Genomic DNA, 57000 nt, shown 5'->3' with positions numbered 1-57000 from the left:
TTTCATCAAAAAGGATGCGTTTGTGTACGGCGGCGGCATGCACGGCACCGAGGTGCTCTCGTGCCTGGCCGGCCGGCTGCCCGATGGTACGCCCCTGGGGCTGGCCCCGCAAGCCGAGTACCTGCTGGCCCGCACCGAGCGCACCGGCCGCGAAACCTTCGGCGAAGAGGAAGCCTGGCTGGCCGCGGCCGAGTGGGCCGACCGCAACGGCGCCGACATCCTGAACTCATCCCTAGGTTACACCGATACCCGCTACTTCCGGGAGCAAATGAACGGCCGCACCTCGCTGGTAGCGCGGGCTGCCGCCATGGCCGTGCGCAAAGGCATGCTGGTGGTATGCGCCGCCGGCAACGACGGCGACGACCCGCAGTGGCGCACCGTGGGCACCCCCGCCGACGTGGATTCGGTGCTGGCCGTGGGCGGAATTGATGCCGATACCTGGCTGGCTACCGAATACAGCTCGCGCGGGCCGGCCGCCGGCGGGCGCCGCAAGCCCAACGTAGCCGCTTTCGGCAGCGTGGTAGCCGCCGTGCCGGGCGGGCGCTACGAGCGCACCGAAGGCACCTCGTTTGCCAGCCCGTTGGTGGCCGGCCTGGCCGCCTGCGTGTGGCAGCAGCAGCGCGGGCTAAAAGCCATGGAGCTGTTCCGCACCCTCGAGCAATCGGGGCGGTTGTACCCGTACTTCGATTACGCCCATGGCTATGGGTTGCCGCAAGCCGCCAAGTGCCTGGTGCCGGGCCAAACCACGGCGGCAGCCCCAACGCTCGATGCAGTGGCAACGGCCGATGGGGTGCAGGTAAACATCCGGCCCGAGGCTACGCTGGTGCTGCGCCCGCTGCCGCTCCGTGCCGATTCGGCCGCGGCGGCACCTAGGCAGCCCCTGCCCGACGGACGCCCGGAGATGCCCCGCACCGGCCGCGAGCGTACGGCCACTTCGCAACCGAACGCCGAGCCCGACGGTATTCCGCTGCCCGCCCCCAACCCGGAGTACTGCTACTGGCAAGTGGCCGATGCCCGGGGCCGCCTGCGGCGCTACGAGGTGCTGGAGGTAAGCCAGCGCGCCGTGTTGGAGCTACCAGCCGGCACCTGGCAACCCGGCGACGTGCTGCGCGTGCACTACCGCGGCTATACGCTGCATTACCCCTTGCCATGAAGCCTTTCTCCACTTCACTGCTGATGGCCATGCTGGCGGGTGCCGCACTGCCCGCCGCGGCGCAACGGCCCCTGCTGAGCACCGACGTAGCCGCCGATACGGTCCGGCAACGCTTCGGCCCCAACCGGCAGCTGTTTCGCCATGTGTACGTGGGCTATGGCTTTGTGCTGGGGCAGCCCAAACAAAGCGGGGCGGAGTTGCGCAGCGGTGCCTCGGCCGAGCTAAGCCTGGGCTTGCGGCAAAAGCACCGGCTGGCCGAGCACCTGGCCGTGGGGTTTGATGTGCGCTATGCCCGCCTGCAGTACAGCCTCGCCCAAAACGACGCCAAGGTGCTGCCCACCCCCGAGCTGCACTACCGCGAGGCGTTGGTGGTGCAGCGCGCCGACCTCGAAGCCTGGCTGCGCCTGAACCTGGGCCGGCGCGGCAACATCCTGGGTCGGTACATCGATGTGGGCGCCTGGGGGGGCCGGGTTATCGGCACCTCGCACCGCACCGAAGACCGGCCCAACACCAACTCGGCGCGCCGCGTGAGCGTGGTGGAGCACGGTCTGCCGTACCTGCAAAAGTGGTCGTACGGGCTTGCGGGCAGGGTAGGGGCCAACCGCTACGCCGCCGTGGTGCGCTACCGCTTATCCGACACGTTCCGGGGCGAGCGGGCCGCTTTGTACCCCGAACTACCCCCGTGGCAGCTTGGTCTGGAAATTGGCCTCTTCTAATAGCTGTTGAGGTGCAACCATGCCCCCCCGTGCCTGCGTAGGTGCAACATGCAAAGCCGGTATGAAATATCCGGCAACCAACTGCCCGCCGAGGCCGGGCGCTGTGGTTTTCATTTGCCTCCCTTCTCTCTACTCCACACCCATGAAAAAAATATTTTCTCCTATTGCTTTGCTGTTGTTGCTGATGCAGGCCGCGTGCGTCACTACCGACCGCGAGGTGGGCACCTCCAGCAACGCCGACAAGCTCTTCACGCCCAAGCCCGAAGCCAACCGCAGCCGCCTCAACAGCCGCACCGTGCTGCGCACGGTGGCCGTGCAGCGCAGCTTCTCCGACCCCAAAAGCAAAGACAATTTCGTGCTGCTGCTGCAAGGCCCGAAAATCCTCGATGCCAACGCCCGCTTCCTGATTATCTCGGCCAAAGGCGACACGCTCCGCAACGAGGTGATGCCCGCCAAAACCCTGATTGACGAGCGCACTTTGCAGGACGACCCGCAGGCCGGTTCGGTGCGGGCCCGCGAGCTGGCTATTCTGCAGGGCATGAACAAGTTTTTCGCCGAAGACAAGTTTACCTCGCCGGCTATTCCGCGCACCATTACCTCGCCGCCCGCCGAAATCGACTCCGAAGGCTGGAGCGCCGTGCAAACCGACAAGCGCGCCGTGGGCTTCGACTACACCGATGCCTCGGGCCGCGAGAAGCGCATTGCTTACGCTCGCAAACTCAACAAAGCCGTGGTAATTGCCGAGTAACCTGCCCGGCTGCTGCCAACGCCAAACGGCCCGCTCCACCTAGGTTGTGGAGCGGGCCGTTGTGTTTTGGGCCAAGAGGGAGTCCTAGGTGGTCCGTACCCACCCAACTTGCCCCAAGGCGTTCCGCACCAGGCGGTAGCCGCTCCACTCGCCCAGCACGGCCACGCTGGTGTTGGCCGGCAAGGTATCGAGCGGGGCAGCGGCGGGAGTGGGGTGGGCCAGCAGGTCGGCGGTGGTGGCCAGGGCTTCGCGGCGCAGTGCCTCGGTAGCCACGGCTTTGGCCGGCACGTAGCCGAGCTTGCCGTTGGGGGCTTGAACACGCAGCCAATTGGCGGTGGCGCCCACCACCAGCAGGGGCGTGTTTTTGGGCATACCCGATTGTTTGCCGCGGGCTTCGGTGGGCACGGGGCGCAGGGCGGTGTTGCTGGCTGTAAGGCGCACCCACTCGCCAAGGCGCTCAGGCGCAGTGCGGGGCGCGGCAGGTTCTTTATCAGCCCGGCGCACGAAGGGGTAGGGGTCGACGGCGCCGCGGCCGCTGCGGTACACGCCAAAGTGCAGGTGCGGCTTGGTAGTGCGGGCATTGCCGCTATTGCCCACCAGGCCCAGCGTATCACCGATTTTCACAATCTGACCGGGTTGCACCAGCTGCTTGTCGAGGTGGGCGTAATAAATGTGCTGCCCGTGCCGGGCATCGGCCAGCCACACCACCAAACCACCTAGGGGCGTTTCGTTTACGCGGGTAATCATGCCCGGCGCCACGGCCACGGCCGGCGTACCGCGCTTCGCAAAAATGTCGATGCCCTCGTGGCGGCGGGCACCCCGGTCGCGCTCGGCACCCCAAAACGAGCCCACCGCTACGTCGTTTTTGCCCTGCACGGGGAAGGCTAACGAAGGCGTGCGCTGAATACGAATGGTAAAGCGCCCGCTGCGCAGCAGCTCGGGCTGCACGCGCAGCAAGTGTTGGCGGTCGTCTTCGGCCACATAGCTAAAGGAACGCGAAACGGTATCGGCCGAGGCTAAGGGGCGCAGGCGGCGGTCGGCCGGGTCGAGCTCAAAGGCATCCAGAAACACATGCACGTCGGCGGTGGCGGGCTGAAGCGTCAGCGAAATATTGATTTTTTCGCCGGCCCGCACGGCGTACCGGTACGAAGCGGCAAACGCCTTGTCGGCCCGGAAAATGCCGGTTTCCTTAAAGGGCAGCGTCACCACCAGCGAGTCGCTCAGGGCCTGGTCGGCCGCAGCCAGCCAATCCTTACCTAGGGCCGTTCGGTCGAGGCGGGCCTGGCGCAGCTTGCGCGCGTAGGCCTCGTGCGGCGTGCGGGGCTGGCTGAAAATGCCCTGCAGCGTTTGCTGCTTGCCGCAGGCGAACAACAAAACTGGCAGAACTATAATGAAAAGCCGGCTCAGGGTCCGGCGAATCGTCGTGGGTAGGTGCATAGCTGACAAACACGAGGTTGATGGCAGAGGTTCGGCCAGCGCGCCGGTGGGTACTTCCATGGGGCGGGCGTAGCCCGCGCTGCGCCGGCCCTGCAAGCACCGCGCGGGCGGCTGCGGCAGAAGCAGTATTATTGGCCGCTGCTTGCCCCGTTGTTGCTGCCCGTATATGTTTTCCGCTACCCGCATTCAGTCAATCCGAAAAAGAAAAGGTTACTCGCAGGAGCTGCTGGCGGAGCACTCGGGCGTAAGCCTGCGCACCATTCAGCGGGTGGAGCAGGGCGAAACGGTGCCGCGCGGACATACCCTGCAGGCCCTGGCCACGGCCCTAGGTGTTTCGCTCGAGGACTTTGCCCCGGAGCCAGCGCCCCTGCTGCCCACTGCCCCACCACCGGCGGCCACGCCGGCCTTGCGCTCCGACCCACAGTTTCTGCAGCTGCTCAACCTTAGTGCCCTCAGCTTTCTGGTGTTGCCGCTGCTAAACGTGGTGGTGCCCTTGTTGCTGTGGCGCGCCCGGCGGCACCAGGTAGCGCACGTGGCCGAGCTTGGCCGGCGGGTACTTGGGTTTCAGATACTGTGGCAGGTGGTGTGCTTTTTCGCTTACATGGGGCTGGTGCTGGGCCACTGGCTTGCCGCACGCTATTTTCAGGTGGTGGTGCCGGGTACTTACCTAGGGGTATTCATCCTGAGCTACACCGTAAATGTGCTTGCCGTGCTCTACTATGCCCGGCGCATACGCCAGGGTGAGCTGGATGTGTACCCGATCCGGTTGTAATGTTTGTTGCTGATATTTAGCTACTTGACGTAAGTGGCGGCAAAATGACGCAAGCACGAGAAGGGGGCTAGGGTAGGTTTGGCTTCACAAACAAACCCGACCTGTCGCGTCATGAAAACCTTTCGCAAAATCCTTCTGCTGGTGCTAGCCCTGCTTGTAGCTGGTGGCGTTGGTGGCTACTTCTATGCTCGTCAAAAGTTCGAGCCGGGGGCCAATCAGCTTGCCGTTACGCAGCTGCCCGCCACCTGCGCTTTCGAGTGGAAGGCCGATACCACTGCCCGCCCAACCGTGGCGCATGCCCAGCAACTCGTGCCCATAACGGTGCCTGGCTGCCCGCGCACCTGCTACCTGCAGTTTGATACCGGGGCCCCGTACACGCTGCTCTACGAGCACCCACTGGCCGCGCTGCGCGAGCGGTACCCCGCTACCGGGCGCACGCTAACGCTTCGGGCCGATTCCGTTCGGGACTTCCGGTTTGCGCTTGGGCAAGGGCAGGTGCAGGTGCGCAAACTTCCGGTGCTGCGCTACGGCGCGCATCAGCTGCCCGCCGATAGCACGCAGCCGTTTATCATCGGGACCCTAGGTGCCGATGTGCTCGAGGGCCGGGTGCTGATAGTCGACTACGCTCGTCGGCGGTTTACCCTGTGCGAGCAAGTGCCCGACAGCCTGGCCAGCCGCACCAATTTTGTACCGCTTGCCTTTACCAGCCGGCGCGTGCTGCTGAGCGCAACGTTGCAGGGCGAGCCACGCCAGCTGCTTTTCGATTCGGGCAGCAGTGCCTTTGCTTTGCTAACGAGCCAAAGCCGCTGGCAGGAGCTCAGCCAGCCAGCGGCGGCAGTTGCCGTGCGGCCGGTAAACTCGTGGGGCAAAACGCTGACTTCCTACACGGCCCCAACCGCCATCAAGCTAGGCTTCGGGCCGGCCGCTTTGCCGCTGCACACGGTATCTTACATCGAGGGCATGAGCTGGTGGCAAACTGCCCTGATGCGCTTTAGCGGCATGGAGGGCATGCTCGGAAACCAGCCGTTTGCCGGGCATACCGTGGTGCTGGATGTGCCGGGCAAGCGCTTCGGTGTAGTGCGCCGGTAGCCTGCTGGCCGGTGCGCGTATGTTGCTTCGGCCGTTACCTTTGCTGCTGCCCCATCACCTGCACCTCCACCCGCCCATGAAACTAATCGAGTGCCCCCGCGACGCCATGCAAGGCTGGGCCGACTTCATCCCGACCGAAACCAAAACCGAGTACCTCAATGCCTTGCTGCGGGTAGGGTTCGATACGCTTGATTTTGGCTCGTTTGTGTCGCCGAAAGCCATTCCGCAGCTGCGCGATACCGCCGAAGTGATGGCCGGCCTCGATTTGGGCAGCACGCGCACCAAACTGCTGGCCATTGTGGCCAACCTGCGCGGCGCCGAAACCGCCTTGGGCTACCACGAAATTCAGTACCTAGGCTTTCCGCTGTCGGTGTCCGAAACGTTTCAGCAGCGCAACACCAACAAAAGCATTGCCGAGGCGCTTACCGAAGTAGCCGAAATGCAGAACCGCTGCGAGCAGCGCGGCAAAACCCTGGTGGTGTACCTGAGCATGGGTTTCGGCAACCCCTACGGCGACCCTTGGAACCCCGAAGTGCTGGGCGAGTTCACCGCAAAGCTGGCCGCCCTAGGTGTGCGCGTGGTAGCTCTGTCCGACACCATCGGGGCCTCCACGCCCGAAACCATCATTCCGCCGTTCCGCGAGCTGATTCCGGCTTTTCCGAACATTGAGTTTGGCGCCCACCTGCACACCACGCCCAACAGCTGGCGCGAGAAAGTGGATGCCGCTTTCGAAGCTGGCTGCCGCCGTTTCGACGGTGCCCTAGGTGGCATTGGCGGTTGCCCCATGGCCGCCGACCAGCTTACCGGCAACATGGCTACCGAAAACCTGGTGACTTACCTGGAAGCTACTGGCGTGCCCACCGGCCTGAACATGGAAGCCTTCCGCGAAGCTCAGCTACTGTGCCAGCGGGTGTTTGTTGGGCATTAAACCGTAAACTCGCGTTGGCGGTGGCCGCGCGGTGCGCAAACCGATGCCTGCCTGCAAGAGTTGCCGCGCCCTAGGTGCTGCACACCCTCAATTGCCAATTGCCCTACTTACCACCTATGCCTGCTGCCCTCGTCGACCTTTTCATACCCTGCTTTGTCGATCAGCTTTTCCCCGAAACCGCCATGAACATGGTAAAGGTGCTGGAAAGCGTTGGTTGCCAAGTAAACTATAACCCCAACCAAACCTGCTGCGGGCAGCCGGCCTACAACGCGGGCTACCGGCAGGAGAGCCAGCAGGTAGCCGAGAAATTCCTGACCGACTTTGCCGGGGCTCCTGAGCGCTACGTAGTGGGCCCCTCGGCCTCGTGCGTGGGCATGGTGCGCAACCACTACGGCGAGTTGCTCGAAGGCTCGCCGCGCTGCGGCGAGTTTCCGGCCCTGCAGCGGCGCGTGTTCGAGTTCACGGAGTTCCTGGTTGGCGTGCTAGGTGTCACGAGCATTGCGGGGGCCAAGCTGGCGGGCAAATACACCTACCACGACTCGTGCTCGGCCCTGCGCGAGTGCCACATCCGTGAGGAGCCGCGCCAACTGCTCGATTCGGTGGCCGGGCTGGAGCGCCTCGAAATGGCCGAAACCGAAACCTGCTGCGGCTTTGGAGGCACGTTTGCCGTTAAGTTCGAGCCGATTTCGGTGGCCATGGCGCAGCAGAAAGTAGAGCACGCACTGGCTACCGGCGCCGAGTATCTCATTAGCACCGATACCAGCTGCCTGATGCATTTGGATGCTTACATTCGACGTGAGCAGCTGCCGCTGCGAACCTTGCACGTAGCCGATGTGCTGGCTAGTGGTTGGTAGGGGTGGCCTCACCCCCGGCCCCCTCTCCAAAGGGAGAGGGGGAGTGTATGCTAACAGATGTCAGCATGCGAGATGTCTCGCTCGGGCTTAATATGGTGAGCTGGTAAAGCGTAGGCGAAGCGGGAGAGATGCTTCGGCAAGCTCAGCATGACGCCCCAGAGTAAAAACAAAGCGGGGCCACCGAACGAGAGTTCGGTGGCCCCGCTGTCGTTGCACGGAATCGTTGCTGACGGCTGGCTCCCCCTCTCTACGGAGAGGGGGCCGGGGGGTGAGGCCCCTACAGTAGCGCCTTGATACGCCCTTTCAATCCTTCTGAGGCTTCCACTAGCGGCAAACGTACAGCGCCCGAGCATACGTCCAGCAGCTCCAGCGCCGTTTTCACTCCCACGGGGTTTGCCTCTTCGTACATCAGCGGGTTCAACGGGAGCAACTTGAACAAGCGTTTGGTGGAAGCCGCAAAGTCGCCGGCCAAAGCTTGGCGCACCATGTCGGTGAAGGGCTCAGGGAAGGCATTGGCTAATACTGAAATGACGCCTACACCGCCGAAGCTCACCAAAGATGAGGTCAGCACGTCGTCGCCGGAGATGAGCAGGAAGTCGTCGGGTTTGCCGGCGGCTATCTGCATGCACTGCTCCATGTTGCCGCTGGCTTCTTTAATACCGATGATGTTCGGGTGCTGGGCCAGCGTCAGGGTCGTTTCGGCCGTCATGTTCGACGACGTGCGGCCGGGCACGTTGTAGAGGATGACGGGCACCGGCGAGGCATCGGCCAGGCGCTGGTAGTGCGCTACAATGCCGCGCTGCGTAGGCTTGTTGTAGTAAGGCGAGGCCGACAGAATAGCGTCGATGCCCGTTAGGTCGGTGCTCTGGATGGTGCGCACCACCGCAGCGGTATCGTTGCCGCCGATGCCGTACACGAGCGGTACGCGGCCGGCTACGTGCTCCTTGGCCACGCGCAAGATTTCGGCCTTTTCTTCGGCCGAGGTAGTCGGCGACTCGGCCGTGGTGCCGTTAATCACGATGTACTCTACGCCGCCATCAATCACGAAATCGAGCAGACGACGCAGGGCGGGGTAATCAACCGAGAAATCGGTAGGAGCGAAGGGCGTAACGAGCGCAACGCCCGTACCGCGAAATTTGTCCATGAGGAGCAGAAACCGTTGTTTTGTAAGAAGAACCGGCCGCGCGAAGGTACAAAAGCGGCCGTGTTCGGTTGGTCTCTGGGTTTTATTTCCTCTATTCTGGCCTTCTGGGTCACTTTTCCTCCGCATGTCTCACCGCTTCTCCACTCTTCTGCTCGGTGCTGCCGTAGCCGCCGGCATTGCTTTGCCCGCTTGTAACACCGAAAAAGCCTCGGCTACCGAAGGCGCTTCGCCCACGAGCGAGGCCGCTGCCACCGCCATGTCGGGCGCGGCCGCCACGGCCGAGGCCGAGCAGGCGGCCACCACCACGGCCGCCCCCGACCCCAGCAGCATTCCGGCGGGCAAAATCGCGTCGGCCGCCGAAATTCTGGCCCGCCCGCAGGTGCCGATTTTGTGCTACCACCAAATCCGCGACTGGCGCGCCAAGGACTCAAAAGGTGCTAAGGATTACATCGTTCCGGTGGCTGAGTTCAAGAAGCAGATGCAGATGCTGGCCGACTCCGGCTACCACACCATTCTGCCCGATCAGCTGTACGCCTACCTCACCACCGGCGCCAAACTACCCTCGAAGCCGGTGATGCTGACCTTCGACGACACCGACCTCGACCAGTTTACCGTAGCCAAACCCGAGATGGACAAGCACGGCTTCAAGGGCGTGTTCTTCGTAATGACGGTAAGCCTAGGTCGGCCGAACTACATGAGCAAGGCGCAGGTAAAGCAGCTCTCCGACGAAGGCCACGTTATCGGCTCGCACACCTGGGACCACCACAACGTGAAGAAATACCAGGGCGAGGACTGGGTAACGCAGATCGAGAAACCCACCAAAACCCTGCAGGAAATTACCGGCAAGGAAATCAAGTACTTCGCGTATCCCTTCGGCCTCTGGAACAAGGAAGCCATTCCGGAGCTGAAGAAGCGCGGCATGGTATCGGCCTTTGTACTGGCTGAAAAGCGCGACGAGCAAGACCCGCTGTTCACTATCCGCCGCATTATTGCCAGCGGTTACTGGAGCCCCAAAACCCTGCATAACAGCATGGTGCAGAGCTTCGACGGCAAGTAAGCCGAACTGCTTGCCAATAAAAAAGCCCGGCCACCTAGGTGGCCGGGCTTTTTTGCTACGGAGGGAACCACACTTAATTCTAAAGTTGCCCGCCATGTCGAGCTTGCCGAGACATCTCGCGTGCTGACGTTGGATAGTAATCTACCTTCCTCTTGGAGCGGAACTTGCCCCGTAAGGAGCCCATAAGAACTCGACGACCTAGGCGTGTTGTGCAGGCGTGAGGAGGTCCTTCGCCTGGCTCAGAATGACAACACTATCCAAAGTCAGCAAGCGAGATGTCTCGACAAGCTCGACATGACAACGACCTAGGGTTATCGCGCAGCCACGAGCAGCTTACTCCGTCGGCAATCCGCCTTCTTTCAACGACGAGAAGCCGCCGGCGTTTACCACGTTCTTAAAGCCTTTTTCCTGCATGAGGGCCGCGGCTTTGCCCGAGCGGTTGCCCGAGGCGCAGTACAGCACGTAGGTGGCGTTGGGGTCGAGTTTGGCTACCACATCGGCAAAGTCAGTCGACAGAAAGTTGACGTTGCGGGCGCCCTTGAGGTGGCCGGCGCCAAACTCCACGGGCGTGCGCACATCGAGCAGCACCACGCCCGGTTGCGCCAGCAGCTGCTGCGTTTCTTTGGGCGTAACGGTGCGGGGTGCCTGTGCCGACGACGGGCTGGAGCAACCCAGCACCAGCAGCAAAAAGGCTAGGGAAAACAGCTTGTGCATGGCCATAAACGGGAAAGGAGGTGAGGCTTTGCCAAGGTAAACAAAGCCCCACCGCAAATTCGTGCCGCGCTATATTAAATTGTGCTTAAAGCCCGCCGTCCGAAACCATAGCGAGCAAATCGGTTTCGCCAATGATGGGCACCTTAAGGGCCGTGGCTTTTTCGCGCTTGGCCGGGCCCATTTTGTCGCCGGCCACAAGGTAGCTGAGCTTTTTGCTGATGGAGGAGCTGAGCTTGCCGCCGTTGCGCTCAATGATTTGCTCCAGCTCCTCGCGCGTGTGCTGCTCAAACACGCCCGACAACACGAACGTGAGGCCGTTGAGCCGGTCGCTGAGGGGCTGCGGTGCCTCGCCGGTAAGCTGCATTTGCACCCCGGCGGCTTTCAGGCGCTCTACCAGCTCGCGGTTGGCGGGGTCGTGCGCCCACAGCGCCACGCTGTCGGCAATTACGCCACCCACCTCGGGCACGGCGGCTAGTTCGGCGGCCGAGGCACCCAGGATGGCGTCGATGGTGCGGTAGTGCGCGGCCAGTTTTTCGGCCACGGTTTCGCCCACGTAGCGGATACCCAGGCCGAAGAGCACCCGGTCGAAGGGCACTTCCTTGCTGGCTTCGAGGCCGGCATACATGCGCTGCACCGATTTCTCGCCCAGGCGGTCGAGGTTCACCAGCTCGTCGCGGCGCTGGGGCAGGTCGTAGAGGTCGGCGGCGGTGCGCACCAGCCCTAGGTCGAAAAAGCGGCCCACGGTTTCGGCACCCAACCCGTCGATGTTCAGGGCCTTGCGCGACACATAGTGCTCGAGCTTGCTCTTGAGCTGCGGCGCGCAGCCGCGCTCGTTGGGGCAGCGGTAGTGGGCCTCGCCCTCGGGCCGCACCAGCGGGGTGCCGCAAGCCGGGCAAGTGGTGGGGTACACAATGGGTTGGGCATCGGCGGGGCGCGCGAGCAAATCGACGCCGGTAATTTTCGGGATAATCTCGCCGCCTTTTTCCACGAAAACCATGTCGCCGATGCGCAGGTCGAGGGCGGCAATCTGGTTGGCGTTGTGCACCGAGGCGCGCTTTACCACGGTGCCGGCCAGGGGTACCGGCGTCAGCAAGGCCACCGGCGTAACGGCGCCCGTACGGCCCACCTGGTAGCTGATTTCGTTGAGGCGGGTGCGGGCGGCCTCGGCCGGGTACTTGTAGGCAATGGCCCACCTAGGGCTTTTGGCCGTGAAGCCGAGTAGCTCCTGCTGGCGCAGGTCGTCCACTTTAATCACGATGCCGTCGGTGGCCACGGGCAGCTCGAAGCGGCGTTTCTCCCAATGATGAATGAACGCCAGCACCTCGTCGATGCTGCCGCACAGCCGCCACGTGTCCGATACGGGCAGGCCCCAGCGCTTGAGGGCCTCCAGGGCGGCGCTGTGGGTCGGAAAGTCGCGGCGCGAGCTCAGGAAAGCATAAGCATAGAAGCGCAACCGGCGGGCGGCCACCTGGGCCGAGTCCTGCAGCTTGAGGGTGCCCGAGGCGGCGTTGCGCGGGTTGGCCAGCAGCGGCTCGCCGTTTTGCTCGCGCTCGGCGTTCAGGTCGTTGAACACCGTGAGGGGCATGAATACCTCGCCGCGCACTTCAAAATCCTGGGGCTGATCGGGCGTGGGGCGCAGGTGCAGCGGCAGCGTTTTGATGGTGCGCACGTTGTTGGTTACCACGTCGCCGCGGGTGCCGTCGCCGCGGGTTACGCCGCGCGTCAGCTGGCCGTTTTCGTAGGTCAGGCTCATGGCCACGCCGTCGAACTTCAGCTCGCACACGTACTGGTATTCGGCGCCCTCCAGTCCGCGCTGCACGCGCTCATCAAATTCCCGCAAATCGGCCTCCGAATAGGTGTTGGCCAGCGAGAGCATGGGGTAGCGGTGCTCCTGCGTGGGAAACTGCTTGGTGATGGTGCCGCCCACGCGCTGGGTGGGCGAGTTGGGCTGCGCGTACTCGGGGTATTGCTTCTCCAGCTGCTGCAGCTCGTGCAGCATGTGGTCGAACTCCTGGTCCGGCACCTCCGACACGTCGTTTTGGTAGTACTGGTAGTTGAGGTAGTGCAGGCGCTCGGTAAGAGCGCGGATTTTCTCCTGAACGGCGAACAGATCGGTCATAAACGCAATGGGGCGGTGGGCTGGGCTGCGCGGGGCAGGCTTGGGGTAAAAATAGCGGTGCCACGGCGTAAAGCCGTGGCACCGCTGCAATCGGGTGTGGAAACCGGGGCGGGTGGCTACTTTTTCACCAGCACACCCGTGGCTATAAAGTTGATTTGCTCTTCGTCTTTGGTGATGGCGGCTACTTCCTTGGCCGATTTGCCGGCGTCCTGGGCGTAGTGCTGCAGCTTGGCCACGGGCATCACCTCGCGGCGCGCCCAGCCGTCAATCACCACGGTACGGCCTTTCAGGTCGGCGGGAACAAAAAAGCCGTAATCCTTAAAGCGCACCTGCATTTGCTTGCCGTCGGCGGTCTGCATCTTCATCCAGCAGCCTTTTTTCGCGCATACCTCGGTAATCTGGCCTACCAGCTTCACCTGCACCGAGTCGCGGGTGCCGAGCACGCCCGGCAGCGCCGAAACGGGCTGGGCGCCCTCGGCTGTGGTAGCGGCGCCGTAGGTTTTGCCCACTGCCGAAGCGGCGGGTTTACTGGTAGTGGCTTTGCCGGGGGCGGTTTGGGCCTGGCAGGTACCTAGGGCCAGCAGGGCAAGGGCCAGGGCGGTGAGGGTGCGTTTCATGGGCGGCAACTAAGGGTTAGCGGGTTGGCGCAAACATACGCAAATGCGGCAGGCTATCGGCGGCCGGGGGCGCGCTTTATCAGCTCGGCGGTGTGGTCAAGCTCGCCGTCGGGGTCGCGCATTTCGGTGCGCACAATCCCTAGGTTGGGGGCGTAGTAATCAACCACTTGCTTTACGGTGCGCCGGATCAGGTCGGGGCGGGCTTGCGTCACGTACTCGTAGCGCGACTCCACCTTGTAGCAGCTGAAAGTGCCGGCCGGCACGGTTACGTTTTCGGGGCCGCTCACGCGGCGGTTCGTCACGGTGGTCATCACTTTGGCAATATCCACGCTGGGGCTGCTTACCTGCACCGTAAGGCTGCCGCCGGGCAAGGCGCCGGCGGTGGGTTGGTTGGGCCAGGCCAAGGGCACGGGCTCAAAGGCAAAGCGCCGGTCGCGGAAGGAGCGGAGCATGCCCGGGTCGAGCAGCAGGCGGCCGTCGGTCAGCACGGTGTCGTTGCGGCACAGGTACTGGTATTCGTCGTTGCGCTGCAGGCGGTTGTTGTTGTCGTAAAGGGTGCTCTTCAGCAGCACCTGGGTAAAAGCGGGCGCCTTTTTTTCGGCGGGCTTTTCGCCAATGGTGGCCACTTTCAGGATCTGAATGCCCTCGGGCTGCCGCTTCTCGTTGGTGAGCTGGTAGGTAAGCTCCGTTTCGGGGTACAGGCCGAAGGGGTGGGCGCAGTCGGGCGGGGTGGTGGATGCAGGTTGGGCAGCCGGGGCTGCTGCAGGTGCCGCCGAGGTGGCGTCTACGGGCGGTGCCGCCGCGTCGGGCCGGGTGCAGGCGGCGGCGAGGCCCAGCGCCGCTGCGGGCAACACCAGCAGGCGCAACAGGTTGTGTGGCATGGTTTAGAGCAGTGTGGTACAATGGATGGGCTTACGGCCCTGCTTGCATACGCAAAACCCCGACCTAGGATAATGCACCACCGCGCCCGCCCCAACGTATGGTGGTATGCGGCCGAGTTCCTTTCTTGCGGCCGCTTCGCATCAACGCGTTTCATTATTGCCGCTTCGCATGGCTGATTCTTCGCAATCCAACTGGGCCGATATGGCCGCTTCGCTGCTCTCCAAGCTTTCGGGTGGGGTAGAGCTGGCCTGTACCTTCGAGCAAATGGAAGTGCAGCTGCCCAACCCCAAGAACCCCGCCGATACCACCACGCTGCGCATCAACGGCTCGGTGCGCATCCGCACCAAAGGCGACAACCCGCCCGCCCCCCAGCTGCCCGCCGCCAACCCCAACCCCGGCATTGGTGGCTAAGGGGCTCGACCTGGAGGCCCGGCTGGTGATTACCTGGAACGGCAACGACATCCAGCTGGCTGCGGCCGGTACCTACCTCATCCTTAATTTGCCCAGCGCGCAGGTGCTCGACGAGCTTACCGGCTCGGGCAAAAACAGCGGCCCCAAGAAGCCCAAACCGCCCGGCGCGCCCGATCCGCTGCAGCAGCTCAACGATTTGATGCTACGCCTCGGGCTGGTGCTCGATTTGCGCGTGGCCGGCAAAACCTGGGTAACGTTTGGGGCCGGCCGGGGGCCTAAAATCACCCTAAACGCCGTTTTGGGCAAGATTGGCGCGTTTTTTAAGGGCTGAGGCGACCCCGTGAAAAAGCCCTGAATCGGCTGGCCGCTGCCCCTGTTTTTGCGTACCTTGTAAGAAGCACCTCTCGCAAAAAGCCCCGCAAAACCATTTGCGGTTCTGGCGGTCTTAGGCAGGCGGTGCTTTAGCACTGCTTCAGGCCATGAATTCAGACAAGGAACGTAAGGATAAAGTGGGAGCGGGGCGGCCGGCGCCGGCCTTCGCGCGCATCGAGAAAGTGCCGCCGCTGGTGATGCTGCTGTACCTGAGCCTGGTGGGCATAACGGTGCTGTTTGGCATTTTGGTGGTGCTGTACCTGCAAACCCGCGCCAACAACGGCTCGGTGGGCAGCGTGCACCCGTTTCCTAGGTGGTTTTCGCTGAGCACGGTGGTGCTGGTGGTCAGCAGCTACGTGCTCAGCCAGGCCCAGCGCCTCTACCGCGCCGACGACGTGCCGGGCCTTACGCGCTGTCTTGGCGCAACGCTGATACTGGGCGGCATCTTTGCCGGGCTGCAGATACTCGGCTGGCGCGAGCTGGATCAGCAGGGCATCTTCTTTACGGGCGAGCCATCGGGCACCTACGTATACCTGATTTCGGCCCTGCACGTGGTGCACCTGCTCGGGGGTATGCTGTTTTTGCTGGTGCTGCTGGTGCGCACCGTGTACGCCGCCCGCGACGGCGTGCGCACCCTCGTGTTCATCCGCAACCCGTACCGCCGCCTGCAGCTCCGGCTGCTCAACATTTACTGGCACTTCATCGACGGGCTTTGGGTGGCCCTGTTCATGATGTTTCTGTTCCTGTTTTAACCCGGCATCAACCCCATACAAAAGGCCCGACGGCAAACGCCGTCGGGCCTTTTTGCTGCTGGGCCCCTGGGGCACCTAGGGAATAACCGTAACGGTGCCTTTGAAAGCGCGCCCATCGGTGTACTCCACCAGGTAATAGTACACGCCCTCGGGTACGCCTTTGCCGTTCCAGCGGAACGTGCGGTCGGCGGAGCGGTATACTTTGTTGCCCCAGCGGCTGAACACCGTGACGGAGGCAAAGCGCTGCTCGCAGAAATCGGGGGGCAGGGTGGGCAGCTCGAAGTAGTCGTTGCGGCCGTCGTTGTTGGGCGTGAACACGTTGGGCGGCAAAAACTCGGGCGCGGTGGGGCGCTCCACCTCAAAGCGCACCACCCGCTGCTGCGGCACCGGGCGGCAGGTATTGTCGGCGAGGGTAAAGGTTACCTCCAGTGGCTCCTGGTTTACTCCGGCGCACGAGGCCTGCCACCTGAACTTGCCCGTAGCCGAGCCCGGCGAGCCGCTGCTGCTCATCGACATGCCCATGGCCGCTAGCTCGAAGTTGGTGCCCGCGGCCGTGAGCGTAAGGCCGTCGAGGTCAGGGTCGGTGCCGTCGAGGGTGGCCTCGTACACACCACCTAGGCGCATGCGTATCACCACGGGCGGGTCGGCGGGGCTGGGCGAAGCCGGCGGGAAGGTAGTGGCCAGCCGGGGCGCCGCGTTGCGGTAGTTTACCTGCACCGGCAGCAGCAGCGGCGCGCTGGCTTGCCGTTGCTGGCAGGGGTTGGCCGCCGCTATTATCTGAAACTCGTGCAAGCCGCGCTCCACGGCGCGGCAATCAACCTGCCACCTAAACCGGGCCACGCTGCGCCCGGGGGCGTTGCTTACGGCCACCAGCTGCGCCCCAACCTGCGCGGGCGTAAAGCCGCGGCCGGTAAGCTCCAGCGTTACGGCATCCAGGTCGGCATCCAGCCCCAGAATCTCAAACTCCAGCAGGTCGCCCACTTTGGCCTGCACCGGCAGCGGCGGGGCGGCGCCTACCCACGCTACCGTGGGCAGCTGGTTGGGCGGGGCGTCGGCCGTGAAAGCCACGCGCACGGTATCGCGCCGGGGCAGGCTGCAGCCGTTGTCGGCCACAATCACATCGAGCAGAAACACCTTGCCGCCGCTGCTGAAGCACTCCGGAAAGCAGATTTCGGACGTGAGCGTATCGGGCTGGCCCGGGGCGCGCACCGTGCCCTGCCGCAGCGTGGGGGCGGGCACCAGGTTTTGCGGGAAGTTGATGGCGCGAAGCTCCAGCTGCAGCGCCGAAGCGGGGTCCACGTCGGTAAAATTAAAGCGAAGGCAGCGGTTTTGCCCTGCCCGCAGCCGCAGCGTGTCGCGGCCTTCGCGGTAGGTGCCGCGGGGGGTGCCGGGCGGGCGCACCACCAGCTGCGGCGTTTGGTTGCGCGGGCAGTTGATAACCAGCAGCTGAAAGTCGCGGCGCACCTCGCCGATCTTCAGGCCCCGGCGGTACTCCGAGCACTTCACGGCAAACACAAACAGCCCCTGCCGCGTGGGCCGCACGGTGAGGCGGCCGGTGGTGCGGCCCACCGAGAGCGTGGGCGCGCCGGGCATTTGGTTGTTCACGCTCAGGCCGGGCAGCCAGGTTATTTCGCGGTAGGGCGCGGGCTGGGCCTGCTCCGGGCGCGGTATCAGGGTGTTGGCGTGGCCATTCAGGGGGGTGGCCATTTCGTACACCAGCGAGTCGCCGTCGGCGTCCTGCCCGCCGAAATCAAAGTAAAACAGCTCGTTGATGCAGGCGTAGTCGCTCAGGGGCGGAAAGATGCGGGGCGAGGAGTTGCGGAAGGCCTGCCCGTTGCGCACCACCGCCGGAAACTCGAGGTAGTAGGTCTGGCCGGCGTCGCCGGGCAGCGCTATGTTGTTGATGACGCCGTTGCGGCAGCAGCGCTCCACGGCCACGTAGTAGCCGCTGGCGGCGCCGTACTGGGCCGGGGTCATCTCAATCAGGCTCGAATACACCAGCCGGCGCGTGCTCAGCGAGCCGATGGTGCAGGCCACGTTGGTGTAGGGCACAAAAGTGTTGCCCACCAGCGGCAGCGTAACGTCGCGCACGCGCCGGTTGCTGCCGCGCTCAAAAATGCCGGCCGTGGCATCGTTGTCGAGGGCGCCGGTGCTGCCGTTGATGGCATCGAAATACAGCGTGAGCGTGAGGCGGTACATGGAGCCCGACTGGTACTGCAAATCCAGCTCGCCGCCCACAATGTGCGTGGCCCGGGCCCTAGGTACGAGCAACAACAGCAGCAACAGGAGCAGGAAGTAGCGGTACAGGATCATACAAAGCAGCCGATGGGTGGGAGGCAGAATGCCGGCCAGCGCCAGCTTCTTCAGCAAAATATAACAGAATCAGTAGTTTATTGCATAGCCAAATAGCCTTAAGATTGCAGCCCGGCCAAGGCTGCCGGGTCATTGGTCAGGAAGAAGGGTGGCAACCCGCGCCACCGCACCCTCAAATGCTATGCGCGCTACCCATACCTTACTATTGCTGGCCCTAGGTACCGTGGTGCCTGCCCCGGCTCAAACACCCGCCCCGCGCCTGAGCGCCGCCGATTTGGCCGCCGGCGGCGAGGAGTGCGTGCGCACGCGCCTGGCTGGCCCGGCGCTCGGCCGGCCCAGCGCCACGCTGCGGCACCGCGACAACATGGAGCGCTACGACGTGCAGTTTTACAAGCTCGATCTGACGCTCCAAAACAACTCGCGCGCCGTGAGCGGGAATGTGCTGCTGCGGGCGCGCAACAAAAGCGGCCGGCCGCTCGATTCGCTGGCCTTTGAGCTCTACAACCGCAACGCCACCGACGGCAGCGGCTACCTCATCGACTCGGTGGTGGTGGGGGGCCGGCGCAGCCCGGGCTGGCGCCGCGCCGGCCACGACGTAACCGCCGCCCTGCCGCAGGCCGTGGCCGCGGGCGCGCAGTTCGAGGCCCGCATTTATTACCGCGGCACCGCGCCCAACGGCAACACCGCGGCCATCGGCAACGCCCTGAACACGGCCGTGGTAGCGGGCACCAACGTTACCTGGAGCTTATCGGAGCCGTACAGCGCCCACGAGTGGTTTCCGTGCAAGCAGGTGCTCACCGATAAGGCCGACTCGTGCGCGGTGTGGGTTACCACGGCCAGCACCAACAAAGTAGGCTCCAACGGGGTGCTGAAGCGCGTTACGCCCCTGCCCGACGGCCGCAGCCGCTACGAGTGGCACTCGCGCTACCCCATTGCCTACTACCTGATTTCGGTAGCCGTGGGGCCCTACGTGGAGTACGTGAATTACGCCAACCCGGCGGGCGGGCCGCGCATTCCGGTGGTCAACTACATCTACAACCAAGCCACGCTCGACAACGCCAAGGCCGAAATCGACCGCACGCCCGGGTTTATCGAGCATTTTTCGGGCCCGGTGGGCTTGTACCCGTTTGCCGCCGAAAAATACGGGCATGCCATGGCGCCCATCGGCGGGGGCATGGAGCACCAAACCATGACCACGCAGGACCGCTTCACCTTCACGCTTACGGCGCACGAGCTGTTCCACCAATGGTTTGGCGACAACGTTACCTGCGGGGCCTGGGAGGATATCTGGCTGAACGAAGGCTTTGCCAGCTACGGCGAGTATCTGGCCCTGTCGCGCTTTGCCTCGGCCACCGAGGCCCGGCAGTGGATTGATCAGGCCAGCACCGCCGCCCGCTACACCCTCGACCCCGCCACGCGCACCAACGTGTTTCAGCCCGGCGGCTCGGTGCGCGCCACCGATACCACCAACGTGGGCCGCATCTTCAGCTCGCGGCTGAGCTACAAAAAAGGCGCCATGGTGGTGCACATGCTGCGCTACCTGCTCAACGACGACGCCAGGTTTTTCAGGGCCTTGCGCACCTATCAAAGCACCTACGGCAACCGCACGGCCCGCACCCGCGATTTGCAGCGCATCTTTGAGCAAGAGGCCGGCCGCCCGCTGCAATACTTCTTCGATCAGTGGTACCGCGGCGAGGGCTACCCCACGTTTAAAGCCAGCTGGCGGCAAACCGGCAACAACCTCGCGCTGCGCGTAACCGAAACTGTGAGCATGCCCACCGTTACGCCGTTTTTCGATACCGAGGTGGATTACCTGATCCGGTACGCCTCGGGGCAATCGACGGTGGTGCGGCTGCGGCAAACGCAACCGGTGCAAACCTTTGAGGTGCCAGTGGCAGCCGGCCAAACGGTTACGGGCGTGGAGGTTGACCCCAACCAATGGATACTCGACCACCTGAGCACGGCCGAGCCCGAGGCCGGCGGCTTGCAGCTCTTCCCCAACCCCGCCACCGACAACGTGGTGGTGCAAGCCGGCTTGCGGCAGGCCGCCGAGGTGCTGGTGGTGGATGTGCGCGGCCGGGTGGTGCGCCGCCAAACCCTGCAACCGGCCAACCCAACCGTAAGCGTGCGGGGGCTGGCCGCGGGCGTGTACTTCGTGCGCCTGACCACCGACGAGCAATGGATGCGCTTCGTTAAGCTCGACTAATTACCTGCCGGCCGGGCCAACTGCGGCCCGCACCTAGGGCCGCCGCGGCCAAGCCCTAGGGCGTGTGGTACGCCAGATCAATAGGCATTCGCCTCCATTAGTCCGTCATGCTGAGCTTGTCGAAGCATCTCTCCCGCTTCGTTGGGATTAGTATCTGGCGAAGCGGTAGAGATGCTTCGACAAGCTCAGCATGACGCCTTTTTACTTACTGTCCACACGCTTTATGTGCCGGCTGCGGGCGCTACACGATAGGCACGTGAAACACGGCTTCCATCAGCTTGTCGAACGACTCGGCCGGGCAAAACATGGCATCCTGGATGGGGTTGCACACCAGCCGGATAAAGCCCGGGTGGCCGTTCAGGCTGATCATATCGACCGCTACGGTGCCGAAGCGTTGTTCGCAGCGGCCGGTATCGGGGCAGCAGGTGGGGTTGGGCTTGAGGAAGTGCTTGGCAATGGTTTCGGTGTAGCGCGGGTGCTTGCGCGTGCGCACATCGGAGGTAGAAAGGTGGTAGCCGAGCGGCAGCGTACGGTCGCGGATCAAATCGAACAGGTGCCGGAAGTTGTGCGGGCCGATACTGGGGTCGTAGAACAGCAGGGCGCCCTGTTGGCCGCAGCCCTCCACGAGCTGCACGCGCAGGCCCTTGGGGCCGGGGGGCAGGCCGGCTTTGGTGTAGTGGTAGGCCTTGAAATAGGGGTTAAGCCAATTCAGGTACACCTTCTCCTGCACCCACTGCGCATAGGCCTTTAGCTCCGCCGCCGAGCGTTGGAGCGGGTGCCAGTCGGTAGGGGCCGACTGGCCCTTGAGTAGTTGTTGGAGGAAGCGAAACAAGCCGGTATAAAGCACGTCGAACAGGCCAAAAACACCCGCTCAGCCAAATAGTTTAAACCGTTTACTTCGGCGCTGCTTCCTCGGCAGTGGCTTTGCGTACGCGCGTCCAGTACTGCGAGCGGCCCACCAGCGCAAAACCGATGTAGCCTTTCACTTCGAGCTTATCGGGGCCTAGTTGGCGCACAAAGCAGGAGTAGGTGCGGCCGTTTTCGGGGTCGTAGATTTCGCCGCCGTCCCAGCGGTTGCTGCCGGCGTCGTAGCGCAGGTTTTGCAGCACCACCAGCCCTAGGTGCGGCTGGGTGCGTTTTTTGGGGTCGGGGTTGTGCACATCGAGGCGGGGGTGGCCCTCGGCGTCGTTGGGCTGCTGCAGGTTCACGATTTTGCCGCACAGCTGCTCGCCGCAGCGGTAGAGCTCGATGTGGCTTTCGCCCTGCTCATCGGCCCACACGCCCAGGGGCATGGCCGCCGGCTGGGCAAACAGCTGCCCCCACGGTGCCAGCGCCAGGGCCAGCAGCAGCGGAAGTACTCGAATGGCTTTCACGAGGGGTAGGGGTTTGGTCAAGGGCGTAAGGCCAAGGTAAGAAACTGCGGGCCTATTAAAAGCAGAAGCCGCCCGCTCCGGTACTCCGAAACGGGCGGCATCGGCCGTAAGTTCAGCGGGCTTACTTCACGCGCGTCCAGGTTTGCGAGCGGCCAATCATCGAAATACCGATGTAGCCCTTCACTTCCATGGTGTTGGCGTTGAGCATCTTCATGTAGCAGGAGTAGGTTTTGCCCGTTTCGGGGTCGTAAATCTTGCCGTCGTCCCACTTGTTGGCTTCGTCGTACTCAAACCCTTGCATGAATACCAGGCCCAGGCGCGGGCGGCTGCGCAGCTTGGGGTCGGGGTTCTGCGAGTCGGTTTTGGGCTTGCCGGTTTTGGGGTCGTTGGGCGTGGTCAGCGACACGATTTTGCCGCAGAGTTTTTTGCCGTTGCCGCACTGGTAAATCTCGAAGGTGGCCTTCTTCTCGCTGTTCGTCCATACCCCAAGCGGGGACAGGCTTTGCGCCGAGGCTACACCTACAAAGCCCAGCAGTAAGGCCAGGCACAGGAGCAGTTTCTTCATCATTAAAATAAGGGTGTGAAAAGGGGTTGGGAGGGAAAAATATGCAAAAGAAACTCAACTCTGCAACATGCAGGCTGGGCATAGATACACAAGTAGCGTACCAATACCTAGGGCCCGAAGCTGGTGCGCGGCAACCAGAAAAAATAAATGGGCTGACATTCAGCCGCATGCTATAAAAGTTGGCTCAATGGGTTAGAAAAAGCGGTTTTTATTTTGAACCAAACGTATCCCATATAACTTTAGTGACCGTAGCGAGTGCTACAGCCCCAGCTAGCGGACCCGTGTTGTCGGTAGCGCCCCTGGGGAGATGTTTTACTAACGAGAAAGGAGGTGTACAATGTCCAGTAGTCCCAAATCCATCCTGCCAAGCCTGAGTAATGTTGTCCGCCTCACCGCCGGACGCGCGTAACACTCAAGTGTCGTGGGGATGCGTATGCACTCTCACATTACGGCAGGTCTTCGCCTAAGATGACCACTCCGGTGTCCCCGGGCTGGTCGCTTGGTAAGATGGCCACAGGATTAGAGGCCCGGTTACCTGTGAAGGCAACCGGGCCTCGCTGTTTGTATACCGCTCGTTGGTCGGCTTGATTTAGCAGCTTGCTAGGCTACTGGCGCGAGTTTTAGCGCGAAGCGCGCTACTCGTGCCGCAGCATGGAGGGGAGTTTCTAACTCCCGTGCCGTGAACGACGTGGCCTAGGTGCCATCAGCAATGATAACGTTAGGCAGCCTGTGCAGGCAAGCTGTTCCCTAGGTGCCGTGCAACGCCCGGGAGTCTGGAGACTCCTTTCCATGTTGCTGGCACGAGTCGCGCGCCGAAGGCGCTAAGACTCGCGCCAGTGCCATTGTTCCCTAGTGCCACTCCTCAGCTACCCGGAAGCGCGCCTTGGCGCGTGCCGCGTCAGCGCCGAGCACCGCTATAGTACCCGCCTCACACCCAGGAAGCGGCGCTCGTAGTCGGTGCCGTCGACCTGGCTGATTTTTACGCCCGGGTCGCGGCGCGACGAGGACGAGTGCACGAAGCGCAAGGGCTGGCCGGGTTCCGAAATAACGATGCCCGCGTGGCCGGGCGTGGTGCTGCCCTGCGCCGTGCCCGTAAAAATGATCAGGTCGCCTTTGCGGGCCTGCTGCCGGGCTACGGGCTGGCCGGTTTTGTACTGAAGGGCCGAGGAGTGCGGTACCTCCACACCAAACTGGTTGTACACGTACGTCAGGAAGCCCGAGCAGTCGAAACCGCCTTGGGGCGTGGTGCCGGCGTAGCAATAGGGCTTGCCGAGCTGGCGCAGGGCAAAGCGCACCACGCTATCGGGGCGGGTAACGGGGGCAGTGCCGGTGGCGGCGCGGTACACCACGGCCCGCACGGGGGGCAAGTCGCCGGAGGCGGGTACGGGCGCGGTGGGGCTGAGGCGCGGCCAGGCCCACAGGGCCAGCAGCAGGGTCATGCAAATTCCAAACATCAGCCAGATGTAACGCATAATCGTGCCAACCGCCCGGTGTGGTTGCAGGTGCGGCGGCTGAAGCTGCTAACGAAGCCGCCGGCAAGTGCGTTGCGCACGGCCGGGCTGGGTATATTCACGCCGGCTTTGCAGCCCCCGGGTGCGTGGGGTTGTCAGTAGCACATTTCGCCTTCCGCACCCATTTCACTCCTCCTTTCCCTGAACACATGTTTCAATTAACCAAGCGCCGCCTAGGTGCCACCGCCCTGGTGGTGCTATTGGGCAGCGCACCCGTGCTGGCTGCGCCGGCCCTGCGCTACGTGCTGGCCATGCCGGCGCCGCAAACGCACTACTTCGAGGTCGAAATGCAACTGAGCGGCTTTACGGGCCGCAGCACCGATGTAAAAATGCCGGTGTGGGCACCGGGCTCGTACCTGGTGCGCGAGTTTGCCAAAAACGTGGAGGGCTTTGCGGCCAGCGCGGGTGGCAAAAACCTGGGCGTCAGCAAAATCGATAAGAATACCTGGCGGATTGAGCACGCCGGCCAAAAGAACATTACGGTGCGCTACCGCGTGTACGCCAACGAGCTGAGCGTGCGTACCAGCTTCGTGGATGCCTCGCACGGCTACCTCAACGGCTCGAGCGTGTTTATGTACCCGGCGCAGCAAAAGCAGCTGCCGAGCACGCTGGAGGTGCGCCCGGCCCAGGGCTGGAGCAAAGTATCGACGAGCCTGAAGCCGGCCGGCAACGGGCCCACGTTCACGTTCCAGTCGAGCAACTACGACGAGCTGGCCGATTCGCCCATCGAAATCGGCAACCACAAGGAGCTGACGTTTGAGGCCAACGGCACGCCGCACCGCATTGCCATGTACGGCCCCGGCAACTACGACGAGCAGCGCATCACCGAGGACTTCAAGCGCATTTGCGAAACCTCGCAGAAGGTGGTGGGCCGCAATCCGCTCGACCGGTACCTGTTTATCGTGCACAACCTGGAGCGCGGGGGCGGCGGCCTGGAGCACTTGTTCTCGACTACGCTGCAAGTATCGCGCAACGCCTACAACTCCGAGGCCGGCTACATGGGCCTGCTGGGCCTGGCGGCGCACGAGTACTTCCACCTCTGGAACGTGAAGCGCATCCGCCCCATCGCCCTGGGTCCGTTCGACTACGACCAGGAGAACTACACGCGCATGCTGTGGCTGAGCGAAGGCGGCACCGAGTATTTCTCGAACCTGATTGTGCAGCGCGCCGGCTTCCAGAAGCCGCAGCAGTACCTCGATCAGCTGGCCACCGGCATTACGCGCGTGGAGAACACGCCCGGCAACCGCGAGCAATCGGCAGCCGAGTCGAGCTTTGATGCCTGGATTAAGTACTACCGGCCCAACGAGAACTCGGCCAACACCGGCATCAGCTACTACGACAAGGGCGAGGTTATCGGGGCCGTGCTCGATCTGATGATTATCAACGCCACGAAAGGCCAGAAAAGCCTCGACGACGTGATGCGCTACCTCTACGACGAGTACTACGTGAAGCAAAAGCGCGGCTTCCGCGACGAGGAGTTTCAGGATGCCGTGGCCAAAGTAGCCGGCCGCCGTTTCGACGATTTCTTTAAACGCTCGGTGTACGGCACCGTGCGCCTCGATTACGAAGGCGCCCTGGGTTATGCGGGCCTGCGCCTGACAAACACCGCCGGCCAGCCCGAAGCCGCCCTAGGTGCCAGCGTGTCGGCCAACAACGGCCGGCCCACGGTAACCGGCGTGGTGCGCGACGGCAGCGCGTGGCAGGGCGGCCTGAACGTGGGCGACGAAATTCTGGCCCTCGACGGCATGCGCGTAACCGACGACATCAACCGCTACATGGCCGCCCGCCCCGTGGGCAGCACCGTGAAGCTGCTGGTAGCGCGCGACGGGCAGCTGCGCGAACTGTCGTTTCCGCTGCTGGCCAGCACCGCCGCCAAGTACCGCATCGAAATGGCCGACAACGCCACGCCGGAGCAGCTGGCCGTGCGCCGCAAGTGGCTGCAATTGCCGAGCTAGGTAGCCGTAAATTTTCCCTAGGTTCCATTGCCCGCCGCTGCCCAATGGGGCAGCGGCGGTTGTAGTTTAACTGATCATGAATGTTCTGCTTGTGCTGGCTCATCCCGAGCCGGCGTCGTACAACGGGCACCTGGCCCGCCTCGCTGTCGAAACCCTTACCGCGGCCGGCCACACCGTGGAGGTTTCCGACCTGTACCGCCAACGCTTTGCGGCCGTGGCCGGCCCCGCCGACCTGGAGCCCGCCTACGCGACCGATTTTTTCGACCTGCAGGCGGCCCAGCGGGCGGGCGTGGCGGCCGATAGTTTTGAGCCCGGCATCGAGGCCGAAATGGAGAAGCTGCGCCGCGCCGATTTGCTCATGCTGCAATTTCCGCTGTGGTGGCACTCGGTACCGGCTATCCTCAAGGGCTGGATCGACCGCGTGCTGGCCGTGGGCTTTGCCTACGGAGGCACCAAGGAGCTGGCCGGCAAAAAGGCGCTGGTGTCGCTTACCTCGGGCACGCCCAACGAGCTGTGGGACGGCGTAACCCTGCCCACGCTCGAATCGACCTTGAGCCACTTGCTGCGCGGCACGTTCGCCTTCTGCGGCATGGAGGTGTACGAGCCCTTTATGATTGGCAGCGCCAAGCACCTAGGGCCCGAGCAGCGCGCCGCCGCCGATGCCGAGTTCGTGCGCATGCTGCAGCAGCTCGACACGCGCAAGCGTATCTTCTTGCCCTAGGTCGCACCTGGCCCAAAAACACCGCGGCCCGCTCCAGCAACTGGGGCGGGCCGCGGTGTTTCGGGAGCACGTGCGCAGCTATTGCGCCAGCGCACCCACTGCTTTGGCCAGGTTCACGCGGCCGTAGCCGAAGCTAGGGTCGCGGTTGGTGGCGTTGGTGCTGGCGGCTACCAGGCGCTGCTTTATCTGCTCGCGGGTTTCGGTGGGGTACTTGCTCCATACTACCGCGGCCATGCCAGCCATGGAAGCGGTAGAAACCGACGAGCCGCCCACGGTGCTGGGCGCGTCGCCGCTCATGGCCAGCGACAGGGGCCGCAGGTTGTTGCTGCTGCGCTGCATTACCACCGTAAACTCCACGTCGGAGCCCACGTGGCACTCGTCGCAGCGCGAGGTCAGGTTGTCCTTGATGCCGGTAACAGCCACTGCCTCGGCCAGGTTGGCCGGGAAAATAACCCCGACCCAACCCGCCGACCAATCGAACGAGGTGCCGGCCGCGCAAAAGATGAGCTTGCCCCGCGCGTGGGCGTACCGGATGGCATCGGCCATTTGCGAGCTGCCGGTAACGCGGCCCATGCTCATGCTGATGATGCGCACATCGGCACGGTTGGCCGCCAGTACAAAGGCATCCGACACGCCCTTCACCTCGCGGCTTTCATCCAGAAACACATCGGCGGCGGCCCGAATGGTAATCAGGTTGCTGTTGTAGGCAATGCCCACCGAGGCGCCATCGGTGCCGCGCGGGGCGGCGGCTGCCCCGGCCATGCTGGTGCCGTGGCCGCACTGGTCGTTGGGCGTTTCAACGGGGCCCGTAGGAATGCCGAAGAACGTGGAGCGCGGCAGCGTTACCAGCCGCTCCACGGTGCGGCCCGCACTCAGGCCTTGGTTGAACGCGCTGCCCAGGTTTTCCTGCGCATCCGACGAGCCGGTATCGATAACCACGAGCTTAATGCCCTGGCCCGTGCTCTGCGACCACGCCGAGCGCACGCCGTGGTATACATCGGCCTGGTTCCACGACGATTTGCTGCCGTTGCTGAGCACGGTGTAATCGGAGCCGGCTACCAGGTTGGGCGTGGCGGTGTTCGAGCCGCAGCCGCTGCTGCTCAGGCTGCGCTGGGCGGCCGTGCTGGTGCGCGGGCGGTAGGGGTCGTAGCCCATGGGCTCGGCGTAGCGCACCAAGGGCGAGCGGCGCAGGCGCTGCACGGTGCTCAGCTGCCGCACCCGCACGCTCAGCACGGGCAGGGTTTCATCGGCAAACACCACCAGCTGCTCCGGCGTGAGGGTAGGGTCGGCCTGTTGCTCGCTGCTCAAAATCAGGCGCAACACCTGCTCGCGGGCTTGCTGGTAGGCGGCATCGGCGGCAGCCCTAGGTGGCAGGGCGGCTTGGGGGCTGCACTGGTCGGCGGGGGCGTAGCCCACGCTCAGCACCTGGTCGGAGCGTTGCAGGGCGCTCCATACCACGTGGTCGGTGGCGTCGGCCCAAGAGTAAGGAGCGTTGGTGGCTTTTACCTTTTCCCAGATGTGCTCATCGAGCTGCTGGGTGCTGAGGGCTTCGCCACCTAGGGCGGGGTTGGGTTGGGCCAGCTCGGCATCGGGCGTGCGGCTGCAGCCCAGCAGCGCCAGAAGCGCCGCGGCGGCGGGGGTAAATTTGGGCATAGCGGGGTGTTTGGTTGAGTGGGTAGCATGGTTCGGGTTGCGTAGATAAAGCTATGATAATATTTGAATTATGCAAGTTATGGGTCGGCCGAACCAGCCCGGTTGCCTTGGCGCATCAAGCACAAAAAAGCCGCTCCGGCGGGCGGAGCGGCTTTCAGGAACCTAGGGAACCGCGGGCTTAGTACACGCGCTTCAGATCGACGCTTTTCGGGGGCGTAATGATGAGCGGCACCTTTTCAATTTTCACCGACGAGGTATCGAGCCCGAAGTACTTGTCTTCGGAGGCGATGAACTGCTTGATGTAGAAGTAGGCCTGCATCACGATGTTCTCCACGAAGGGGAATTCGTTTTCGACCGACAAAAACTTCTCGAGCACCACAAAGCGGAAGTCGCCGGTTACGTGCTGCTTGCTCAAGGATTCGTAGCGCGAGGTAATGTCCACTTCCTTGTTGCGTACCAGGTCTTCCACCACTTTGCGGAAGTACAGGTTGATGCGCTGCTCGACGCGGAAGCCCAGGCGGAAGGTAATGCGGTAGGCGTCGTCGTTGGCCAGCTCCGTTACCTTGTACTCCATCGTGTACGGCTCGTCGGTGGTATCTACGTGCACAAACCAGTAGATATCAGCTCGTTTGGGGCGCTTCTGGAAGATGGAGTAGATGATTTTCGACTCGATTTCCGTCTGGCGCTCGGCCGAGGTCATGAACACGAGGTGCGTGGCGTATTTCGGTACCGATTCGTCGGCCGAAAGCTGCTTGAGCGCGTCCATGTACGGGTCGATTTTCACGAACTCGGTGAGGCGGCGCTTGATGTAAAAGGCGCGCATCCACACGTACATCACCGAAATCAAGCACAAGCTAATGGCCACCGACACCCAGCCGCCGTGCGGAAACTTGATGAGGTTGGCAATCAGGAACGAGCCTTCAATAGCGAGGTACACCACCAAAAACAGCACTACCAGCGGCATGGCCACGCGCTTGGTTCGCAGCCACATCGAGAGCAGCAGCGTGGTCATGAGCATGGTTACGGTAATGGCCAGGCCGTAGGCCGCTTCCATGTTTTCGGACTTGCGGAAGTACAGCACCACCGCTATGCAGCCCAGCAGCAGCAGGCGGTTCATGGAGGGCACGTACAGCTGGCCCTTCACGTCGGTGGGGTAGTTCAGCTTTACTTTGGGCCACATATTCAGGCGGATGGCCTCGGCCACCAGCGTAAACGAGCCCGTAATCAGCGCCTGCGAGGCAATAATGGCCGCAATGGTGGCAATGCCAATACCAATCAGCAAGAACCACGAAGGCATCATCTCGAAGAAGGGGTTGCGCCCGTTCAGCTGCTCGCCTTGGTGGGTAATCAGCCAGGCACCCTGCCCGAAGTAGTTGAGCAGCAGGCAGGTTTTCACGAACACCCAGCTGATGCGGATGTTGCCTTTGCCGCAGTGCCCTAGGTCGGAGTACAGGGCCTCGGCTCCGGTGGTGCACAGAAACACAGCCCCCAACAGCCAGAAGCCGCCCGGCGTGTTCACGAGCAGGTTGTAGGCGTAGTAGGGGTTGGCGGCCCGCAGGATTTCGGGGTGCTGCACAATGCCGGTTACGCCCAGCGTGGCCAGCATCGAGAACCACAGAAACATAATGGGCCCGAACGCCTTGCCCACGATTTGGGTGCCGAAGCTTTGCAGCAGAAACAGCATCACCAGAATGGCAATAACGATGGGCACCGTCTGGATTTCGGGGTAGAGGCGCTCCAGCCCCTCGATGGCCGACGATACCGAAATCGGGGGCGTGATTACGCCGTCGGCCAGCAGGGCCGCGCCGCCCACAATGGCCACGGCCGAAAGCCAGGTGCCGCGGCGGCGCACCAACGCGTAGAGCGAGAAAATGCCGCCCTCGCCGTTGTTATCGGCGTTGAGGGTGAGCAGCACGTACTTGATGGTGGTTTGGAGCGTGAGCGTCCAGAGCACGCACGAAATGCCGCCGTACACCAGGTCGGCTTCGATGCGGCCCGGCACGATGGCCTTCATCACGTACAAAGGCGAGGTGCCGATGTCGCCGTAGATGATACCCAGGGCGATAAGCAGGCCCGCCGTGGATACGGCGGTGTGCGCGTGGTGCGAGGTTGCGGTCGGAGCCTCGGACAAGGTTTTGGTGTCACTCATACAATCGCGACAACATGAATAAACATACACCCCCTCGGAAAGAGGCGGGCAAAGGTAGTAAGCGCCGGGCAGCCGTGTGCGCACGGCCGCCGCAAAGCAGCTTTCTCAGGATGTGGGCGGGATAGGGTCGGGGCCGGGTTCGGGCCCGGCGGGGGCAGGGGCGTTGGCTTGCTCGGCGGCCAGCAGGGCCGTGGCCTCGGCGGCGGCGCGTTGGTGACGCAGGTAAATGCGCACGTTGGTTTCGGTGGCCAGGGGCTGCCAGGTTTGCAGCTCGCCCCCTAGGGCATGGTGCGATTCTTCGCGGCCCAGGCGGTGCAGGCGCACCCGCATAGCGCCGCGCCGGCCCCAGGCCAGCAGCAGCACCCCGAGGCTCATGCCCACCATGGCCGTAGGCGTACGAATCCAGTTTTGCAGAAACGCCAGCGTGAAACCGCCCAACACCAAGGCCCCGAGCATAATCCAGAGCAGCCAGCGCACCGGCTGTACCGACACGCGCTCCAGCTCCAGCAGGCTGTAGCTGCGGCCCTCCAGGGTCAGCTCATCGTCGGTAAGCAGCCAGCGGCCATCCGGGCTTTGCATGGGCGGCCGGGGAGGCGGGAGCTGCGGTGGCGCGAAGCCAGGGTGGGTAATGGGTTCCATGGGGTTGCTAGGTGACAGGGAACAGGTAACACGTGACAGGTTTGGGGCGAAACCTTTAAGCTTAGTGGGGCCCAATGGCCAGTGCCCCAACGAGCTTAAGCGTCTACGAGCTTGTGAGCTGTTGCTTTCTACTTATCACGTCTGACGTGTCACGTGTTACCTGTCACCTGTTACCCCAAGCTTAATTATTCACTTTCAGCAGCTCCACGTCGAAAATGAGGGTGGCGTTCGGGCCGATATCCGAGCCGGCGCCGCGGGTGCCGTAGGCCAGCTCCGACGGGATGTAGAGGCGGTACTTCGAGCCTTCGCTCATCAGCTGCAGGGCCTCCGTCCAGCCGGCAATTACGCCGTTCACCGGGAAGGTGGCGGGCTGGCCGCGCTCGTAGCTGCTGTCGAACACGGTGCCGTCGATGAGCGTGCCGTGGTAGTGCGTGGTTACCGAGCTCTTGAGCGAAGGCTTTTTGCCCGAGCCCTCGCTGAGCACCTCGTACTGCAGGCCGCTGGGTAGCGTGTGCACGCCGGCTTTGTTTTTGTTTTCGGCCAGGAAAGCGGCGCCTTCCTGCTGGTTTTGCTCGGCCGATTGCCCACCGCCCTGCGGCTGCTCGGCGGCCATTTGCTGCTGAAACTGCTGCATGGCGGCCTGCATTTGCTGCGGCGAAAGGCGGCTTTGCTGGCCGCTCAGGGCCTCTTTCAGGCTTTGCGCCAGCGTGTCGATGTCGAGGTCGATGCCCTGTTGGGCGAAGTTGCGGGCCAGGTCGCGGCCGATGATGTAGCTGATTTGCTGCTTAAGCGAGGTCAGTTCCATGAATCGCGGAGTTACGTCTGATTACTCTGAATTCGCTGTGGTTGCCAAGCCGCCCGCCCAGCGAAGAACAACGGTGCGGCTACCGGGCAGTACGCGCCCGGCGGGGCGAAGGTGCAGAAAAATTGCAGGTCGTGCGGGCTGGCTGGGCCGAATCATGCGCCGTCGTCCGGCAGGCCATTAGCACCTCCCTGAAAATCAGCTTTCAGCAAAGCCATTCGTTTTCGGCAACGATTTGTGGGCTGCTGGGCGCACCTCAGGCCAAGGGCACCTAGGGCAGGCCGCCTTCGCGCCAGCCGATACGCCTTACCTGGTGCCTGTACGGCGGCCGTTGTGCAGCTGCCGTGGCTAGCCGCAAGCGCCCAGCTAAGCCGCTGGTGCCGGGCGCGCAGCACAAGCTGCCGGCTTGCGCTGGCCCGAACGCCGGATATGGCCACTACGGGCCAGCAAAAAAGCCGGCCCCACGCAATGCGGAGCCGGCTTATCAAATCAGCAAACCCGGAAAATGGCCGCTTAGCAGCAGTACTCGCTCAGGTCTTCGTCGAGCGAATCGATGTAGAGGTTGAACTTAAGCGTGCGGGCCGCCCACAGCCCCAAGGACCCCAGGCCACCCAGCAGCAACAACGTCGAAACGGCGGTGGTCTTTTTCATAGCCTATGTTGTATGTAAGTGATGTTCAGATTATTGATGCAAAGATACGGCTTAAATGTTAATTAGTTGTTATGCATGCATCATTCTTTGGTTGCGCCCTAGGTACGCTGTGCTTGCCAAAGCAAGCGGGAGCGAAGCCACCGGCCGCCACCTGAAGGCAGCTCCGGCGCTTTGCTCCCGCAAACCACGGAACAGGCTTACTTACTTGGGCTTACGGCTTGCGCGGGGCTGGCTTGCGCACCGGGGCCTTGGCCGGGGTTTTGGCGGCTGGCTTTTTAGCAGTGCCGGCCCTAGGTGCCGTGGCCTTGGCAGCGGCCGGGGGGCGCCGGGCAGCGGGCTTGCGGGCCGGTGCTTTGCGAACGGCGGCTTTTTTGGCCGGGGCTGCTTTGGTGGGTTTGGCCGGAGTAGTAGCCGGCGCGGTGGTTGGCTCCGAGCCATATTTGGCATCGGCTGGGTTGGCCGCGCCATTCAGGAACAAGTCGAACTCGACGCGGCGGTTGCGCACCCGGCCGGCCTCGGTGGCATTGTCGGCCACGGGGTGCAGGGGGCCGTAGCCGCGCTGCTGAACGCGGCTTGCGGCAATGCCTTTGCCCACGAGGTAGCTGCGGGCGGCAGCGGCCCGCTCGCGCGAGAGGCGCAGGTTGAACGCGGCCGGGCCCTGGCTATCCGTGTGCCCCGTAATGCTGAGGGTGTAATCGGGGTAGCGCGCCAGGATTTGGGCAACCGTGTCGAGGGTGGCGTACGAGGTAGCCAGCAGGGTAGCCTTGTTGCGCTCGAAGCCGATGAACTGGGTGGCCTCCTGCAGGCGCTTGCGCGTTTCTTCCTTAATCTCGGGGCAGCCGTTGTTCGAGGCCGGGCCGGCGCTGTTGGGGCAGCGGTCGGTGGTGTTGGGCACGCCGTCGGCATCCGAGTCGGTTTCGGTGGCGTTGGCAGCGGCCGAGCAGCCGCTGGCATCTACCTGGGTGCCGGCGGGCGTATCGGGGCACTTGTCCTCGGCGTCCGGAATGCCGTCGTTATCGGTATCGGGGCAGCCGCTTAGCTCTTCCTTACCGGCTACGTCGGGGCAGGTGTCGTTGGCGTCGGCTACGCCGTCGCCGTCCTTGTCGGGGCAGCCTTGCAGGTCGGCGGTGCCTTGCTCGTTGGGGCAGTTGTCGCGGTAGTCGGCCACGCCGTCGTTATCGGTATCGGGCGGGCAGCCTTTTTCGTCAACCTCCACGCCGGGCGGCGTGTTGGCGCAACGATCCTGGCGGTCGGGCACGCCGTCTTCGTCGGCATCGGCCGCCTGGCCCAGGTTAAACGTGAGGCCCACGGTATGCTGCAAAAAGCGGTCGGCCCAGCGCGGCACGTTGGTTTCGGGCACGCCGTCGAAGTTGGCCTCCATGGGCATGTGCTGGGTGCTCTGCACGAACAAGCCCACGCCGCCACCCAGGCGCAGGTTGATGCCCGCGCCGCCCATCACATCGATGTAGCCTTTGTCCTCATCGATGCGCTGGCCGTCGTTCAGGCCCGTGCGGCTGGCGTACGACCACCCCGAGCCCACCAGCAGGTAGGGCTGAAAAAAGGCGTTTTCCTTGAGGGCCCAGCCGTTGTTCAGCTTCAGCTTAAAGCCCAGGTTGGCGTTGACGAGCGTGGTGGTGAAGCGCGTTTTGGGGCTGCGGTTGCCGGTAAGCTCGCCGTAAAACACCTGGGTGTTCAGGTCGATACCGCGGCCCAGGTACAGGTTTACGGCCAGGCCGGGCGCGTACGAGCTGCGGTCGAACTTCCAGTAATCCGAACCGAAGTTGCCTTGGTATTGCAACGCACTCAGGTTCAGCCCCAGGCTCGCTCTGCGGTCGGGGGTTTGGGCCTGGGCGGCGTGCGGTAGGGCAGGCAGCAACGCCAGGGGCAGAGCCAGCAACCTAAACGTTTGTACAAACTGCTTCATCAGGTGGAGTCGGGGTGAAGGAGTAAGCTGCACAGGAGCAGGTACGCACGTATACCCGCAATGCCGCGAAAGGTTAGCCAACAAGGCGCCGCACCGCATCAGCCAGGCAGCGCCCTAGGCGTCTGCAAAGCCAAGCGTCTGATGGTAATGATAATCATTGTATAAATAATATACAATACTTAATTGATATAATACACATGCCTTGCTTCATAAGCCATAGGCGAGGTACCCAAATCCTGTCATACAGATATGGCCTCACCGCCTATTTCGCCTCCGAAACCTCCACGCGCCGGTTGCGGGCATCGGGCGAGGCGTAGAGCGGGCGCGTGTCGCCGTACCCGGCGGTGCTGATGCGCTCGGGCGCCACGCCCGCTTTCACGAGGTACGCCTTCACCGCCTCGGCCCGTTGCTCGGATAGTGCCTGGTTTTTGTCGGGCTCGCCGATGCGGTCGGTATGGCCGGCCACCAGCACGCGTAAGCTAGGGCGGGCCTGCAGCTCGGCGGCCAGCTGATCGAGGGCGGGCAAGGCTTCGGGCAGCAGCTCGGGCGTGCCAAGCTTAAAGAGCACGGTGGGCAGCACCACGGGTTGTTGGCTGATGACGGGGGCCGGCGGGGGCGTAGGGCGGGCGGTGTCGGGCGGGGCGGGTTTGGGCGCCGGGGCCGGGGCTGGCTTGGGCTTGGGAGCCGCGCCGCTCACCTGCACGGTAATGGGCACCACGGCGCTTTCGCGGGTGCGGTAGTAGCCTTGCGTGATGTAAAAAGTAGTGGTTTTGCTGAGCCTGGTACGGTAGCTGTTGCCGGTGTTCACGGGCTGCTTCAGGTCGGCATCGGCGTACCAGCGCACGTCGCGGCCCGAAACCCGAATGGTGGTTTCGGCGCCGGCCTGCACCTTGGCGGCCGACTTAAGCTTGACGCGGTAAAGCGTGAAGCTGCCTTTGTCGCAGTCGCCCACGGGGGCGTAGGCGGCGCGCCCGGTTAGCTTTTCCTCCTTCGCGTCGTAGGTAAAGGCAATGGAGCCCTCGCACCAGTAGCTGAAGGGGGTGGCCCCGGTTTCGTTGAGCTTGCGCACGTGCTCCAGCGCCAGCCCGGTGGCCGTGCGCGTGGCCCGCACCTGAAACGTAACCGTTACGTTGGGCCGGCCCGTGGCCTCCTGGTACAGCACGCCAAACATGCCCGTGCCTTTGGCCTCCTGCACGCGCAGCAGGGCCGGCCAGGTGGCACCGGGCTCTTCGGGGTCGGTTTCTACGCCTTGCCAAATGCCCGCCAACGATTGGGCATTTGCATTGCCTGCCAGCAGCCAACCCAGCAGGCCTAACCACGCGCCGTATTTCATCATGCCCCAATGTAAACCCCGGAGCCGGTTTGCGTCAAACCCAATGGGCCTGAGCGTAGCAGCAACCCGAAACAATTGCCCTAGGTAGCAGCAGAGCAGCAGCACCTAGGGCAGCGGGGCGCTACCCTAGGTGCGCCATGTCGTCGGGGCTGAGGCGGATATGCGCGGCCGCCAGGTTCTCGCGCAGGTGCGCCAGCCTGGAAGTGCCGGGGATGGGCAACAGCCAGGGCGAGCGGTGCAGCAGCCAGGCAATGTTTACCTGGGCCGGCGTGGCCTGGTGCTTGCGGGCTATTTCGGCCACCTGCTCGGAGTGTTTGGGCAGGGCGTGCAAGAGCGAGAAGTACGGAATAAGGGGAATGCCGTGCTGCTCGCACAGGTCCAGCACTTCTTCGCCGCCCCGGCTTTCGAAGTGCGGGGTGCGGTGGGTGGTGCGCTGGGCGTAACTATACATGTTCTCAACGGTGGCAATCGGGCCCAGCTGCAGGCCGGTTGTCAGCTCTTCGCGCGTTACGTTGCTCAGGCCTACGTGCAAAATCTTGCCCTCGCGCTGCATCTCGTACATGGCACCTAGGGCCTCGCTCAGGGGCACGTCGCTCTTGGGCATCACGCGGTAGTGCACCAGCTGAATTTGCTCCTGGCCCAGGGTGCGCAGGTTGTTATCGATGCTGGCGCGCAGCTGTTCGGGGCGGTTGTAGGGTACCCAGCTTTTATCGGGGAGGCGGGCGGCACCCACTTTGGTGCAAATCAGCAACTCGGGCGGGTAGGGGTACAGCGCTTCCCGAATGAGGCGGTTCGTTACATCCTGGCCGTAATAATCGGCCGTGTCGAGGAAATTTACCCCGTGCTCCTCAGCCGTCCGCAGAATTTGCAAAGCCTCGGCGCGGTCGGCGGGCTCGCCCCACACATCGGGCCCGGGTAGGCGCATGGTTCCGTAACCCAGGCGGTTAACCGTGAGCGGGCGAGCGGAGTGTTGCGCGATGGTGATGGTTGCGGGCATAAGGCCAGGTATCTACAGCGAATAAGATAGGAGCAGGGGCTAGGATTCGGGATGCTCTCAAAGTACGGGTGCAACAAATTCTCGCGGGTCAGGAAGCAACTGCCCTGGATTTATTTATTGATGGCAGTACCGATGAAAAGCTGGGCTCCACTAACTCGCCTTTGTCGTCCATCACCAAAGCACCTAGGCCACTGCTGATGCGCAGCATGCCCGTGAGAAACACACGCGCGTTTTCAAGGTCAAGCAAATCGGTTCGGAACCTGAATTATTCGATGCTTCCCGATGCCTGATCAACAGTGCTCCAGCAGGCGTGGACAATCCTCTATGCCCTGATCATCTTAACGAACAACGGCCCGTTCCGGAGCAGGAACGGGCCGTAGCGTGTAGGAATAGGCGCAGGCCAAATACCTACTCGCTGTCGTCGGCAGCGTCGGTTTGCTTCGGCATGCCGCCAAGCATAATAGCCAACGATTTCATGCCAATCTGCATCTCATCCTTGGCGTAGTCGAGGAGCGGGGTGTTGGCCTTAATCTGCAATTCCTGCGGCGTAACCGGCTTGGTCTGCACGCTGGCAAACTCGTACACCATCTGCTGCTTGCGCTCCTTATCGAAGTACACCACCAGCTTCGTGATGCCGTTCTTTTCCTTCACGTACACGGGGTGCGCAAAATTGAGCATCTGCGGAATCTGAGCAGAGGTCCACACATCCAGGGCTACCGGCTTCTGGCTCATCTGGCCCGGGGCTTCGGGGTTGGGGGCCGCACCCGGCTTCAGGGTATAAGTAGTTTTCTGGCTGGGGTAGCCGGCCACCATGCTGGTTTCGGTGGTGGTTTTTAGCGCGTAGTCTTCTTCGGTAACTACAATGGTTTGCCAGGTTTTAGTAAGCGTAGCGGCATTGTAGGTGTAGGCCACACGCTCCGCGCCACTCTGCGCGGCCAGCAGCATGGTGCCGGCTTTTTTCGCGCCATCGAAGTAGTTTTCCAGGTGATACGTCAGGGCATCGGTGCTTACGCGCGCCTCCTGGCCCCGGTAGTAAATGGTGCCCTTGCGCGGCAGCATCATGGCTCCCATTACCAGTGCCGGATTTAGCTGAGCGGCCTCCGCCTGAAAGCGCTGCTGCTCGGCCGGAGTCATGCGCATGGCCAACTGCTGAATCTGCGCCTGCAAATTGCCTTTGGTGGGGTCCAGTTGGTTTAAAAACTTGTCGTAGGGGTTGCCCGGCAACGATACCCGGGTCGTGATGACGCCCTGCGTGAAGTTGGTAGGCGGCGCCGCAGTGGGAGCGGGCGAAGTGCCAGCCGACATCAGCACAGCGGCAACCGGAAGCACGGTCAGAAGAACGGAACGACTGATAAACATAGAAGTTGAAATATGGTAAAGACGCGGCAAGCTATATAGATAATCTGTAATGAACGGCAGGCGCTGCATTACCGCTCCGGGTGCTGCAGCCGCTAATATTCCTCGCGCCGGGCCCGGTTCTGGATGCGCTTTTCCCAGCGCTTGCGCTTAGGCGCGATGCTGCCGCGCAGGTACTTCTCCATCACCAGCACGGCACAGGGGGCGGCGGCAGTGGCGCCAAACCCAGCGTTTTCGAGGTACACGGCCACGGCAATCTTGGGGTTGTCGGCCGGCGCGAAGCCCACAAAAGCCGCGTGGTCGTCGCCTTCGTCGTTTTCAACGGTCCCGGTTTTGCCCGCCACTTTAATTCCCACATCCGCCAGGCTCGAAGCATCGGCCGTGCCGCCGCGCTGCATCACGGCCACCATGCCGGGCACCAGCGCCGCGAAATGTACGCTGTCGACGAGGGTGCGGTGTTTTTGGGTGAAACGCGGCAACGGCCCGCTGCTGCCCACGCTGCGCACCAGATGGGGCGTGTAGTACCAGCCGCGGTTGGCAATAATGGCGGCCATGTTGGCCATCTGCAAGCCGGTTAGGTTGATTTCGCCCTGCCCGATGCTGAGCGAGTAAATGGAGCGGTAGGCCCAGTTGCGCGTACGTCGGGCTTTGTCGTAGTAAGCCGGGGTGGGCAGGTGCCCCGGCGCCTCGCGGGGCAAATCAACACCTAGGGGCGCGGCCAGGCCGAACGAGCGGGCGTAGCGGTGCCACATGGCCAGGTTGGCGTGGCGTGCCCCCACGGTATCACCCGCCAGCGTATCGGGCACGCAGTCGATCAGGCTTTGCATTACCCGGTAGAAGTACGGGTTGCAGCTGTACTTAAGGGCCGCCGTGAGGTTTTTGCCGGGCGGGTGGTGGTGTACGCAGTTCACCAGCGACTGGTCGCAGCGGAAAGCCGAGGCCGGCGTAAAGGCGTGCATCTGCAGCGCGATGGCCGCGTTGACGAGCTTGAACACCGAGCCGGGCGGGTTGGCCAGCATGGCCGGTCGGTTTAGCAGCGGCATGTCGTCGTGCTCCAGCAGCTTGGTGCGCACGCCGGCCTGGTCGGGCGCGGTAATGGTGCTGGCCTTGTACACCGGCCCCGACACATACGCCAGAATTTCGCCGGTACGCGGGTCGAGCGCCACCAGGTAGCCCTTGCGGCCGCCCATTAGCTTCTCGGCGTAGGTCTGCAGCTTCGCATCAAGGGTCAGGTGCAAATCCTGGCCCTGCTGAAAAGCTGTATCCTTGGCCCAACTGCCGTGCTGCTTGCCCTGGGCATCCAGCAACGGGTGCAGATAGCCGCGGTGCCCCGCCAGCAAGCCGTTGTAATACGTCTCGATGCCGCCGTTGCGCAGGCGGTAAAAGCGGCCGCGGCGGTAGCGCTTGGCCTGGTTGTAGAAGGCTTGTGCTTCGGCCCCTAGGTAGCCTAGCACGGGCGCGGCGGCCGGGGTGGTGTAGGTGCGCCTGGGTCTTTCCCACAAAGTAAGCTGGGGCACAGTGGTGCTGCTGTCGCGCCGCACGCGCTCGGCCTCGGCCTTGGTAAGGCTCAGCTGCACCTGGTAGCCGCGCGAGGCTTGGCCGTAGGGCAGGGCATCGGTTATGCGCCGGCGTACGGTGGTGGAGTCCCAACCCAGCAGCTCACCTAGGGCCAGGGTATCGAGCTTGCCGCGGCTGGGCAGTTTCAGCAGGTACTGCGTGCGGGTGTCAACCAGCACGGAATCGTGGCGGTCGAGGATGCGGCCGCGGTGGGGCTCGTCGGGCAATACCACGCGCTTGGCGGTGTAACGCACGCTTACGTTTTGGCCGGCCGTTGGGCCGCCGGTTTGCTGATCGGGCGAGGAGCAGGCCGCTAACAGCCAGAGCACCGCCAACCCGGCCCGTTTCGCGAAAGTGTAAACCGTACGCATGAGGTAAAGCTAGGCAATTGCCGGGCTTGCCCAGTTGCACCTAGGCAAGCGTATGCTTTCGGTAGCTCAACCACTGCCTGTTTTACCTGAAAGCGCCGCCCAGCACCTAGGCTTTGATGGCCGAAGCCCTGGCGACTTGTGCCCGAGCCTGTCGCACGAAATACAGGTAGAACGGCAGCCCGGTCAGGATCAGCCCTAGGCCCAGCAATGACTGCAGCGGCTGCGTTACCACCGTGTGGCAGGTAAAGGTGAGGGCAAACAGCAGCAGCACGATTTGCACGTACGGATAACCCGGCGGCCCCGGAATACGCCCTTGCCGCTTCATCTTGACCACGGCCGCGGCCATCAGGCCATAAAACAAAAAGGTGGCAAAGATGACCAAATCGGTCAGGCGCTCGAAGGTGCCGGAGATGATAAGCACCGTGCTCCAGGCCATGGTGAAGAACAAGGCCCGGTAGGGGGTGCGGTAGCGCGGATGCACTGCCGCCGCCGACCGGAAGAAAAACTGCTCCTGGGCCATGCGGAAATGCACCCGGCTGTGCGAGAGCAGCACCGCATTCAGCGTGCCGAATACGCTCATTAGTATCAGCAGCGACACCCCCGTTTTGCCCCACTTGCCCAGCAGGGCTTCGGCCACCACAGCGGCGCCAATCTCGTTCGGGCCAATGGCGGCCAGCTGGGGCAGCGGCAACGCCCGCAGGTAGGCGTAGTTGACGAGCACGTACAGCAGCACGGCCACCGTAACGCCACCAATAATGGCCCTGGGTACATTCCGGCGCGGGTTCTTGATTTCGCCTGTCACAAAGGACAGGTCAACCCAGCCATCGTAGGCCCAGAACACGCTGAGCAAGGCCCCAAAAAAAGCGCTGGCCAACGGCACCTCGCGCACGGGCGCCGCCACCGCAGCCACCTCCGCCGACCTAGGCGCCGCCAGGAAAGTACCCGCCAGCACCAGCAGCAGAATGCCCGCGATTTTGGCGGCCGTAAACGCGTTGCTCAGGTGCCCGCTGCCGCTCACGCCCCGATAGTTTACCCAGGTAAGCGCCGCCGCCGTGCCGATGGCTAGCAGCTTAATGCCCGAATCGGCGAAGGGGTAGATGAGCCCGCCAATGGATAGATGCGCCAAATCCTGCGCCGGGTTGGGCAGCGGCAGCAGCGAGTTGACGGATTGCGCGAAGATGAAGGCCAGCGCCGCCACCGAAGCCGAGCCGATAATGGAGAAGTCCGTCCAGCCGAACAGAAACGACGCGAAGTTGCCGAAGGAGAGGCGCAGGTATTCGTACACGCCGCCCGATTCTTCGGTGAGCGAAGCCATGCCCGACAGGTTCAGGGCTCCGCAGAGGGTAACGAGGCCGCCCGCAACCCAGGCCACGAGTATCCATTCCTCGCTCAAGCCGCTCTGCGCCAGCGGTACTATCTTCTTGAATACGCCGGAGCCGATTACGATACCGGCAACCAGCATCATGCCGCTCACGGCACCAAAGGCTCTGACTAGCGTTACGGGAGCCGCATCGGCTGACTTTTCTGGAACGTTCATGTTCCAAGGGTACCGGTTTTGGAGCTGCTGAGTTGTGCGGCAGGTTTGCTCTATTTAGTCTTCGCTACTGAATCAGCAATACATCCAATAAGCCGGAGCGACCGGCATAGTTACGAGCACTGCTGTACTGAAAGTCTTCGGGTGCGTCCACGAACCCAGCAACTACCGGATTACGATGTAAATAATCGAGTCGTTGGTGGCGCAGCTCATTGGAATAAAGCTCGATGGGGTGGTTGCCCTGCTGCCAAAACTGGTACTGCTCGTTGTGGCTGTTGCGCTGGCCGGCGCGTTCGAACATCCACAGCATCCACTCGCGGCGGCTTTCCTGCTGGTTTTGCTGGATGGCTTGCAGAATGGTTTTGGCGGTGTGCCGCTTCAAGTCACGCAGGATGGCCGACAGGCTGTCCTTCTCGCTGCTGATAATCAGATGGGCATGATTGGTCATCAGGCACCACGCGTACACCTCCAGCCCTTTGTGCCGCTGGCAGTAGCGCAGGCTGTCCACGAAGATGTCGTTATAAAGTCGCCGCGTAAAGACATCAATCCAGTTGACGGTGGCGAAGGACACAAAGTAGAGCTGCCGCGAATCCCGAATCTTGTATTTCTCACTCATGCCGATAAGGTAGCCGTTTGCCGGCTTTAGCTGGCGCGAGTTTAGCGTAGCGTAACTCGTGACCAGCCTTGCCGGGAGGCTGCGCCTCCCTCGTCAGAACGACCAACGCCTCCCGGATTAACAGGTTATCCAAGCGGCGCGTGGCCGGTTTGCCGCTGTTGGCGGCAGTGGAGGCGCAGCCTCCACCTCATAGCTGGTCACGAGTTACGCTGCGCTAAACTCGCGCCAGATGGGGAGCATAGTGGTGCAACACCTGCCGCAGCTGAAACGAGAAGTAACGCTGCCGCTGGCGGCCTAATGAGCACTATATTAAAGCAGCGCCGCCCGGATGAATCCAAGCGGCGCGGTACCGGCTTGTCGCCGGGGCGGCTGAGGCTTCTGTAGGATGACTGGTACGAGTTACGCTACGCTGAACTCGTACCAGTTGGGAGAGTTACGCTACGCTAAACTCGCGCCAGAGGGGGGCTGCGCCTGCCCCATCAGAACGAGCAACGCCGCTCAGATAGCACACTACCAAGCGGCGCGGTTCCGGCTTGCCGCTGTTGGCGGCAGTGGAGGCACAGCCCCCACATCAAGACTGGTCACGTGTTACGCTGCGCTAAACTCGCGCCAGAATGGGTCACGAGTTACGTTTCACTAAACTCGCGCCACATTGAGCGATTTATCTCCTTCTTTTTATGATGCCAAAATTTATTAGTGGCTCGGCAATTTCATAGGCTTCACTAGGAGTGAAATTTGAGTTGTTCAAATTGTCAGCAATCTTAGTTCCGAATATTTGCTGAAATGTGTGATTAAACAACTGAGCGCTTTGCGCATCATACACCATTTTTTGTATAGCTCTTGCGGTTCTTTTTTTGTTTTTTCCATCTTTGATAAGTTCATTTATCTCATGTACTTTTATCGCATATAGCTTCTGACTATCTGTTGTTGAGTTTATTTTACTGAAATACTTATTGTAAAAATTATTTAATAAATTATCTTTTGCATTGTTTTTGTGTTTGGATAAATTAGCTAGAATATTAAAATTTAAATCATTGTCCTTGTGCAATATTAAAAAATCGTCTGATATCATGTAGCAGTTGAAGACATTAATTGAGATAGTTTCTATGACAAGAGTATCGTTGTCAACTATAAATTCCCATTTGCCGGATGTGCCTTCCCCATTTATGGATATCACTAACCTTTTGTCATCAAGAAAAGAGTAAACAGTCTTTTCTTGCTCTTGGCTGAGCAATAGCCATTGAGTGTCAGTTAGCGTGTTTTTGAGCTTCAAAATATCAGCCTTATTGATGAGTCGGTCTAAACTCCTTTTGAAAATACTCATTTTACGGTTTGTCGGTGACGTGACAGGATTTGCTTGAGGTGTGTGCGTAAATTCCTCTTATTTTGGCTGAACGGAAACGGGTGCCACCTCAGCAAGGTAGCACCCGTTTCATTTCAGCCAAAGCTGCCGGAGCAGCCTACATATTCCGCCGGTACTGACCGCCAACTTCAAACAGCGCATTGGTAATCTGCCCAAGCGAGCAGGACTTCACCGTTTCCATCAGCTCCTCAAAGAGGTTCTCGTTCTGCACGGCCTTCTGCTGCAGGCGCTTCAGGGCATTATCTGCCGTGTCGCGGTTGCGGGTGTGCAGGTTCTGCAGCATCGAAATCTGGTACTGCTTTTCCTCCTCGGTGGCGCGGATAACCTCGGCCGGCTGCACCGTGGGCGAGCCTTTCGAAGAGAGGAAGGTGTTCACGCCGATGATGGGCAGCTCGCCGGTGTGCTTCTGCATCTCGTAGTAGAGGCTTTCCTCCTGGATTTTGCCGCGCTGGTACATGGTTTCCATGGCGCCCAGCACGCCGCCGCGCTCCGTGATGCGGTCGAACTCGGCCATTACGGCTTCCTCCACCAGGTCGGTCAGTTCCTCGATGATGAACGAGCCCTGCAGCGGGTTCTCGTTCTTGGCCAAGCCCAGCTCGCGGTTGATGATGAGCTGAATGGCCATGGCCCGGCGCACCGACTCTTCGGTAGGCGTGGTAATGGCCTCGTCGTAGGCGTTGGTGTGCAGCGAGTTGCAGTTGTCGTAGATGGCGTACAGCGCCTGCAGCGTGGTGCGGATATCGTTGAAGTCGATTTCCTGCGCGTGCAAGGAGCGGCCCGAGGTCTGGATGTGGTATTTCAACATCTGCGAGCGGGAGTTGGCGCTGTACTTCAGCTTCATGGCCTTGGCCCAGATGCGGCGTGCCACGCGGCCCATCACCGAGTACTCGGGGTCCATGCCGTTCGAGAAGAAGAACGACAGGTTGGGAGCGAAGTCGTTCACATCCATGCCGCGGCTCACGTAGTACTCCACGAAGGTGAAGCCGTTGGAGAGCGTGAGGGCCAGCTGGGTAATGGGGTTGGCGCCGGCCTCGGCAATGTGGTAGCCCGAAATCGATACGGAGTAGAAGTTCCGCACCTTATTGGTGATGAAGTACTGCTGCACGTCGCCCATGAGGCGCAGCGAGAACTCCGTGGAGAAGATGCAGGTGTTCTGGGCCTGGTCTTCCTTCAGGATGTCGGCCTGCACGGTGCCGCGTACTTGCGAGAGCGTGCGGGCTTTGATTTCCTGGTACACCTCGGCGGGCAGCACCTGGTCGCCGGTTACGCCGAGCAGCATCAGACCTAGGCCGTCGTTGCCCTCGGGCAGCTGGCCTTGGTAGCGCGGGCGCTCCTGACCCAGGGCCTGGTAGATCTGTTTGATCTTCTCGTCAACCTCAGCCTCCAAGCCATGCTGCTTGATGTACAGCTCGCACTGCTGATCGATGGCGGCGTTCATAAAGAAAGCAGCTAGCGTAGCGGCCGGGCCGTTGATGGTCATCGACACCGAGGTAACCGGGTCGGCGAGGTTGAAGCCGGAGTACAGCTTCTTGGCGTCGTCGAGGCAGCAGATGCTCACGCCCGAGTTGCCAATCTTGCCGTAAATGTCGGGGCGCAGGTCGGGGTCTTCGCCGTAGAGCGTTACCGAGTCAAACGCCGTGCTCAGGCGCTTGGCGGGCAGGCCAGCCGATACGTAGTGGAAGCGGCGGTTAGTGCGCTCGGGGCCACCTTCGCCGGCAAACATACGCGTGGGGTCTTCGCCTTCGCGCTTGAAGGGGAACACGCCGGCGGTGTAGGGAAACTCGCCCGGTACGTTTTCCTGCAGCATCCACTTCAGCAGGTCGCCCCAGGCCTCGTAGCGTGGGGTGGCCACTTTGGGCACTTGCAGGTGCGAGAGGGTTTCGGAGTGCGTTTTGATGCGGATTTCCTTGTCGCGCACCTTAAAGATGAACTCCGGGGCTTTGTAGGCGGCTACTTTTTGCGGCCAGGTCTCCAGGAGTCGCCAGTTTTGCCCGTCCAGCCGGAGCTTGATTTCCTCGAAGGCTTTCTCCAGGCCGGTTGCGAGTTCGGCTGGTTGGGGTCCGTGGCTGCTGCTCCCCCCGGCTCCGTGAGCGGTTGCTCCTCCGCTGCCGAGGCTTCGAACGGCTTCGATGCTTCGCTGGATTCCGTAGAGTTGCTGAGCGGTTTCGGCTTGTTTATCGACCCACTGGTCATACTGACGAATCGTTTCGGTGATTTCGGAGAGATAACGCGTGCGGTGGGGCGGAATGATATACACCTTTTCGCTGGCAGCCTCCGAAGTTTCGAGCTGCGAGCTGAAAGTAGCCCCGGTTTTCCGCTCGATGGTTGCCAGCACGGCCCGGTACAGGCGGTTCATGCCCGGGTCGTTGAATTGCGAAGCAATGGTGCCGTATACGGGCAACTCGTCCGTCGGACGGTCCCAGAGCTGGTGGTTGCGCTGGTACTGCTTGCGTACGTCGCGCAGGGCATCCTGAGCGCCGCGCTTATCGAACTTGTTTAGCGCGATGACATCGGCGAAATCGAGCATATCGATTTTCTCCAGCTGCGTGGCGGCGCCGTACTCGGGCGTCATCACGTAGAGGCTGGCATCGGAGTGCTCGATGATTTCGGTATCGCTCTGGCCAATGCCCGAAGTTTCGAGAATGATCAGGTCGAAATCGGCGGCGCGCACCACGTCCACGGCGTCCTGCACATACTTGCTCAGGGCCAGGTTGCTCTGGCGGGTGGCAAGGCTGCGCATATACACGCGCGGGTTGTTGATGGCGTTCATCCGGATACGGTCGCCAAGGAGGGCGCCGCCGGTTTTGCGCTTCGAGGGGTCGACCGAAATGATGGCAATGGTCTTGTCGGGGAAGTCGAGCAGGAAGCGGCGCACCAGCTCATCCACCAACGACGACTTACCGGCACCGCCGGTACCGGTGATACCTAGGATGGGAGCCTTCTTAGTTTGAGAGTTAGCGAGGGTGGGAGTTTGTGAGTTGTTCGACTCAGCTCCGTTCTCGCTCTGCTGGAACTCGGCAACCAGCTGTTGCTTCACCTTCTCGTACTCCTCGGGGAAGTTCTCGGCAGCCGAGATGAGGCGACCTAGGCTCAGGGCGTCTTTCTCCTTTACGTGCTTGGCTTCGCCGTTCAGGTTTTTGCCCGTCGGGAAGTCGGCCTTTTCGAGCAGGTCGTTGATCATGCCCTGCAGGCCCATGGCGCGGCCGTCGTCGGGCGAGTAGATGCGCGTAATGCCGTAGCCGTGCAGCTCTTCAATTTCGGAGGGCAGAATTACCCCGCCGCCGCCACCAAATATTTTGATGTGGCCGGCGCCCCGCTCCTTGAGCAGGTCGTACATGTATTTGAAGAACTCGTTGTGGCCGCCCTGGTACGAGGTAATAGCAATGGCTTGGGCGTCTTCCTGAATGGCGCAGTCGACGATTTCCTGCACCGAACGGTTGTGCCCTAGGTGAATTACTTCGGCACCTGAGGCTTGGATGATGCGGCGCATGATGTTGATGGCCGCGTCGTGGCCGTCGAACAACGCCGCCGCCGTTACGATGCGGACGTGGTTTTGTGGTTTATAAGGAGCTACGGGAGCTGGGTGCATGGTAGATTCCGAACGAGTGGGATTTTGGAGTGGCTAAAGTACGAAAAAGCCCCGGCGGGGTAGGCGCGGGGCTTACAAGTGTTAGCCAACCGTTCTTAGCTCGTAAGCAAAACAGGTTTTCGAAAGGTTTCAGCGCATGGCGCAGACTTGCCTAAGCAGATAGAGTTTAGGGGCAGTAACTTACTAAGCTGGTGCTTCAGAGCGCAAGAGCAGTATTTGAGGTAGGCTTAAGAAACCCTGACTTCAACTGGTTAACCCTCGGTTACTCTGCGGGGCTCGCGGCCGTTACGTAAAGGCTCAGGCTCGCCCGCAGGCTATGCCATTTGTCGGCCGATTTGTCGCGGTACACCATGCGATGCAAGGGGCCTAGGGGAGCGGGCATCAGCAAGCTTTGCCAGGGGCGTTGCGGGTCGGGCGAGCCTTCCAGCCACTCCAGCGTCACGGCTACCCGGTTGTGGTTGCCGGTGGCAATGTGGTAGGGGCGTAAGTCGAGGTGCTGCCAGCCTTTGGCATTATCGGGCAACACGTAGTGCACATCTTGGGTGAGCAGGGAAGCAGCGGGGTTATCGTCGGCATCCAAGCTCCGCACATTTAAGCGCAATCGTACGCTGCGGAAGGTGTTTTCGCCGATGTAAAAGTGCACGTCTTCAATCTCGCTCAGCGGCCGAATGCGCAGTACCGCGCCCACTTCGCGGCCTAATTTGCGGGCCGGATCGGTGTCGCCGTTGATGTGAAAGTTGTAGTACGTAATGCTAAACGAGCCATCGTGGCCTATGCGTCGGCGCTTCCAACCCGATCCGCGAACGGTTACGGTGCTTAACTCATGCGTGAGCGGCGTGAGGCGCACGGTGGCTTGCTGCTGCAACTGGCTAAGCAGGAGTTTGCGCGGCGCGTAGCCTACGCACGTCACGACTACGGTATCAGAAGGCAGGGCGGCGGCAAGTGCCCTGAGGCTGAATTGGCCTTCGGCATCGGCCACCGTACCTAGGGGCTTCAGCTTGACACCTACGGAAGCAAAGGGCACCGCTGCACCGGTTCGGGCATCGAGCACTTGTGGCTGGGGTTGTTGCGGCGAAACGTGCGCGCAGGACAGCAGGGCATAAAGCAGGCTGCTGGGCTTGAGCCAGGCAATAATCATAGGCAGGGTAGCAATTGGCTTGCCCTGTCGGGAGTCAGCAACAAGCTCGGCTGGTTGCATGCAGGCACTCCTTCGGGTGAGTAGCAAATGTGCTTGCCCCGAAAGCTAGCCCGCTTCGCGTTGTCGGTTACTCCGTGAGCAGCTCGAAGTACAGGCTAGGTTGCATGGCATGAATCGTCCAGGCGGCTTCGCTGTTTTCGCGCTCCAGCATCACCTGCTTGGGCTGGCGCTTCACCGGCACCGAAAAATATTTCTTCTGGGGCTCGGCAGTTTCGCTTTGCAGCCACTGAATGGTAGCCGCCACGGGCTGCGCCTCGAGGTTTATATTATAGGAGCGCAGATCAACCGTGAGCCAGCCCTTCTGCTTGGGCCACACTTTTAATTGCACATCTTGCTGCAACAAGGCCTTGCCGGGCTTGCCCTGCTCGTAGGCGTACAGATTCAGGCGGAAGCGCAACAGCTCGTAGTTGTTGTCGTGCAAATACACGTGAAACTCCTCCAGCACGGCCGGTTTGGCGGGGTGCAGCACGGCGCCGAGTTCCCAGCCCCATTCATCGTCGACGGTGTTCTTGCCGCTTGAGCCCGCCACCCAGCGCAGGTCGCCCTTAGCGGTTTTCCGACCTAGGGTAGCGGGCCTGACCCTTCGGTGCGCCACCACCACGTTTTCGAGGGTTTGCTCCTGGGGCATCAACCGCACCACGCGCTGCCCGGCGGCCACGTGAGCGGGCAAGAGCAGCGCGCGCGAAAACCCGATGCTCGTTACCACCACCGTATCGGCGAAGTTATCGGGCAGGCGCAGGAGGTAGCGGCCGTTTTCGTCGGCTACGGTGCCCAGCCCGCGGCGCGGCACGCCCAGGGTGGCAAAGGGCACGGGCTGGCCCGTGCGCGCATTCAGCACCTGGCCCTCCACGGGCAAGTGCTGCCCATGGGCCGTTACCGATAAAGCACCTAGGTATAGGGTGGCGAGTAGCCGTCGAATCATCAGCCTGCAAACAGAAGCCTGCAGGCGTAGTGCACCCCATGCGCACCCGTCGGGCTCTCCTGACCTAGGGCAAAGTTATTGTCCTGCGCTGCCGCTTGGGTTGCCTCCGAAAAATATTGCGGCGTGTAGGTGCCGCAGGGGCTAGTCGTACTCCTGCACGGCCAGATACATGCTGGCATTGACGGGGAAGGTGCGCCACTCCGCTTCGCTTTTGTCGCGCACTACGGCCCGGTGCGTAGCCGACGGAAAGGCCCCGGGCCCGCCAAACCTGCTGCTCTCGGGGTGTAGCTTTTCGCCCTGCAACCACTGAATGCCCGCCGCCACGGTTTGTCCTTTGTGCAGCTGCAGGTTGTACTGGCGCAGATCGACGCTGGCCCAGCCGGTTTGCCCGCTCGGCACGGTAAACTGAATGTCCTGCGTGAGTAGGGGCTTAGTGGGTTTGCCGTTTGCTACTTCGTAGAGCATAAACCGCAGGCGCACCAGCTTAAACTCATTGTCCTCGAGGTAAAAGTGGAAGCCATCGATGTAGCCGTTGTGCCGAACCGGCAGAATGGTGGCAACTTCCCAGCCGCGCTCATCGTCGCCTACGGCGGCAAGGTCGCGGGTTTGGGTGTTCCAGTGCGCGGTGCCCTTTTCCACTTTTCCACCTAGGGTAGCCGGGCGTACGCGCCCGTGCTTCACCTGCACCTCCTGCAAGGGCTGGGCCACCGGCTGCAACTCCCACGCCTGGGGCTGGCTGCGCAGCCCTGCTACGGTAGTGCGGCACGCGCGGTAGCCGATACAGGAGATGATAACGGAATCGGCACCGGTGATGCTGGCCGACGTGTTCAGGACAAAGTTGCCGGCCGCATCGGTGGTGGTGCCTACGGGTTTGCCTTTCACGCCTACGGTAGCAAAAGCCACCGCACTGCCCGATTGGGCGGCTACTACCCGCCCTTTCAGCTGCTGGGCCTGCAAGGGCAGCCCGGCACCTAGGGCCGCAAAAATCAAAAGTGAGCTACGAAACATGGGCTGAGAGAATATTTCAGGCAAGAGTGCGCCGCCGCTGCAAAGGTTGCCTGACAGTGCTTGCGGAGCGAAATCATTGCCGCTCCAGTGGCTCGGCAGCAGCCCGAAATGCTGGCTTACGCAACCGGCCCTGGAATATCGCGCCGCCGTAATTTTGTGGAACTCTGGCCCGCATAGCACGGTTGCCAACTCACAGCCAACGGCCTTGTTGGGGCGTTCCGTAGCAATTGCGGCCCCAAAACGCTACCTTCGTGGCTGCATAAAGCCTTATTTCAAGCCGAGTGAAGAACATTCGCAACTTCTGCATCATCGCCCACATCGACCACGGCAAAAGCACGCTGGCCGACCGCCTGCTGGAATTTACCAGCACGGTGAGTCAGCGCGAGATGCAGGCGCAGCTGCTCGACAACATGGATTTGGAGCGGGAGCGGGGCATCACCATCAAGAGCCACGCTATCCAGATGCAATTCCCCTACAAAGGGGAGATGTACACGCTTAACCTGATTGATACCCCCGGCCACGTCGACTTCAGCTACGAAGTGTCGCGCTCCATAGCCGCCTGCGAAGGCGCCCTGCTGATCGTTGACGCCTCGCAAGGCATCGAAGCCCAGACCATCTCGAACCTGTACCTGGCCATCGGCGCCGATCTGGAAATTATTCCGGTTCTGAACAAGATCGACCTGCCACACGCCATGCCGGAGGAGGTTTCGGACGAAATCGTGGACCTGATCGGCTGCAAGCACGAAGATATTATTCACGCTTCGGGCAAAGCCGGTATTGGTATCGAAGAAATTCTGAACGCCATTGTGGAGCGTATTCCTTCGCCCTCCGGCGACCCGGAAGCTCCCCTGCAGGCCCTGATTTTCGACTCCGTTTTCAACTCGTACCGCGGCATCGAAGTGCTGTTCCGCATCAAGAACGGCACCATGCGCAAGGGCGACAAGCTGCGCTTCCTCGCCACCGGCAAGGAGTACGGCGCCGATGAAATCGGGGTATTGAAGCTGAACCAGGAGCCCCGCGGCGAAATGTCGGCGGGCAACGTAGGCTACCTGATTTCGGGCATTAAAGAAGCCCGCGAGGTAAAAGTAGGCGACACCATTACGCACGTAGCGCGCCCCACACAGGAGGCCATTGTGGGCTTTGAGGACGTGAAACCAATGGTATTCGCCGGCATTTACCCGGTTGATACCACCGAATACGAAGAGCTGCGCTCCTGCATGGAAAAGCTGCAGCTCAACGATGCCTCGCTGGTGTGGGAGCCCGAAACCTCGGCGGCTCTGGGCTTCGGCTTCCGTTGCGGTTTCCTGGGTATGCTGCACATGGAAATTGTGCAGGAGCGCCTGGAGCGCGAGTTTAACATGACGGTGATTACCACTGTGCCTTCGGTGCAGTTTAAGGTAATCAGCAACCGCGACGAGCTCAAAATGGTATCGGCCCCGAGCGAAATGCCCGAGCCCAACCTAATCAAGCACATCGAGGAGCCCTACATCAAGGCGCAGATCATCACGGCCGCCGAATTTGTGGGCCCGATCATCACGCTGTGCATGGAAAAGCGCGGCCTTATCAAGGGTCAGTCGTACCTCACCTCGGAGCGGGTGGAGCTGTCGTTTGAGCTGCCGCTGTCGGAAATCGTGTTCGACTTCTTCGATAAGCTGAAGACCATCTCGCGCGGTTACGCCTCGCTCGACTACGAGCTGATCGGTTTCCGCCAGTCCGACATGGTGAAGCTGGACGTGATGCTCAACGGCGAGAAGGTAGATGCCTTGTCGGCCATTGTGCACCGCTCCAAGAGCTACGACTGGGGCAAGCGCCTGTGCGAAAAGCTGAAAGAGCTGCTGCCCCGCCAGATGTTCGAAATTGCCATCCAGGCCGCCATCGGTCAGAAGATCGTAGCCCGCGAAACCGTGAAAGCCCTGCGCAAAAACGTAATTGCCAAGTGCTACGGCGGCGACATCTCGCGTAAGCGCAAGCTGCTCGAAAAACAAAAGGAGGGTAAGAAACGGATGCGCCAAGTGGGCTCCGTGGAAATTCCGCAAGAAGCCTTCCTGGCTGTTTTGAAAATCGACTAGCCTTTGAAAACGCGCCGCCGAAGCGGCGCGTTTTTTTTACCCTTTGCTTTTCACTTCATGCAATTCTTGCAAAAGCGCTGTGTGATAAAACCAAACGATATGAACAACGCCTTGACCAAGAATTGCACGAGCGAAGCCCAATTGGAGAAAATCCGCCGCGGCCAGGAGCTAAAATTCCGGTGGCGGAGCGACTGGCCGGCGATGGAAGCCGCTCTCCTCCAGGCCGGCCGCGAGGCCATTGCTCTTAATAACGGAACCCATAACCCTAACCCGGCAGAATAGGAACAACCATGACCACTGTCCCCGACGCTACGACCTACCGCCTCATCGACGGCAAACAGACCGCCGAGAACATCAAGCAGGAAATTGCCGCCGAGGTTACGCGCTTCAAAGAAGCCGGCCAGAAAGTACCGCACCTAGCGGCCGTGCTCGTCGGCCACGACGGCGGCTCCGAGACCTATGTGCGCAACAAGGTACTGGCCTGCGAGTCCGCTGGTTTCGGCTCAACACTCATCCGTTTCGAAGACGACATCACCGAAGCCCAACTGCTGCAGAAGGTCGATGACTTGAACAACGACCCGGAAATTGACGGCTTCATCGTGCAGCTGCCACTGCCCAAGCACATCGACCCGAATAAGGTTATCGAGGCCATCAAGCCTGAGAAGGACGTTGATGGTTTCCACCCGATGAACATTGGCCGCATGGTGGCTGGCTTGCCCGCCTTGCTGCCTGCCACGCCTTCGGGCATAGTAGAGCTGCTGCGCCGCTACGAGCTGCCCACCGACGGCAAACATTGCGTGGTTATCGGGCGCTCCAATATCGTAGGTACGCCAGTTAGCATACTGCTGGCTAAGAACTTGGAGCCTGGCAACTGCACCGTTACTTTATGCCACTCGCGCACCCAGGATTTGCCCAGCATTACCCGCACGGCCGACATTCTGGTAGCAGCCCTAGGTCGGCCGGGCTTTGTTACGGCCGACATGGTAAAGCCCGGCGCGGTAGTGATTGACGTGGGTACCACGCGGGTGGAAGACGCTAGCAAGAAAAGCGGCTGGGCCCTGCGCGGCGACGTGGATTTTGCCTCAGTGGCTCCGCTCACCAGCTACATTACGCCCGTGCCCGGCGGTGTGGGGCCCATGACGATTGCCATGCTGCTACTGAACACGCTGCGCGCCGCCAAGGGCGAGATTTACGCAAAATAGCTACGGCTCCGGCTTCGGGAATTGCCAAAGCCGTTGGGTTGTTCTAATTTTAATGTTGGGCCGCTAAGAGGCGAGATAATCCCGCAGAGGATGATTTCCGTTTACTCAGCGGCCCAACTTGTTTTCTTGCGCATACCGTACCGTTTTGACTTACCCGCCGCTTACCGTTTTATCATCTGCTCCGCTGGCATCGGCTACCTTGGCCTTGCCCGTGATGGAGCAGTTTTATACTATCCAAGGCGAAGGCGCCAACGCTGGTCGGGCGGCCTATTTTATTCGCTTGGGTGGTTGCGACGTAGGCTGCCATTGGTGCGACGTGAAAGAATCGTGGGATGCCGACGCGCACCCGCGGCTGACCATCGAAAGCCTGATTGCGGAGGTGCAACAACACCCCGGCCGCAATGTAGTGGTAACGGGCGGTGAGCCGCTGATGCACGACCTCGGGCCGCTTACCCGCGCGTTGCACGCGGCCGGCTGCCAAAACTGGATTGAAACATCCGGGGCGCACCCGCTATCCGGCGAGTGGGACTGGATATGTGTTTCGCCCAAAAAATTCAAGGCGCCGCTGCCCGAGGTGTTGATACACGCCCACGAGCTGAAAGTGGTGGTATTCAACAAAAGCGATTTTGCCTGGGCCGAGCAACACGCCGCCTTGGTAGGCCCTGACTGCCGCCTGTTTTTGCAGCCCGAATGGAGCAAAGCGGCCGCCGTTACCCCGCTCATCATCGATTACGTGAAGCAGCACCCCCAATGGCAGGTGTCGCTGCAAACGCATAAGTACCTCGATATTCCTTAGCCACCTTGCCCATGCGCCGTTTGCTGCTACCCCTTGCGGTTGTAGCTGCCGGTAGCCTGCTGCCCATGCAGTACGCTGCCGCGCAAGCTCAGGTACCCATTGCCAATACCAAGGCCCGCAACCTGTGGGACAAGGCGCAGCAACAAGTCAAGGACCGGGACTTTGCGAAGGCGTTGGAAACCCTAACCACGCTGAACCAGAAGTTTCCGTCGATGGCGGAGGGTTTTCTGCTGAAAGGGCAGCTCTACAAGGCGATGGGCGAAACCCGACCGGCCTACGAAGCCTACCGGGAAGGGGTTGAAAAAGCGGCATTTGCCCCTGCCCGCATGAACGATTACTTTAACCTAGGCGAGCTGGCAATCGGGCTGGGGGAGTACCAGGTGGCAAAGGCTGCGTACGAAAATTACCTTAAGGCCGCTCCCAAAGGGCAGCGCTACATCGGGCGGGCTCAGTTGCAGCTGAAGAACTGTGATTTTGCCATCAACTCCATGGCAAACCCGGTGGGCAAAGTGCCCGAGCGTTTGGGGGCGCCGCTTAATACCTTCCGGTTTCAGTATTTCCCGGCTGTTACGGCCGATAACCGCTTTTTGGTGTTTACGGCACGCAAAACCGCCGACTCCGATGAAGATATCGTGGTGAGCCGCCTCGAGAAAGATGGCTCCTTTGGGGAGCCGTCGCTGATATCGGCGGCTATTAACTCGCAGTTCAACGAGGGTGCGGGCTCCATTTCCGGCGATGGTAAAACTTTGGTTTTTGCCTCTTGCGACCGGCCCGGCGCAGTAGGCAACTGCGACTTGTACATTTCGCGCCGCACGGGCAATGCTTGGAGCAAGCCGCGCAACCTCGGGCGCAACGTCAACTCGGCCAATTGGGACTCCCAGCCTACCTTGTCGGCCGACGGCCGCACGCTCTATTTCACCTCCGACCGCCGCGGCGGGCAGGGCAAGGAGGACATCTACGTGACTACCCTGCAGGAAGACGGCACCTGGAGCCTGGCCCGCAACCTAGGGGCTCCCGTGAACACGGCCGGCAAGGACATGGCGCCGTTCATCCACGCCAGCGGCACCACGCTCTACTACGTTACCGATGGGCTGGTGGGCATGGGCGGGCTCGACATCTACAAAAGCAGCCTGAATGGCGGCAAGTGGTCGGAGCCGCAAAACCTAGGGTACCCCCTGAATACCTACGAAAACGAAGCCTCGCTTTTCATCTCGTCGGATAACCGCCGGGGCTTCTGCTCGCGCACGCGCCCCGCCGAGGCGGCCGTAGCCGAGCGCGACCGGCCCGTGGAGCTGTTTGGGTTTGAGGTGCCCCAGCAGGTTCGCTCGCAGGAGCAAAGCACCTACGCGCAGGGCCGCGTGTTCGATGCGGTGACCAAAAAGCCGCTGCAGGCCGATGTGCAGCTTTACGACTTGCGCACCGACGAGCTGACGCAGTCGGTGACGAGCGACCCGGTAGAGGGCGACTACACCGTGGTACTCAACGAAGGCCACCAGTACGGCATGTACGCCGTGGCCGACAAGTACCTGATGAAAAGCCTCAACTTCGACTACTCTGATAAACGCAGCTTCGACCCGCTGACGCTGGACATTTACCTGGAGCCCGTGAAGGCCGGCCGCAGCATTGTGCTCAACAACCTGTTCTTCGACACCAAGCAGTACGCCTTAAAGCCCAACTCGAAGACGGAGCTCAACCGGCTCATCAAATTTATGGGCCAATACCCGGATATTCAGGTAGAAATATCGGGCCATACCGACGACGTTGGTACCGATTCGGATAACCTGGCGCTATCGAAAAACCGGGCAAAATCGGTGTATAACTACCTTGTTGAGCACGGCGTAAAGGCCGAAAGGCTCCGTTTCAAGGGTTTTGGCGAAACCAAGCCCTTGGCACCTAATACCTCCGACGAAAACCGACAGCAGAACCGGCGCATCGAGCTCAGCATTCTGTAGTCAGGATCCTCTACATCCTAGGTTAAGTACCAAAGCCAGCCTCAAAAGGGCTGGCTTTTTTTATTCTTTCGTTAGTGCAATTGTGCTTTGCAGTGAGCATTGCACCCAGCGAGTATAAAATGCTAATAACGAGACTAATGTATTGCTTACGTACAAGGCTTACGCGAGAATAGTTATAATTTTTCTTTTTTATTTTAAATTTCTTTCTACATTTGGCCCAGTCCGATACTCATCCGTAAGGGCTGCTTTTGACCTCCGAATTTTCAAATCAACTCCACTTAGATGCACACACGCTACACACACTTCTCTTTAAACAGTCACCAAACCCCCTTCACCAACTCCACATGAAAAAGCTTCTTCTACTCGCGGGTCTGGCATTCGGGATTCATATGGCCGTACGGGCCTCTGATCCGGAGCACGAAACCCCCAATGGCCTGAATTCGCGTGCTACGGCACTTACGCGGGTAATGGCCGGGAAAATTCGGCTCGACGAAGGCCAGTACGTTAAGCTGAAACAGCTGAACCTGCGCATGCTCGCCACCATGGACGACCTGAAGGAACGCTTCGCGGCCGACCCCGAAATCCGGGATGCCCGCATGGCCGAAGCCCAGGTGAGCTACAACATGGAGCTGGCTCTTATGCTACGCCCGGCACAGCTCACGGCCATGCAAAAAAGCCAGGAGAGCATGACCGCCCTAGGTTCAATCAGCCAACAGTAACCCAGGCAGGAGGGCTCCGCCACGCTCACAGGCGGAGCCACCTTCCGAATTCTCTTTCAGATTTTTCTCACCCACATCAACTCCACCGTTATGAAAAAGCTACTCTACCTGCTCGCTTTTGCTCTGCCGCTGTGCTTTGCCCAGGTGGCCGCCGCCTCCGACGATAACTCGCTGCAGGGCCGGGCTACCAA

At 61.7% G+C, this 57000-nt stretch carries 50 protein-coding genes (2 of these 50 running past the window's edge); 21 read left to right on the top strand and 29 right to left on the bottom strand.

Going from position 1 to position 57000, the window contains the following annotated elements:
- The 3 genes from OIS50_RS06075 to OIS50_RS06065 form a co-directional block, all read left to right on the top strand.
- Positions 1 to 1153: the 3' portion of a S8 family serine peptidase gene (locus OIS50_RS06075; RefSeq protein WP_264693429.1), read on the top strand. Its footprint begins 638 nt before the window's first position; 1153 of the gene's 1791 nt are visible here — the last part of the coding sequence; its start codon lies off the left edge, out of view; the stop codon is at positions 1151 to 1153.
- Positions 1150 to 1869 carry a hypothetical protein gene (locus OIS50_RS06070; protein ID WP_264693428.1) on the top strand — a complete coding sequence of 240 codons (720 nt, stop codon included), beginning with the start codon at positions 1150 to 1152 and terminating at the stop codon, positions 1867 to 1869. Before OIS50_RS06075 ends, OIS50_RS06070 begins: the two co-directional genes overlap by 4 nt.
- Positions 1870 to 2011: 142 nt before the next feature.
- Positions 2012 to 2617: a hypothetical protein gene (locus OIS50_RS06065; RefSeq protein WP_264693427.1), complete on the top strand. Its 606-nt coding sequence runs from the start codon at positions 2012 to 2014 to the stop codon at positions 2615 to 2617.
- Positions 2618 to 2701: 84 nt separating this feature from the next.
- On the opposite strand, the gene OIS50_RS06060 is transcribed toward OIS50_RS06065, so the two are convergent.
- Positions 2702 to 3991 carry a M23 family metallopeptidase gene (locus OIS50_RS06060; protein ID WP_264693426.1) on the bottom strand — a complete coding sequence of 430 codons (1290 nt, stop codon included), beginning with the start codon at positions 3989 to 3991 and terminating at the stop codon, positions 2702 to 2704.
- Positions 3992 to 4220: 229 nt separating this feature from the next.
- On the opposite strand from OIS50_RS06060, the gene OIS50_RS06055 reads away from it, so the two are divergent.
- The 4 genes from OIS50_RS06055 (at position 4221) to OIS50_RS06040 (ending at position 7697) form a co-directional block, all read left to right on the top strand.
- A complete protein-coding gene (locus OIS50_RS06055) occupies positions 4221 to 4826 on the top strand; it encodes a helix-turn-helix domain-containing protein (RefSeq protein WP_264693425.1) in 606 nt (201 codons plus the stop codon).
- 111 nt (positions 4827 to 4937) lie between these two features.
- Positions 4938 to 5915, top strand: coding sequence for a hypothetical protein (locus OIS50_RS06050; protein WP_264693424.1), 978 nt, complete (start codon positions 4938 to 4940; stop codon positions 5913 to 5915).
- A 76-nt stretch (positions 5916 to 5991) separates the two neighbouring features.
- On the top strand, positions 5992 to 6843 hold the full coding sequence (locus OIS50_RS06045; RefSeq protein WP_264693423.1) for a hydroxymethylglutaryl-CoA lyase: 852 nt from the start codon (positions 5992 to 5994) through the stop codon (positions 6841 to 6843).
- A 116-nt stretch (positions 6844 to 6959) separates the two neighbouring features.
- Positions 6960 to 7697: a (Fe-S)-binding protein gene (locus OIS50_RS06040; protein ID WP_264693422.1), complete on the top strand. Its 738-nt coding sequence runs from the start codon at positions 6960 to 6962 to the stop codon at positions 7695 to 7697.
- A gap of 277 nt (positions 7698 to 7974) precedes the next feature.
- Here the strand turns inward: OIS50_RS06040 and dapA are convergent, their stop codons facing one another.
- Complete coding sequence (dapA, locus tag OIS50_RS06035) at positions 7975 to 8841, bottom strand: 4-hydroxy-tetrahydrodipicolinate synthase (RefSeq protein WP_264693421.1); 867 nt, start codon at positions 8839 to 8841, stop codon at positions 7975 to 7977.
- 124 nt (positions 8842 to 8965) lie between these two features.
- On the opposite strand from dapA, the gene OIS50_RS06030 reads away from it, so the two are divergent.
- Positions 8966 to 9898 carry a polysaccharide deacetylase family protein gene (locus OIS50_RS06030; protein WP_264693420.1) on the top strand — a complete coding sequence of 311 codons (933 nt, stop codon included), beginning with the start codon at positions 8966 to 8968 and terminating at the stop codon, positions 9896 to 9898.
- A gap of 333 nt (positions 9899 to 10231) precedes the next feature.
- Here OIS50_RS06030 and OIS50_RS06025 read toward each other — a convergent pair whose 3' ends face one another.
- The 4 genes from OIS50_RS06025 to OIS50_RS06010 all read right to left on the bottom strand — a co-directional run bounded on the left by OIS50_RS06025 (position 10232) and on the right by OIS50_RS06010 (position 14229).
- Entirely contained in the window at positions 10232 to 10618 is a 387-nt protein-coding gene (locus tag OIS50_RS06025) for a rhodanese-like domain-containing protein (RefSeq protein ID WP_264693419.1), read from the bottom strand.
- A gap of 79 nt (positions 10619 to 10697) precedes the next feature.
- The gene (gene ligA, locus OIS50_RS06020; protein WP_264693418.1) at positions 10698 to 12731 is read right to left on the bottom strand and encodes an NAD-dependent DNA ligase LigA; all 2034 of its coding nucleotides are present in this window, start codon (positions 12729 to 12731) and stop codon (positions 10698 to 10700) included.
- 116 nt (positions 12732 to 12847) lie between these two features.
- A complete protein-coding gene (locus OIS50_RS06015; RefSeq protein WP_264693417.1) occupies positions 12848 to 13348 on the bottom strand; it encodes a DUF4920 domain-containing protein in 501 nt (166 codons plus the stop codon).
- Between the two features lie 53 nt (positions 13349 to 13401).
- A complete protein-coding gene (locus tag OIS50_RS06010) occupies positions 13402 to 14229 on the bottom strand; it encodes a TapB family protein (protein ID WP_264693416.1) in 828 nt (275 codons plus the stop codon).
- A 169-nt stretch (positions 14230 to 14398) separates the two neighbouring features.
- Between OIS50_RS06010 and OIS50_RS06005 the strand changes: the two genes are divergently transcribed.
- The 3 genes from OIS50_RS06005 (at position 14399) to OIS50_RS05995 (ending at position 15765) form a co-directional block, all read left to right on the top strand.
- Positions 14399 to 14641, top strand: coding sequence for a hypothetical protein (locus OIS50_RS06005; RefSeq protein ID WP_264693415.1), 243 nt, complete (start codon positions 14399 to 14401; stop codon positions 14639 to 14641).
- On the top strand, positions 14634 to 14972 hold the full coding sequence (locus tag OIS50_RS06000) for a hypothetical protein (protein WP_264693414.1): 339 nt from the start codon (positions 14634 to 14636) through the stop codon (positions 14970 to 14972). Before OIS50_RS06005 ends, OIS50_RS06000 begins: the two co-directional genes overlap by 8 nt.
- Before the next feature lie 148 nt (positions 14973 to 15120).
- Complete coding sequence (locus OIS50_RS05995; RefSeq protein ID WP_264693413.1) at positions 15121 to 15765, top strand: cytochrome c oxidase subunit 3; 645 nt, start codon at positions 15121 to 15123, stop codon at positions 15763 to 15765.
- A gap of 75 nt (positions 15766 to 15840) precedes the next feature.
- Here the strand turns inward: OIS50_RS05995 and OIS50_RS05990 are convergent, their stop codons facing one another.
- Complete coding sequence (locus tag OIS50_RS05990; RefSeq protein ID WP_264693412.1) at positions 15841 to 18078, bottom strand: gliding motility-associated C-terminal domain-containing protein; 2238 nt, start codon at positions 18076 to 18078, stop codon at positions 15841 to 15843.
- A gap of 181 nt (positions 18079 to 18259) precedes the next feature.
- On the opposite strand from OIS50_RS05990, the gene OIS50_RS05985 reads away from it, so the two are divergent.
- Complete coding sequence (locus OIS50_RS05985) at positions 18260 to 20284, top strand: M1 family metallopeptidase (protein WP_264693411.1); 2025 nt, start codon at positions 18260 to 18262, stop codon at positions 20282 to 20284.
- A 241-nt stretch (positions 20285 to 20525) separates the two neighbouring features.
- Here OIS50_RS05985 and OIS50_RS05980 read toward each other — a convergent pair whose 3' ends face one another.
- From OIS50_RS05980 to OIS50_RS05965, 4 genes are all read right to left on the bottom strand, one after another.
- Positions 20526 to 21116: a hypothetical protein gene (locus OIS50_RS05980; RefSeq protein WP_264693410.1), complete on the bottom strand. Its 591-nt coding sequence runs from the start codon at positions 21114 to 21116 to the stop codon at positions 20526 to 20528.
- A 61-nt stretch (positions 21117 to 21177) separates the two neighbouring features.
- Complete coding sequence (locus OIS50_RS05975) at positions 21178 to 21657, bottom strand: DUF2147 domain-containing protein (RefSeq protein ID WP_264693409.1); 480 nt, start codon at positions 21655 to 21657, stop codon at positions 21178 to 21180.
- Positions 21658 to 21778: 121 nt separating this feature from the next.
- On the bottom strand, positions 21779 to 22222 hold the full coding sequence (locus tag OIS50_RS05970; RefSeq protein ID WP_264693408.1) for a DUF2147 domain-containing protein: 444 nt from the start codon (positions 22220 to 22222) through the stop codon (positions 21779 to 21781).
- Positions 22223 to 23136: 914 nt separating this feature from the next.
- A complete protein-coding gene (locus tag OIS50_RS05965) occupies positions 23137 to 23694 on the bottom strand; it encodes a C40 family peptidase (RefSeq protein WP_264693407.1) in 558 nt (185 codons plus the stop codon).
- 188 nt (positions 23695 to 23882) lie between these two features.
- On the opposite strand from OIS50_RS05965, the gene OIS50_RS05960 reads away from it, so the two are divergent.
- The gene (locus tag OIS50_RS05960) at positions 23883 to 25688 is read left to right on the top strand and encodes a M61 family metallopeptidase (RefSeq protein WP_264693406.1); all 1806 of its coding nucleotides are present in this window, start codon (positions 23883 to 23885) and stop codon (positions 25686 to 25688) included.
- A gap of 76 nt (positions 25689 to 25764) precedes the next feature.
- The gene (locus OIS50_RS05955) at positions 25765 to 26409 is read left to right on the top strand and encodes an NAD(P)H-dependent oxidoreductase (RefSeq protein ID WP_264693405.1); all 645 of its coding nucleotides are present in this window, start codon (positions 25765 to 25767) and stop codon (positions 26407 to 26409) included.
- 78 nt (positions 26410 to 26487) lie between these two features.
- On the opposite strand, the gene OIS50_RS05950 is transcribed toward OIS50_RS05955, so the two are convergent.
- The 18 genes from OIS50_RS05950 to OIS50_RS05865 all read right to left on the bottom strand — a co-directional run bounded on the left by OIS50_RS05950 (position 26488) and on the right by OIS50_RS05865 (position 50071).
- A complete protein-coding gene (locus OIS50_RS05950; protein WP_264693404.1) occupies positions 26488 to 28062 on the bottom strand; it encodes a S8 family peptidase in 1575 nt (524 codons plus the stop codon).
- A 178-nt stretch (positions 28063 to 28240) separates the two neighbouring features.
- Positions 28241 to 30211 (bottom strand): KUP/HAK/KT family potassium transporter, encoded by a 1971-nt coding sequence (locus tag OIS50_RS05945; RefSeq protein WP_264693403.1) that lies wholly within the window; start codon positions 30209 to 30211, stop codon positions 28241 to 28243.
- Between the two features lie 105 nt (positions 30212 to 30316).
- Positions 30317 to 30850 carry a hypothetical protein gene (locus tag OIS50_RS05940; RefSeq protein WP_264693402.1) on the bottom strand — a complete coding sequence of 178 codons (534 nt, stop codon included), beginning with the start codon at positions 30848 to 30850 and terminating at the stop codon, positions 30317 to 30319.
- Positions 30851 to 31031: 181 nt separating this feature from the next.
- On the bottom strand, positions 31032 to 31655 hold the full coding sequence (locus OIS50_RS05935; protein ID WP_264693401.1) for an FKBP-type peptidyl-prolyl cis-trans isomerase: 624 nt from the start codon (positions 31653 to 31655) through the stop codon (positions 31032 to 31034).
- Between the two features lie 510 nt (positions 31656 to 32165).
- Positions 32166 to 32303, bottom strand: coding sequence for a hypothetical protein (locus OIS50_RS05930; RefSeq protein WP_264693400.1), 138 nt, complete (start codon positions 32301 to 32303; stop codon positions 32166 to 32168).
- A gap of 211 nt (positions 32304 to 32514) precedes the next feature.
- Positions 32515 to 34227: an OmpA family protein gene (locus tag OIS50_RS05925; RefSeq protein WP_264693399.1), complete on the bottom strand. Its 1713-nt coding sequence runs from the start codon at positions 34225 to 34227 to the stop codon at positions 32515 to 32517.
- Positions 34228 to 34489: 262 nt separating this feature from the next.
- The gene (locus OIS50_RS05920; RefSeq protein WP_264693398.1) at positions 34490 to 35563 is read right to left on the bottom strand and encodes an OmpA family protein; all 1074 of its coding nucleotides are present in this window, start codon (positions 35561 to 35563) and stop codon (positions 34490 to 34492) included.
- A 118-nt stretch (positions 35564 to 35681) separates the two neighbouring features.
- Positions 35682 to 36557, bottom strand: coding sequence for an aldo/keto reductase (locus tag OIS50_RS05915; RefSeq protein ID WP_264693397.1), 876 nt, complete (start codon positions 36555 to 36557; stop codon positions 35682 to 35684).
- 88 nt (positions 36558 to 36645) lie between these two features.
- Positions 36646 to 36804: a hypothetical protein gene (locus OIS50_RS05910; RefSeq protein WP_264693396.1), complete on the bottom strand. Its 159-nt coding sequence runs from the start codon at positions 36802 to 36804 to the stop codon at positions 36646 to 36648.
- 161 nt (positions 36805 to 36965) lie between these two features.
- Positions 36966 to 37886, bottom strand: coding sequence for a hypothetical protein (locus OIS50_RS05905; protein WP_264693395.1), 921 nt, complete (start codon positions 37884 to 37886; stop codon positions 36966 to 36968).
- A gap of 122 nt (positions 37887 to 38008) precedes the next feature.
- A complete protein-coding gene (locus OIS50_RS05900) occupies positions 38009 to 39841 on the bottom strand; it encodes a peptidoglycan D,D-transpeptidase FtsI family protein (RefSeq protein WP_264693394.1) in 1833 nt (610 codons plus the stop codon).
- A gap of 106 nt (positions 39842 to 39947) precedes the next feature.
- Entirely contained in the window at positions 39948 to 41378 is a 1431-nt protein-coding gene (locus tag OIS50_RS05895; protein WP_264693393.1) for an APC family permease, read from the bottom strand.
- A gap of 64 nt (positions 41379 to 41442) precedes the next feature.
- Positions 41443 to 41991 carry an REP-associated tyrosine transposase gene (locus tag OIS50_RS05890; protein WP_264693392.1) on the bottom strand — a complete coding sequence of 183 codons (549 nt, stop codon included), beginning with the start codon at positions 41989 to 41991 and terminating at the stop codon, positions 41443 to 41445.
- Positions 41992 to 42652: 661 nt separating this feature from the next.
- On the bottom strand, positions 42653 to 43315 hold the full coding sequence (locus tag OIS50_RS05885; protein ID WP_264693391.1) for a hypothetical protein: 663 nt from the start codon (positions 43313 to 43315) through the stop codon (positions 42653 to 42655).
- A gap of 136 nt (positions 43316 to 43451) precedes the next feature.
- Entirely contained in the window at positions 43452 to 46943 is a 3492-nt protein-coding gene (locus OIS50_RS05880; protein WP_264693390.1) for a methylmalonyl-CoA mutase family protein, read from the bottom strand.
- 262 nt (positions 46944 to 47205) lie between these two features.
- Complete coding sequence (locus OIS50_RS05875) at positions 47206 to 48081, bottom strand: carboxypeptidase-like regulatory domain-containing protein (RefSeq protein WP_264693389.1); 876 nt, start codon at positions 48079 to 48081, stop codon at positions 47206 to 47208.
- 127 nt (positions 48082 to 48208) lie between these two features.
- On the bottom strand, positions 48209 to 49063 hold the full coding sequence (locus tag OIS50_RS05870) for a carboxypeptidase-like regulatory domain-containing protein (RefSeq protein WP_264693388.1): 855 nt from the start codon (positions 49061 to 49063) through the stop codon (positions 48209 to 48211).
- Positions 49064 to 49204: 141 nt separating this feature from the next.
- Positions 49205 to 50071, bottom strand: coding sequence for a carboxypeptidase-like regulatory domain-containing protein (locus OIS50_RS05865; protein WP_264693387.1), 867 nt, complete (start codon positions 50069 to 50071; stop codon positions 49205 to 49207).
- A gap of 281 nt (positions 50072 to 50352) precedes the next feature.
- Between OIS50_RS05865 and lepA the strand changes: the two genes are divergently transcribed.
- The 7 genes from lepA to OIS50_RS05830 form a co-directional block, all read left to right on the top strand.
- Positions 50353 to 52140, top strand: a complete 1788-nt coding sequence (gene lepA / locus OIS50_RS05860) for a translation elongation factor 4 (RefSeq protein ID WP_264693386.1) — start codon at positions 50353 to 50355, stop codon at positions 52138 to 52140.
- Between the two features lie 3 nt (positions 52141 to 52143).
- Positions 52144 to 52422: a hypothetical protein gene (locus OIS50_RS05855; RefSeq protein ID WP_264693385.1), complete on the top strand. Its 279-nt coding sequence runs from the start codon at positions 52144 to 52146 to the stop codon at positions 52420 to 52422.
- An 8-nt stretch (positions 52423 to 52430) separates the two neighbouring features.
- A complete protein-coding gene (locus OIS50_RS05850) occupies positions 52431 to 53342 on the top strand; it encodes a bifunctional 5,10-methylenetetrahydrofolate dehydrogenase/5,10-methenyltetrahydrofolate cyclohydrolase (protein ID WP_264693384.1) in 912 nt (303 codons plus the stop codon).
- A 214-nt stretch (positions 53343 to 53556) separates the two neighbouring features.
- Positions 53557 to 54138: a 7-carboxy-7-deazaguanine synthase QueE gene (locus tag OIS50_RS05845; protein WP_264694338.1), complete on the top strand. Its 582-nt coding sequence runs from the start codon at positions 53557 to 53559 to the stop codon at positions 54136 to 54138.
- A gap of 11 nt (positions 54139 to 54149) precedes the next feature.
- Entirely contained in the window at positions 54150 to 56090 is a 1941-nt protein-coding gene (locus OIS50_RS05840) for an OmpA family protein (RefSeq protein ID WP_264693383.1), read from the top strand.
- A gap of 344 nt (positions 56091 to 56434) precedes the next feature.
- A complete protein-coding gene (locus OIS50_RS05835; protein WP_264693382.1) occupies positions 56435 to 56809 on the top strand; it encodes a hypothetical protein in 375 nt (124 codons plus the stop codon).
- Between the two features lie 90 nt (positions 56810 to 56899).
- A protein-coding gene (locus OIS50_RS05830; protein WP_264693381.1) for a hypothetical protein crosses the window boundary here: on the top strand, positions 56900 to 57000 show its beginning. It continues 268 nt past the right edge of the window; only the first 101 of its 369 coding nucleotides appear in the window; it begins with the start codon at positions 56900 to 56902; the stop codon falls past the right edge of the window.

It is taken from the genome of Hymenobacter sp. YIM 151858-1 (genome assembly GCF_025979705.1).
Taxonomy (GTDB): domain Bacteria; phylum Bacteroidota; class Bacteroidia; order Cytophagales; family Hymenobacteraceae; genus Solirubrum.
Note: the sequence above shows the minus strand (reverse complement) of the source record. Positions and strands in the feature narration are given on the sequence as shown.

What these genes read in the sequence shown, in the direction of transcription:
- OIS50_RS05960 (WP_264693406.1), top strand. Translation starts at nt 23,883, where the DNA reads ATGTTTCAATTAACCAAGCGCCGCCTAGGTGCCACCGCCCTGGTGGTG.
- OIS50_RS05995 (WP_264693413.1), top strand. Translation starts at nt 15,121, where the DNA reads ATGAATTCAGACAAGGAACGTAAGGATAAAGTGGGAGCGGGGCGGCCG.
- OIS50_RS05940 (WP_264693402.1), bottom strand. Translation starts at nt 30,850, where the DNA reads ATGGAACCCATTACCCACCCTGGCTTCGCGCCACCGCAGCTCCCGCCT.
- OIS50_RS05985 (WP_264693411.1), top strand. Translation starts at nt 18,260, where the DNA reads ATGCGCGCTACCCATACCTTACTATTGCTGGCCCTAGGTACCGTGGTG.
- OIS50_RS05990 (WP_264693412.1), bottom strand. Translation starts at nt 18,078, where the DNA reads ATGATCCTGTACCGCTACTTCCTGCTCCTGTTGCTGCTGTTGTTGCTC.
- OIS50_RS05835 (WP_264693382.1), top strand. Translation starts at nt 56,435, where the DNA reads ATGAAAAAGCTTCTTCTACTCGCGGGTCTGGCATTCGGGATTCATATG.
- OIS50_RS06050 (WP_264693424.1), top strand. Translation starts at nt 4,938, where the DNA reads ATGAAAACCTTTCGCAAAATCCTTCTGCTGGTGCTAGCCCTGCTTGTA.
- OIS50_RS06015 (WP_264693417.1), bottom strand. Translation starts at nt 13,348, where the DNA reads ATGAAACGCACCCTCACCGCCCTGGCCCTTGCCCTGCTGGCCCTAGGT.
- OIS50_RS05900 (WP_264693394.1), bottom strand. Translation starts at nt 39,841, where the DNA reads ATGCGTACGGTTTACACTTTCGCGAAACGGGCCGGGTTGGCGGTGCTC.
- OIS50_RS05920 (WP_264693398.1), bottom strand. Translation starts at nt 35,563, where the DNA reads ATGATGAAATACGGCGCGTGGTTAGGCCTGCTGGGTTGGCTGCTGGCA.
- OIS50_RS05875 (WP_264693389.1), bottom strand. Translation starts at nt 48,081, where the DNA reads ATGATTATTGCCTGGCTCAAGCCCAGCAGCCTGCTTTATGCCCTGCTG.
- OIS50_RS05945 (WP_264693403.1), bottom strand. Translation starts at nt 30,211, where the DNA reads ATGAGTGACACCAAAACCTTGTCCGAGGCTCCGACCGCAACCTCGCAC.
- OIS50_RS05850 (WP_264693384.1), top strand. Translation starts at nt 52,431, where the DNA reads ATGACCACTGTCCCCGACGCTACGACCTACCGCCTCATCGACGGCAAA.
- OIS50_RS05890 (WP_264693392.1), bottom strand. Translation starts at nt 41,991, where the DNA reads ATGAGTGAGAAATACAAGATTCGGGATTCGCGGCAGCTCTACTTTGTG.
- ligA (WP_264693418.1), bottom strand. Translation starts at nt 12,731, where the DNA reads ATGACCGATCTGTTCGCCGTTCAGGAGAAAATCCGCGCTCTTACCGAG.
- OIS50_RS05870 (WP_264693388.1), bottom strand. Translation starts at nt 49,063, where the DNA reads ATGATTCGACGGCTACTCGCCACCCTATACCTAGGTGCTTTATCGGTA.
- OIS50_RS05865 (WP_264693387.1), bottom strand. Translation starts at nt 50,071, where the DNA reads ATGTTTCGTAGCTCACTTTTGATTTTTGCGGCCCTAGGTGCCGGGCTG.
- OIS50_RS06070 (WP_264693428.1), top strand. Translation starts at nt 1,150, where the DNA reads ATGAAGCCTTTCTCCACTTCACTGCTGATGGCCATGCTGGCGGGTGCC.
- OIS50_RS06040 (WP_264693422.1), top strand. Translation starts at nt 6,960, where the DNA reads ATGCCTGCTGCCCTCGTCGACCTTTTCATACCCTGCTTTGTCGATCAG.
- OIS50_RS06025 (WP_264693419.1), bottom strand. Translation starts at nt 10,618, where the DNA reads ATGGCCATGCACAAGCTGTTTTCCCTAGCCTTTTTGCTGCTGGTGCTG.
- OIS50_RS05970 (WP_264693408.1), bottom strand. Translation starts at nt 22,222, where the DNA reads ATGAAGAAACTGCTCCTGTGCCTGGCCTTACTGCTGGGCTTTGTAGGT.
- OIS50_RS05925 (WP_264693399.1), bottom strand. Translation starts at nt 34,227, where the DNA reads ATGAAGCAGTTTGTACAAACGTTTAGGTTGCTGGCTCTGCCCCTGGCG.
- OIS50_RS05935 (WP_264693401.1), bottom strand. Translation starts at nt 31,655, where the DNA reads ATGGAACTGACCTCGCTTAAGCAGCAAATCAGCTACATCATCGGCCGC.
- OIS50_RS06010 (WP_264693416.1), bottom strand. Translation starts at nt 14,229, where the DNA reads ATGCCACACAACCTGTTGCGCCTGCTGGTGTTGCCCGCAGCGGCGCTG.
- OIS50_RS05895 (WP_264693393.1), bottom strand. Translation starts at nt 41,378, where the DNA reads ATGAACGTTCCAGAAAAGTCAGCCGATGCGGCTCCCGTAACGCTAGTC.
- OIS50_RS06030 (WP_264693420.1), top strand. Translation starts at nt 8,966, where the DNA reads ATGTCTCACCGCTTCTCCACTCTTCTGCTCGGTGCTGCCGTAGCCGCC.
- OIS50_RS06005 (WP_264693415.1), top strand. Translation starts at nt 14,399, where the DNA reads ATGGCTGATTCTTCGCAATCCAACTGGGCCGATATGGCCGCTTCGCTG.
- OIS50_RS05885 (WP_264693391.1), bottom strand. Translation starts at nt 43,315, where the DNA reads ATGAGTATTTTCAAAAGGAGTTTAGACCGACTCATCAATAAGGCTGAT.
- OIS50_RS05950 (WP_264693404.1), bottom strand. Translation starts at nt 28,062, where the DNA reads ATGCCCAAATTTACCCCCGCCGCCGCGGCGCTTCTGGCGCTGCTGGGC.
- OIS50_RS05965 (WP_264693407.1), bottom strand. Translation starts at nt 23,694, where the DNA reads ATGCGTTACATCTGGCTGATGTTTGGAATTTGCATGACCCTGCTGCTG.
- dapA (WP_264693421.1), bottom strand. Translation starts at nt 8,841, where the DNA reads ATGGACAAATTTCGCGGTACGGGCGTTGCGCTCGTTACGCCCTTCGCT.
- OIS50_RS06065 (WP_264693427.1), top strand. Translation starts at nt 2,012, where the DNA reads ATGAAAAAAATATTTTCTCCTATTGCTTTGCTGTTGTTGCTGATGCAG.
- OIS50_RS05845 (WP_264694338.1), top strand. Translation starts at nt 53,557, where the DNA reads ATGGAGCAGTTTTATACTATCCAAGGCGAAGGCGCCAACGCTGGTCGG.
- OIS50_RS05930 (WP_264693400.1), bottom strand. Translation starts at nt 32,303, where the DNA reads ATGAAAAAGACCACCGCCGTTTCGACGTTGTTGCTGCTGGGTGGCCTG.
- OIS50_RS05840 (WP_264693383.1), top strand. Translation starts at nt 54,150, where the DNA reads ATGCGCCGTTTGCTGCTACCCCTTGCGGTTGTAGCTGCCGGTAGCCTG.
- OIS50_RS05955 (WP_264693405.1), top strand. Translation starts at nt 25,765, where the DNA reads ATGAATGTTCTGCTTGTGCTGGCTCATCCCGAGCCGGCGTCGTACAAC.
- OIS50_RS05915 (WP_264693397.1), bottom strand. Translation starts at nt 36,557, where the DNA reads ATGCCCGCAACCATCACCATCGCGCAACACTCCGCTCGCCCGCTCACG.
- OIS50_RS06045 (WP_264693423.1), top strand. Translation starts at nt 5,992, where the DNA reads ATGAAACTAATCGAGTGCCCCCGCGACGCCATGCAAGGCTGGGCCGAC.
- OIS50_RS06055 (WP_264693425.1), top strand. Translation starts at nt 4,221, where the DNA reads ATGTTTTCCGCTACCCGCATTCAGTCAATCCGAAAAAGAAAAGGTTAC.
- OIS50_RS05880 (WP_264693390.1), bottom strand. Translation starts at nt 46,943, where the DNA reads ATGCACCCAGCTCCCGTAGCTCCTTATAAACCACAAAACCACGTCCGC.